General features: G+C 72.7%; 52 protein-coding genes and 3 pseudogenes (2 of these 55 running past the window's edge). 32 read left to right on the forward strand and 23 right to left on the reverse strand.

The window, feature by feature from the left end; translation table 11 throughout:
* Nucleotides 1–969 carry the 3' portion of an FG-GAP-like repeat-containing protein gene (locus MTF69_RS10815; protein ID WP_243333000.1) on the forward strand. Its footprint begins 519 nt before the window's first position, so the window shows 969 of its 1,488 coding nt (coding positions 520–1,488); its start codon lies off the left edge, out of view; its stop codon occupies nucleotides 967–969.
* Nucleotides 970–1,116: 147 nt separating this feature from the next.
* Here the strand turns inward: MTF69_RS10815 and MTF69_RS10820 are convergent, their stop codons facing one another.
* Nucleotides 1,117–1,863 carry a GntR family transcriptional regulator gene (locus MTF69_RS10820; protein WP_243333002.1) on the reverse strand — a complete coding sequence of 249 codons (747 nt, stop codon included), beginning with the start codon at nucleotides 1,861–1,863 and terminating at the stop codon, nucleotides 1,117–1,119.
* Nucleotides 1,864–2,143: 280 nt separating this feature from the next.
* Between MTF69_RS10820 and MTF69_RS10825 the strand changes: the two genes are divergently transcribed.
* From MTF69_RS10825 to MTF69_RS10845, 5 genes are all read left to right on the forward strand, one after another.
* Entirely contained in the window at nucleotides 2,144–3,313 is a 1,170-nt protein-coding gene (locus tag MTF69_RS10825) for an ABC transporter substrate-binding protein (RefSeq protein WP_374322694.1), read from the forward strand.
* Nucleotides 3,313–4,221, forward strand: a complete 909-nt coding sequence (locus MTF69_RS10830) for an ABC transporter permease subunit (RefSeq protein WP_243333004.1) — start codon at nucleotides 3,313–3,315, stop codon at nucleotides 4,219–4,221. The genes MTF69_RS10825 and MTF69_RS10830 overlap by 1 nt, the downstream gene beginning before the upstream one ends.
* A gap of 200 nt (nucleotides 4,222–4,421) precedes the next feature.
* Entirely contained in the window at nucleotides 4,422–5,267 is an 846-nt protein-coding gene (locus tag MTF69_RS10835) for an ABC transporter permease (protein WP_374322766.1), read from the forward strand.
* A gap of 5 nt (nucleotides 5,268–5,272) precedes the next feature.
* Nucleotides 5,273–6,463, forward strand: a complete 1,191-nt coding sequence (locus MTF69_RS10840; protein ID WP_243333008.1) for an ABC transporter ATP-binding protein — start codon at nucleotides 5,273–5,275, stop codon at nucleotides 6,461–6,463.
* On the forward strand, nucleotides 6,460–7,125 hold the full coding sequence (locus tag MTF69_RS10845; RefSeq protein ID WP_243333010.1) for an HAD family phosphatase: 666 nt from the start codon (nucleotides 6,460–6,462) through the stop codon (nucleotides 7,123–7,125). The genes MTF69_RS10840 and MTF69_RS10845 overlap by 4 nt, the downstream gene beginning before the upstream one ends.
* Before the next feature lie 30 nt (nucleotides 7,126–7,155).
* On the opposite strand, the gene MTF69_RS10850 is transcribed toward MTF69_RS10845, so the two are convergent.
* Together MTF69_RS10850 and MTF69_RS10855 are read right to left on the reverse strand one after the other, a co-directional pair.
* Nucleotides 7,156–7,647, reverse strand: coding sequence for a hypothetical protein (locus MTF69_RS10850; protein WP_243333012.1), 492 nt, complete (start codon nucleotides 7,645–7,647; stop codon nucleotides 7,156–7,158).
* A gap of 64 nt (nucleotides 7,648–7,711) precedes the next feature.
* Nucleotides 7,712–8,104 carry a cupin domain-containing protein gene (locus MTF69_RS10855; protein ID WP_243333013.1) on the reverse strand — a complete coding sequence of 131 codons (393 nt, stop codon included), beginning with the start codon at nucleotides 8,102–8,104 and terminating at the stop codon, nucleotides 7,712–7,714.
* Nucleotides 8,105–8,277: 173 nt separating this feature from the next.
* On the opposite strand from MTF69_RS10855, the gene MTF69_RS10860 reads away from it, so the two are divergent.
* Nucleotides 8,278–9,048, forward strand: a complete 771-nt coding sequence (locus MTF69_RS10860; protein WP_243333015.1) for a GntR family transcriptional regulator — start codon at nucleotides 8,278–8,280, stop codon at nucleotides 9,046–9,048.
* Between the two features lie 11 nt (nucleotides 9,049–9,059).
* On the opposite strand, the gene MTF69_RS10865 is transcribed toward MTF69_RS10860, so the two are convergent.
* Together MTF69_RS10865 and MTF69_RS10870 are read right to left on the reverse strand one after the other, a co-directional pair.
* Nucleotides 9,060–9,656, reverse strand: coding sequence for a phosphonate degradation HD-domain oxygenase (locus tag MTF69_RS10865; protein ID WP_243333017.1), 597 nt, complete (start codon nucleotides 9,654–9,656; stop codon nucleotides 9,060–9,062).
* Nucleotides 9,653–10,762 (reverse strand): TauD/TfdA family dioxygenase, encoded by a 1,110-nt coding sequence (locus tag MTF69_RS10870; protein WP_243333019.1) that lies wholly within the window; start codon nucleotides 10,760–10,762, stop codon nucleotides 9,653–9,655. The genes MTF69_RS10865 and MTF69_RS10870 overlap by 4 nt, the downstream gene beginning before the upstream one ends.
* Before the next feature lie 287 nt (nucleotides 10,763–11,049).
* Between MTF69_RS10870 and MTF69_RS10875 the strand changes: the two genes are divergently transcribed.
* Entirely contained in the window at nucleotides 11,050–12,162 is a 1,113-nt protein-coding gene (locus MTF69_RS10875; RefSeq protein WP_243333021.1) for a DUF2330 domain-containing protein, read from the forward strand.
* Between the two features lie 20 nt (nucleotides 12,163–12,182).
* On the opposite strand, the gene MTF69_RS10880 is transcribed toward MTF69_RS10875, so the two are convergent.
* A complete protein-coding gene (locus MTF69_RS10880; protein WP_243333023.1) occupies nucleotides 12,183–12,932 on the reverse strand; it encodes a phosphatase PAP2 family protein in 750 nt (249 codons plus the stop codon).
* A gap of 265 nt (nucleotides 12,933–13,197) precedes the next feature.
* Nucleotides 13,198–14,238 carry a zinc-dependent alcohol dehydrogenase family protein gene (locus tag MTF69_RS10885; RefSeq protein ID WP_243333025.1) on the reverse strand — a complete coding sequence of 347 codons (1,041 nt, stop codon included), beginning with the start codon at nucleotides 14,236–14,238 and terminating at the stop codon, nucleotides 13,198–13,200.
* Between the two features lie 119 nt (nucleotides 14,239–14,357).
* On the opposite strand from MTF69_RS10885, the gene MTF69_RS10890 reads away from it, so the two are divergent.
* Nucleotides 14,358–14,741, forward strand: coding sequence for a VOC family protein (locus MTF69_RS10890; RefSeq protein WP_243333028.1), 384 nt, complete (start codon nucleotides 14,358–14,360; stop codon nucleotides 14,739–14,741).
* 15 nt (nucleotides 14,742–14,756) lie between these two features.
* Here MTF69_RS10890 and MTF69_RS10895 read toward each other — a convergent pair whose 3' ends face one another.
* Entirely contained in the window at nucleotides 14,757–15,545 is a 789-nt protein-coding gene (locus MTF69_RS10895) for a RimK family alpha-L-glutamate ligase (RefSeq protein WP_243333031.1), read from the reverse strand.
* Nucleotides 15,542–16,585, reverse strand: coding sequence for a RimK family alpha-L-glutamate ligase (locus tag MTF69_RS10900; protein WP_243333033.1), 1,044 nt, complete (start codon nucleotides 16,583–16,585; stop codon nucleotides 15,542–15,544). Before MTF69_RS10900 ends, MTF69_RS10895 begins: the two co-directional genes overlap by 4 nt.
* Nucleotides 16,586–16,951: 366 nt before the next feature.
* Here MTF69_RS10900 and MTF69_RS10905 point away from each other — a divergent pair, with 366 nt between their 5' ends.
* From MTF69_RS10905 to MTF69_RS10940, 8 genes and pseudogenes are all read left to right on the forward strand, one after another.
* Nucleotides 16,952–18,697, forward strand: a complete 1,746-nt coding sequence (locus tag MTF69_RS10905) for a sensor histidine kinase KdpD (protein WP_243333035.1) — start codon at nucleotides 16,952–16,954, stop codon at nucleotides 18,695–18,697.
* Nucleotides 18,694–19,095 (forward strand): roadblock/LC7 domain-containing protein, encoded by a 402-nt coding sequence (locus MTF69_RS10910; protein ID WP_243333037.1) that lies wholly within the window; start codon nucleotides 18,694–18,696, stop codon nucleotides 19,093–19,095. The genes MTF69_RS10905 and MTF69_RS10910 overlap by 4 nt, the downstream gene beginning before the upstream one ends.
* A complete protein-coding gene (locus tag MTF69_RS10915) occupies nucleotides 19,092–19,454 on the forward strand; it encodes a DUF742 domain-containing protein (protein WP_243333039.1) in 363 nt (120 codons plus the stop codon). Before MTF69_RS10910 ends, MTF69_RS10915 begins: the two co-directional genes overlap by 4 nt.
* Nucleotides 19,435–20,145: an ATP/GTP-binding protein gene (locus tag MTF69_RS10920; protein ID WP_374322707.1), complete on the forward strand. Its 711-nt coding sequence runs from the start codon at nucleotides 19,435–19,437 to the stop codon at nucleotides 20,143–20,145. Before MTF69_RS10915 ends, MTF69_RS10920 begins: the two co-directional genes overlap by 20 nt.
* Nucleotides 20,142–21,380 carry a cytochrome P450 gene (locus tag MTF69_RS10925; RefSeq protein ID WP_243333041.1) on the forward strand — a complete coding sequence of 413 codons (1,239 nt, stop codon included), beginning with the start codon at nucleotides 20,142–20,144 and terminating at the stop codon, nucleotides 21,378–21,380. The genes MTF69_RS10920 and MTF69_RS10925 overlap by 4 nt, the downstream gene beginning before the upstream one ends.
* A complete protein-coding gene (locus tag MTF69_RS10930; RefSeq protein WP_243333043.1) occupies nucleotides 21,377–22,612 on the forward strand; it encodes a cytochrome P450 in 1,236 nt (411 codons plus the stop codon). Before MTF69_RS10925 ends, MTF69_RS10930 begins: the two co-directional genes overlap by 4 nt.
* A gap of 90 nt (nucleotides 22,613–22,702) precedes the next feature.
* The gene (locus tag MTF69_RS10935; RefSeq protein ID WP_243333045.1) at nucleotides 22,703–23,434 is read left to right on the forward strand and encodes a hypothetical protein; all 732 of its coding nucleotides are present in this window, start codon (nucleotides 22,703–22,705) and stop codon (nucleotides 23,432–23,434) included.
* 24 nt (nucleotides 23,435–23,458) lie between these two features.
* Nucleotides 23,459–23,546, forward strand: a pseudogene (locus MTF69_RS10940).
* Nucleotides 23,547–23,874: 328 nt separating this feature from the next.
* Here MTF69_RS10940 and MTF69_RS10945 read toward each other — a convergent pair.
* From MTF69_RS10945 to MTF69_RS10960, 4 genes are all read right to left on the reverse strand, one after another.
* Nucleotides 23,875–24,597 carry a zf-HC2 domain-containing protein gene (locus MTF69_RS10945; protein ID WP_243333047.1) on the reverse strand — a complete coding sequence of 241 codons (723 nt, stop codon included), beginning with the start codon at nucleotides 24,595–24,597 and terminating at the stop codon, nucleotides 23,875–23,877.
* Nucleotides 24,594–25,175, reverse strand: coding sequence for a sigma-70 family RNA polymerase sigma factor (locus tag MTF69_RS10950; RefSeq protein ID WP_243333049.1), 582 nt, complete (start codon nucleotides 25,173–25,175; stop codon nucleotides 24,594–24,596). The genes MTF69_RS10945 and MTF69_RS10950 overlap by 4 nt, the downstream gene beginning before the upstream one ends.
* Before the next feature lie 110 nt (nucleotides 25,176–25,285).
* Complete coding sequence (locus MTF69_RS10955) at nucleotides 25,286–26,284, reverse strand: DUF1996 domain-containing protein (protein WP_243333051.1); 999 nt, start codon at nucleotides 26,282–26,284, stop codon at nucleotides 25,286–25,288.
* Between the two features lie 586 nt (nucleotides 26,285–26,870).
* Entirely contained in the window at nucleotides 26,871–27,173 is a 303-nt protein-coding gene (locus MTF69_RS10960; protein ID WP_243333052.1) for a putative quinol monooxygenase, read from the reverse strand.
* Nucleotides 27,174–27,772: 599 nt separating this feature from the next.
* On the opposite strand from MTF69_RS10960, the pseudogene MTF69_RS10965 reads away from it, so the two are divergent.
* Nucleotides 27,773–28,099, forward strand: a pseudogene (locus MTF69_RS10965) (DUF1838 family protein); the annotation flags it as partial.
* On the opposite strand, the pseudogene MTF69_RS10970 reads toward MTF69_RS10965, so the two are convergent.
* A pseudogene (locus MTF69_RS10970) lies at nucleotides 28,068–28,696 on the reverse strand (alpha/beta fold hydrolase). The pseudogenes MTF69_RS10965 and MTF69_RS10970 sit on opposite strands and share 32 nt — an antisense overlap.
* 479 nt (nucleotides 28,697–29,175) lie before the next feature.
* Here MTF69_RS10970 and MTF69_RS10975 point away from each other — a divergent pair.
* Both MTF69_RS10975 and MTF69_RS10980 read left to right on the forward strand, forming a co-directional pair.
* Nucleotides 29,176–30,942 (forward strand): S8 family serine peptidase, encoded by a 1,767-nt coding sequence (locus MTF69_RS10975; protein WP_243333248.1) that lies wholly within the window; start codon nucleotides 29,176–29,178, stop codon nucleotides 30,940–30,942.
* A gap of 250 nt (nucleotides 30,943–31,192) precedes the next feature.
* Nucleotides 31,193–33,967: a LuxR family transcriptional regulator gene (locus MTF69_RS10980; protein WP_243333053.1), complete on the forward strand. Its 2,775-nt coding sequence runs from the start codon at nucleotides 31,193–31,195 to the stop codon at nucleotides 33,965–33,967.
* A 74-nt stretch (nucleotides 33,968–34,041) separates the two neighbouring features.
* On the opposite strand, the gene MTF69_RS10985 is transcribed toward MTF69_RS10980, so the two are convergent.
* The 4 genes from MTF69_RS10985 to MTF69_RS11000 all read right to left on the reverse strand — a co-directional run bounded on the left by MTF69_RS10985 (nucleotide 34,042) and on the right by MTF69_RS11000 (nucleotide 36,595).
* Entirely contained in the window at nucleotides 34,042–34,953 is a 912-nt protein-coding gene (locus tag MTF69_RS10985; protein WP_374322770.1) for a glycoside hydrolase family 19 protein, read from the reverse strand.
* Nucleotides 34,954–35,127: 174 nt separating this feature from the next.
* A complete protein-coding gene (locus MTF69_RS10990) occupies nucleotides 35,128–35,538 on the reverse strand; it encodes a rodlin (protein ID WP_243333055.1) in 411 nt (136 codons plus the stop codon).
* Nucleotides 35,539–35,867: 329 nt separating this feature from the next.
* Complete coding sequence (locus tag MTF69_RS10995; RefSeq protein WP_243333056.1) at nucleotides 35,868–36,059, reverse strand: DUF5302 domain-containing protein; 192 nt, start codon at nucleotides 36,057–36,059, stop codon at nucleotides 35,868–35,870.
* Between the two features lie 92 nt (nucleotides 36,060–36,151).
* Nucleotides 36,152–36,595, reverse strand: a complete 444-nt coding sequence (locus MTF69_RS11000; protein WP_243333057.1) for a MarR family winged helix-turn-helix transcriptional regulator — start codon at nucleotides 36,593–36,595, stop codon at nucleotides 36,152–36,154.
* 144 nt (nucleotides 36,596–36,739) lie between these two features.
* Here MTF69_RS11000 and MTF69_RS11005 point away from each other — a divergent pair, with 144 nt between their 5' ends.
* The 3 genes from MTF69_RS11005 (at nucleotide 36,740) to MTF69_RS11015 (ending at nucleotide 42,799) form a co-directional block, all read left to right on the forward strand.
* A complete protein-coding gene (locus MTF69_RS11005; protein WP_243333058.1) occupies nucleotides 36,740–38,284 on the forward strand; it encodes an MFS transporter in 1,545 nt (514 codons plus the stop codon).
* Nucleotides 38,285–38,421: 137 nt separating this feature from the next.
* The gene (locus MTF69_RS11010; protein ID WP_243333061.1) at nucleotides 38,422–39,027 is read left to right on the forward strand and encodes a HutD family protein; all 606 of its coding nucleotides are present in this window, start codon (nucleotides 38,422–38,424) and stop codon (nucleotides 39,025–39,027) included.
* A 376-nt stretch (nucleotides 39,028–39,403) separates the two neighbouring features.
* A complete protein-coding gene (locus MTF69_RS11015) occupies nucleotides 39,404–42,799 on the forward strand; it encodes a CARDB domain-containing protein (RefSeq protein WP_243333062.1) in 3,396 nt (1,131 codons plus the stop codon).
* 12 nt (nucleotides 42,800–42,811) lie between these two features.
* Here MTF69_RS11015 and MTF69_RS11020 read toward each other — a convergent pair whose 3' ends face one another.
* Entirely contained in the window at nucleotides 42,812–44,716 is a 1,905-nt protein-coding gene (locus MTF69_RS11020) for a glyoxal oxidase (protein ID WP_243333064.1), read from the reverse strand.
* 215 nt (nucleotides 44,717–44,931) lie between these two features.
* On the opposite strand from MTF69_RS11020, the gene MTF69_RS11025 reads away from it, so the two are divergent.
* Nucleotides 44,932–45,603, forward strand: a complete 672-nt coding sequence (locus MTF69_RS11025; protein WP_374322714.1) for a DUF4360 domain-containing protein — start codon at nucleotides 44,932–44,934, stop codon at nucleotides 45,601–45,603.
* A 299-nt stretch (nucleotides 45,604–45,902) separates the two neighbouring features.
* The gene (locus MTF69_RS11030; protein WP_243333066.1) at nucleotides 45,903–46,148 is read left to right on the forward strand and encodes an acyl-CoA carboxylase epsilon subunit; all 246 of its coding nucleotides are present in this window, start codon (nucleotides 45,903–45,905) and stop codon (nucleotides 46,146–46,148) included.
* A gap of 85 nt (nucleotides 46,149–46,233) precedes the next feature.
* Here MTF69_RS11030 and MTF69_RS11035 read toward each other — a convergent pair whose 3' ends face one another.
* Complete coding sequence (locus tag MTF69_RS11035; RefSeq protein WP_243333067.1) at nucleotides 46,234–47,874, reverse strand: FAD-dependent monooxygenase; 1,641 nt, start codon at nucleotides 47,872–47,874, stop codon at nucleotides 46,234–46,236.
* Between the two features lie 286 nt (nucleotides 47,875–48,160).
* Here MTF69_RS11035 and MTF69_RS11040 point away from each other — a divergent pair, with 286 nt between their 5' ends.
* From MTF69_RS11040 to MTF69_RS11070, 7 genes are all read left to right on the forward strand, one after another.
* The gene (locus MTF69_RS11040) at nucleotides 48,161–49,282 is read left to right on the forward strand and encodes a SchA/CurD-like domain-containing protein (protein WP_243333069.1); all 1,122 of its coding nucleotides are present in this window, start codon (nucleotides 48,161–48,163) and stop codon (nucleotides 49,280–49,282) included.
* Nucleotides 49,283–49,392: 110 nt separating this feature from the next.
* A complete protein-coding gene (locus MTF69_RS11045) occupies nucleotides 49,393–49,839 on the forward strand; it encodes a cupin domain-containing protein (protein ID WP_243333070.1) in 447 nt (148 codons plus the stop codon).
* Nucleotides 49,836–51,119: a beta-ketoacyl synthase gene (locus MTF69_RS11050; RefSeq protein ID WP_243333072.1), complete on the forward strand. Its 1,284-nt coding sequence runs from the start codon at nucleotides 49,836–49,838 to the stop codon at nucleotides 51,117–51,119. The genes MTF69_RS11045 and MTF69_RS11050 overlap by 4 nt, the downstream gene beginning before the upstream one ends.
* A complete protein-coding gene (locus tag MTF69_RS11055) occupies nucleotides 51,116–52,351 on the forward strand; it encodes a ketosynthase chain-length factor (protein WP_243333074.1) in 1,236 nt (411 codons plus the stop codon). The genes MTF69_RS11050 and MTF69_RS11055 overlap by 4 nt, the downstream gene beginning before the upstream one ends.
* Before the next feature lie 18 nt (nucleotides 52,352–52,369).
* Nucleotides 52,370–52,627 (forward strand): phosphopantetheine-binding protein, encoded by a 258-nt coding sequence (locus MTF69_RS11060; protein WP_243333076.1) that lies wholly within the window; start codon nucleotides 52,370–52,372, stop codon nucleotides 52,625–52,627.
* Between the two features lies 1 nt (nucleotide 52,628).
* The gene (locus MTF69_RS11065; protein WP_243333079.1) at nucleotides 52,629–53,108 is read left to right on the forward strand and encodes an SRPBCC family protein; all 480 of its coding nucleotides are present in this window, start codon (nucleotides 52,629–52,631) and stop codon (nucleotides 53,106–53,108) included.
* A 20-nt stretch (nucleotides 53,109–53,128) separates the two neighbouring features.
* Nucleotides 53,129–53,470, forward strand: coding sequence for a TcmI family type II polyketide cyclase (locus MTF69_RS11070; protein WP_243333081.1), 342 nt, complete (start codon nucleotides 53,129–53,131; stop codon nucleotides 53,468–53,470).
* A 92-nt stretch (nucleotides 53,471–53,562) separates the two neighbouring features.
* Here the strand turns inward: MTF69_RS11070 and MTF69_RS11075 are convergent, their stop codons facing one another.
* From MTF69_RS11075 to MTF69_RS11085, 3 genes are all read right to left on the reverse strand, one after another.
* Nucleotides 53,563–54,195, reverse strand: a complete 633-nt coding sequence (locus MTF69_RS11075) for an RDD family protein (protein WP_243333083.1) — start codon at nucleotides 54,193–54,195, stop codon at nucleotides 53,563–53,565.
* 281 nt (nucleotides 54,196–54,476) lie between these two features.
* Nucleotides 54,477–55,139 carry a fasciclin domain-containing protein gene (locus tag MTF69_RS11080; protein WP_243333084.1) on the reverse strand — a complete coding sequence of 221 codons (663 nt, stop codon included), beginning with the start codon at nucleotides 55,137–55,139 and terminating at the stop codon, nucleotides 54,477–54,479.
* A gap of 84 nt (nucleotides 55,140–55,223) precedes the next feature.
* Nucleotides 55,224–55,964, reverse strand: partial view of a molybdopterin-dependent oxidoreductase gene (locus MTF69_RS11085; protein ID WP_243333085.1) — the 3' portion only. It continues 873 nt past the right edge of the window; 741 of the gene's 1,614 nt are visible here — the last part of the coding sequence; its start codon lies beyond the right edge, outside the window; it ends in the stop codon at nucleotides 55,224–55,226.

The raw sequence follows: 55,964 nt of genomic DNA on the forward strand, positions 1-55,964 counted from the left end.
GGATTCGGCGTCGCCTTGAAGGCTGGTGACTTCACCGGTGACGGGAAGACCGACCTCCTCGTCGGCTACTCCACCACGCTCGAACTGTTCCGGGGCCCCTTCACGGCGGACGGGTCGCCCGTTTCGACCCACCGGCTGGACCTCGGCCGCCAGTACCCCGTCTTCCATCCGGGAGAGGCGCAGAACCGGATCGCGGTGGGCCGGATCAACAAGGGCGCCATCGACGACCTCGTCGTCCTCGGCGAGAGGCAGGACCCCGCCGCTCCGATCCGGGGCCGCGTGCTCTTCGGCGGGACGTCCGGACTGCGCCTCACCCCGGTCACCATCCGCGGCGGAGGCAGCGTCGCCATCGGGGACTTCGACAAGGACGGCTACGGCGACATCGCCGTGGGCGACTCCGAGACCCAGATCGACACCATCCGCGCGGCGGGTCTGGTCCGGGTCAGCTTCGGTTCCTCCACGGGTGTGAACGAATCCCGCGGCTACCAGACGTTCACCGAGGACACCTCCGGCATCCCGGGCGGCGTGGGCACGGGTGACCGCTTCGGCCAGTCACTGGCCGCGGCCGACCTCAACCTGGACGGCTACGCCGAGCTGATCGTCGGTGCCCCGGGTGAGCGGAAGGCCGCCTGCGGCTGGGGCTGCGACGTCACCGGTGGCGGCCTCTACGTGCTCAAGGGCACGTCCAAGGGCGTCACCGGCACCGGGGCCGCCTGGTACGCGCACAACGCGCCGGGCCTGCCCGCCCCCGCCGGCACGTTCCGCATCCCCTCGCTGCTCAAGGTCACCGACCTGAACAACGACAAGCAGCCCGAGCTCACCTTCGCGGTCGCGGCGACCGTCCCGCAGGTCTGGTCCGTCGGCACGAAGGACGGCAAGGTCGCCGGGACCGCGCCCACCCGCGTCGTCAACCCGCCGACCGACCCCCAGGTCAAGGTCGGCAACGAGTTCGGCGTACTCGCCCGCTGACAGGCCCCCGCCCGCTGAACCAAGCCCCCGGGCCGCGCGCGCCACTGCGCCACTGCGCGCCACTGCGCCGCGCCGCCGGTCCGGGGGCTCCTGGGTCCCGGAGCCCAGGAGCGGAGGGGGGTACAAGAACCCACCAGGCGGAGCAGGCTAGCGGTCCCCGGCCCGGCGCTCCAAGGGCGTTGCTACTGCCGAGTTGTTCACACTGAAGGTCACGCTTCCCGCCCGGTAGCGGTCGTCTGACCACTCGATGGGGCGGCCCGTCCGGGTCGCGGAGACGTGCCGCTGGCGCAAAAGAGGGCTGCCGCGGCGGATCTCCAGCAGCCGGGCGTCCTCGCTGCCGGCGGGAAGCGCGTCGATGAGGTGCTCGCCGTAGTGGGCCACGATCCCGGAGTCGTCGGCCAGCCCGTCCATCACCGAGCGGCAGTCCTCGGGCATCGCCTCGACCGCTGCCGCGACCCAGTCGGCGTAGGCCGTCCGTTCGACCATCGTCGGCTCCCCGTCGAGCAGTCGCAGCCGCAGGACGGCCAGGATCTCCGTGCCGGCCGGCAGAGCCAGCCGGTCGGCCTCCTCGGCGGTGGCCGGCCGGCGGGTGCGCGACAGGAAGCGGCTCGCGGCCTGGTGGCCGACCCCCTCGGCCCACTGGGCGAAGCTGTTGAGTTCGCCGAAGCTGTGCTTGCGCTCGTGGCGCAGGACGATCCTGCGGGCCCCCTGCCGGGAACCGATCAGCCCCTCGGCGGCGAGCGTCGCCACGGCCTGGCGGACGGTCCCGCGGGAGGCCGACCAGTGTGCCGCCAGATCGCTCTCCGAGGGCAGTTGGGCGCCCACCGGGTACTGGCCGGAGAGGATCGACCGGCGCAGCGCCTCGGCGATCTCCAGATACCGCACCGTAGCCATGCTGTCCTGTTCCCCCTCGTGTGGATGTGCGTACAGGCCCCGCCGCCCGGCGCCTGTCGCGCCGCCCTCAACCCTAGGCCGTGCCGAGCCCGAAGATCATCTTGAGGGTCGTCCGTCACGTCTGTATCCGGCCAGTCTCCGCTCTTCGTCGAGACGTGCTCCACGGGACAGACGCCGTTCACCGTCCGTACAGAGGCCCAGGGCGAACTGGAGCCAACTTGTTCAGACAAGTGAAACCCCTCCACGCGTTCTTCATGCGTTTTCGTCTCCGGGAGAGACCGTGCTCAGTTCCTCCGCCCGTCGCGGTGCGGCCGTCCTGCTCAGTGCCGCCGTGCTCACCACGCTCAGCGCGTGCGGCGCCGCACCCGACAAGACCGCCGGCTCCGCCGGTGGCGACGGCAAGAACAAGACCCAGCCCGGCGCCGCCACCTCGGTCGCCGACTTCGGCGGCCTGGAGGGCCTCGTCGCGGCCGCCGAGAAGGAGGGCGAGCTCAACGTCATCGCGCTGCCCGCCGACTGGGCGAACTACGGCGAGATCCAGAAGGCGTTCGCGGCCAAGTATCCCAAGGTCAAGATCAACGCCGAGAACCCGGACGCCTCCAGCGCCGACGAGATCGCAGCCGTCAAGTCCCGCAAGGGCCAGACCCGCGCCCCCGACGTCCTGGACCTCGGCATCGCCTTCGCCCGCAGCGGCGCCGCCGAGAACCTCTTCGCCCCGTACAAGGTCACCGCCTGGGACCAGATCCCCGCCGCCCAGAAGGACGCGGACGCCCGCTGGTACAACGACTACGGCGGCTACGTCTCCATCGGCTGCGACGCCGCCCGCATCCCGAACTGCCCGCAGTCCTTCGCCGACCTGGCCAAGCCCGAGTACAAGGGCAAGGTCGCCCTCAACGGCAACCCGACCAAGTCCGGCTCCGCCTTCGGCGGCGTCTACGCGGCGGCCCTGGCCAACAAGGGGTCCTTCGCGGACATCCAGCCCGGCATCGACTTCTTCGGCCGGCTGAAGAAGAGCGGGAACTTCATCCCCGTCGAGTCCACCCCGGCCACCGTCGAGAAGGGTGAGACCCCCATCTCGATCGACTGGGACTACCTGAACGCCGGCTACGCCGAGCAGTTCAAGGGCAAGGGCGTCGACTGGAAGGTGGCCATCCCCACCGACGGCGTCTACGCCCAGTTCTACTCGCAGGCCATCAACAAGGACGCCCCGCACCCGGCGGCCTCCCGCCTGTGGATGGAGTTCCTGTACAGCACCGAGGGCCAGAACCTGTGGCTCAAGGGCTATGCCCGCCCCGTGCTGCTGCCCGCCATGACCCAGGCCGGCACCGTCGACAAGGAAGCCGTCACCAAGCTGCCGCAGGTCCAGGGCACCCCGGCCTTCCCGGCCTCCACCGAGCTGGACAAGGCCAAGGCCACCCTCGCCGAGAAGTGGGACAAGGCCCTCAGCTGATGTCCGCCTCCACCACCCTCCCCCACTCGACGGGGACCGCCGGCGGCAGCACCACCCGCCGCCGGCGGCGCGGCCCGCGCACCTGGCTCGCCGCCCTCCCGCTCCTCGCCTTCACCGCACTGTGCTTCGGCGTCCCGCTGGGCGCCATCGCCTTCGGTGCGGTCACCCGTACGGACCCGGTGAGCGGCGCCACCGAAGCGACCGGCGAGCACCTGGCCCGCTCCCTCCAGGGGCCCTACCTCGGCTCGCTCATCGGCAGCGTCCAGCTCTCCGCCCTCACCGCACTCGTGGCCGGGGTGCTCGGCGTCCTCATCGCGCAGGCCGTCGTCACCTCCCCCTCCCGCGCCCTGCGCGGGGCGACGCTGACCGCCTCCGGCGTCCTCGCCAACTTCGGCGGCGTTCCCCTCGCCTTCGCGTTCATCGCCACCGTCGGGATCTCCGGGGTCGTCACCCAGCTCGCCGACCTGACCGGCCTCGGCTGGAACCTCTACTCCTTCACCGGCCTCACCGTGGTCTACCTCTACTTCCTGACCCCGCTCATGGTGCTGGTGACCGTCCCCGCGCTCGACGGACTGCGCCCGCAGTGGCGCGAGGCCGCCCAGAACAACGGGGCGAGCGGATGGCAGTTCTGGCGCCACGTCGGCCTGCCCGTCCTGGCACCCTCCCTGCTCGGCGGGTTCGTGCTGCTCTTCGGCACGGCCTTCGCCGCGCACGCCACGGCCGCCGCCCTCGTCGGCGGCTCCGTCCCGCTGGTCACGCTCAAGATCGCGGACGCCCTGTCCGGGAACGTGCTGACCGGCCAGGAGAACGTGGCCCTGGCCCTCGGCCTCGACATGATCGTGATCGCCGGCCTGGTCATGGCGGTCTACCTGCCCCTCCAGCGACGGAGCGCCCGATGGCTGCGATGACCCCGACGCCCGCCCCGAACGACGAGGCCGCCTCGGCGGCCAGCGCCGCCGCGCACGCCACGCCCGCCGCGGCTGCCGGTCCGGCCGTCGCCGTCGCCGTCGCCGTCGCCGCGGACGGTGAGCGGGACCGGCCCGAACCCCCGGCCCGTACGCCGCGCCGGGCGCGCCCCCGCTCCCGGCCCCGGGTGTGGCGCGGAGCGGTGCTCGGCCTCGCGGGCGCGTACTTCGTCCTCCCGCTCCTCGCCTCCTTCGTGTTCACCGTGCACGTCCCCGGCCAGGGCATCAGCTTCGAGGCGTACACCCAGCTGCTCTCCGCCGAAGGGTTCACCGAGAGCCTGCTGCTCTCGCTGGGCCTCGCCGCCGCGACCATCGCCGCCTCGCTGCTCCTCGCCGTGCCCGCGCTGGTCGCCGTACGCATCGGCTCGCCGCGCCTGCGCCCGGTCGTGGAGGTGATGTGCATGATGCCGCTGGTGGTGCCGCCGATCGCGCTGGTCACCGGTATCACCACGGTGCTGCGCTGGGGTCCCGAACACCTCTCCACGACCCCGCTCTACCAGACCTTCCTCGCGGTCCAGAACCCGGACTTCCCCGTCGTCCTGGTCCTCGCATACACCGTGCTCGCACTGCCCTTCGTCTACCGCTCCCTCGACGCGGGCCTGCGCGCCGTCGACGTCCCGACCCTGGTCGAGGCCGCCCGCAGCTGTGGCGCGAGCTGGCCGTACGTGGTCCTGCGCGTGATCCTGCCGAACCTGCGGGCCGCCCTCGCCGGAGCCGGATTCCTCACGCTGGCCCTGGTCCTCGGCGAGTTCACGATCGCCTCACTGCTCGGCTTCCAGCCCTTCGCCGTGTGGATCGTGTCGATCTCCGGAGCGCACGCCCGCATGTCGGTGGCCGTCTCCGTCCTCAGCCTCCTCATCACCTGGTTGCTGCTGCTCCTCCTCTCCCGGGCCGGCACCGCCCCCGCTACCGTGTCTGCAGGACCCTCGCGCAACTCCCGCACCTCCCGTACCCCTCGCACCTCCCGTACCTCCGGCAAGGAGTCCTGACCCGCATGTCCCTCACCCTTCCCGAGGCCAGGAAGTCCGCGGATGGCGAAGCGGCCACCGGCGGAGCGCGCGTCGAATTCCGCGGCCTGCGCCGGGCGTTCGGCTCCACCGTCGCCCTCGACGGACTCGACCTCACCATCGAGCCCGGCGAACTCGTCGCCCTGCTCGGCCCGTCGGGCTGCGGAAAGACCACCGCGCTGCGCGTCGTCGCCGGCTTCGAACAGCCCGACTCCGGCGAAGTGCTCCTCGACGGACAGGACATCACGCGGATCCCGGCCAACCGCCGGGACGCCGGCATGGTGTTCCAGTCGTACAGCCTCTTCCCGAACCTCAACGCCCGCGACAACGTGGCCTTCGGCCTGCGCGTCCGCAAGGTCGGCGCGGCCGCGCGCCGCGAGCGCGCCGCCGAGCTGCTCGACCTGGTCGGCCTGCCCGACCACGGCGACCGCTACCCGCACCAGATGTCCGGCGGCCAGCAGCAGCGCGTCGCACTCGCCCGCGCCCTCGCCCTGCGCCCCCGCGTCCTGCTGCTCGACGAGCCGCTCTCCGCGCTCGACGCGAAGGTACGGGCCAGCCTGCGCGAGGAGATCCGCCGGCTCCAGCTCTCCCTGGGCATCACCACGGTTTTCGTCACGCACGACCAGGAAGAGGCCCTGTCCATGGCCGACCGGGTCGCCGTGCTCAACGCCGGCCGTCTGGAGCAGTGCGCCGCCCCCGCCGAGCTCTACGAGCGGCCCGCGACCCCCTTCGTCGCCGAGTTCGTCGGCACCATGAACCGGCTCCCCGGACGGCTGTCCGGCTCCGGCACGGTCGAAGTGGCCGGCTCCCGGCTGCCGGTGGACGGCCCGGTGCCTTCCACCCCCGACGTCGAGGTGCTCGTACGGCCCGAGAACATCACCGTGACGGCGGCCGCGGACGGTGCCGAGGGCGCGGCCACCGTCGTATCGGCCTCGTTCTTCGGGTCGGTGACCCGGCTCCACCTGGACCTGCCCGACGGCATCCGCATCAAGGCCGACCTGCCCTCGCGCGAGGCCGGAGCCCTGGTACCGGGCGCGCGGGCGGCTGTGGGGCTGGCCGAACGCCCCGTCCTCGTCGTCGCCACCGCGGCCGCCACGGCCACGGCCACCGCCTCAGCCTCAGCCTCAGCCTCAGCCTCAGCCTCAGCCTCAGCCTCAGTCTCAGGGGAAGCCTCATGACCGGACTCGCCGCCGTCCTCTTCGACATGGACGGCACCCTCGTTGACACCGAGGTCCTGTGGTGGCAGACCACCGCGGAGGTCGCCGCCGGCCTGGGCCACGCACTGACCGACGCCGACGCGCCCGAGGTGGTCGGCCGGGCGGTGGAGGACACCGCCGCGCACCTCGTACGGGTGGCCCGTGCGGGGGACGCCGGGGAAGTGGCGCGGGCCCTGACCGACAGCTTCTTCGCACGGGTGGAGCAGGGCGCGCCGATGCGGCCGGGCGCGCAGCGGCTGCTGACCGCCCTGGAGGCGGAAGGCGTGCCGTTCGCGCTGGTCAGCGCTTCGCCGAGGGTGGTCGTGGACTCGGTGGTGGGCGGCTCGCTGGCCCATGTCCCCTTCGCCTTCACGCTGTCCGCCGACGACACATCCCTGACGAAGCCGCACCCGGACCCCTACCGGGCCGCCGCGGCGCGCCTCGGTGCGGAGCCGTGGGGTTGCGTGGCGGTCGAGGACTCCCCGGACGGCGCGGCCTCGGCGGAGGCGGCCGGCTGCGGGGTCCTGGTGGTGCCGTCCCTGCTGGACGTCCCCCCGACGCCGGTACGCACCTTCGCGACCTCCCTCACCGAGGTCACCCCGGACACCCTGCGGGCCTGCCTGGTCGCTCCGCTGGGGGTGTGACGGGACCGGGCCGCCTCCGAGAGGGACGGTCTAGTCCATGAGGTCGAGCAGGCTCAGGATTCCCTCCGCGTAGGCGGCCGATTCGGAGCCCGGGCGCCGGGACGCCGTGTCGCGCAGTCCGGGCAGGCCGGAGCGGATGTGCGCGGCGCACTGGCCGTACAGGCCGGCCTCGTGCGAGGAACCGTCGTCCTCCGCGCCGAGGAGGCGCAGCAGCGCCCACAGCAGGGCCTCGCGCGTCGACTGCCGGGGCGGGCCGGCGAACCAGACGGCCATCAGGACCCCGCACACCGCAGGGGCGGGCGGCCGCAGCACGCCCTGGTGGAAGGCGTGGCCCTCCAAGGCGCGGAACGCGGCCGGGTGCCCCTCGGCCGCGTCCCACAAGGTGTCCGCGAGATGACCGAGATGACCGGCCGGGCGGCCGCAGCCGCATTCGATGGAGTTCCAGTCGTGCCGGGCGATCTCCCGGGCCACTGCGTCGGGCACCAGCGGGCTGGTGCGGGGCTGCTTCTCCGTCGTTCTCACGGGAGAAGTATGGGATCAAGCCAGTGGCCAGTCCAGAGCGGCCTGCCCGGAGGGGACCAGGGAATCAGCCGCCGTGCCCCTGACAGCCACAGCCCTTCGCCGCGGCGCGCGGCAGCCCCTCGGTGAACTCGCTCTGCGAGAACACCGCCAGGACCGTCGCCGGCTCGGTGCCGTGGTTGACCAGGGTGATCTCCTTGCCGGCCGGCAGCATCGCGAAGGTGCCCGGAGCCACCGTCTTGGCACCGCACCCGCACGAGGCCTCCACCGTTCCGGCGACGCCGGTGAGCAACAGCTCGGACGTCCCGTGCGCGTGGGCCGGGATCGTCCCGCCCGCCGGAACCCGGATCCGGACCGCCGCGAGCGCGCTGAACGGACCGCCCGCGGGGTCGAGGCGCAGCGCCGGGCCGCCGGTGTCGGTGGCGGTGTCGGGAGCGGTGTCGATGGTCATGCCGAACATGGGTGGTTCCTCTACGCGTTGGTGCGCGGCAGCCGCCTGCGCGGGCCGGGCCACGGCCACCGGTCCTTCCGGTCACGGTTCGAATTTAGACGACCGGCATCATCTCAATACCGGGTGAAAGGTCCCGACCTCCCGGGCCTTTCGCCTCGCCCCGGCCATGACAGGCTGGGTCCGTGAACGAGGCACCGCGCGACCCGGCACCCAGGACACCGCTCTACCTGAAGGTCGCCGGGGACCTGCGGACCGCCATCACGGCGGGCGAGTACGGATCGGGCGCGCGACTGCCCGCCGAGGACGAACTCGCCCGCCGCTACGGCGTCTCCAGGGGTACGGTGCGCCAGGCCCTCGCCGCCCTGCGCACCGACGGGCTGATCACCTCGCGGCGCGGCACCCGCCGGGTCGTCCTCGGCGGCGGCGCGGGGGAGGCCGGGGGAGTCGCGGAGCTCCGTAGCTTCACCCGGTGGGCCCGCTCGCTCGGTGAGGAGCCCGGAGGGCGGACCGTGGCCGTGGACCGCGGCGAGGCCGGCGCCGAGGAGTCGGAGCAGCTACGGATCGACGCGGGCGCCCCCGTGTACCGCGTCCTGCGGCTGCGCACCCTGTCCGGGGCCCCCGTGATGGTGGAGCGCACTACGTACCCGGAGCCCGTCGGCGCCCTGGTCGCGGACATGCCGCCGGACACGGTCTCGTACTCCGAGCAACTCGCCCGGCACGGAGTCCTCTTCGCCGACGCCCACCACACCATCGACATCGCGGTGGCCGACGCCGACGACGCGCGGCTGCTGGGCTGCCCGGCGGGCGAGGCCCTGCTGCGCGAACGGCGCCGCTCCACCGACCCGGCGGGGGTCCCGGTGGAGTGGTCGCAGGACCGCTACCTGCCGGGGACGGTCGCCTTCACCGTGCATACCACCGCCGCCAGCGCGCTGGGCCGCCTGCTCGGCTCCTGATCAGTTCGTGATCAGGCGTTCTTGATCAGCAGGGCCTCCAGCAGCGGCCGGAAGTGGTCGAAGTCCGGGGTGGCAAGCTCGGGGTCCTTGGCCTGCTCGTCCCAGCGCCGCACGGCCACCGCGTCGGCCGCCCCCGGCAGCGCCTCGAACGCCCGCGCCTGCTCGGCGGTCATCGGGCCGCCCTGGACGCGCAGGGTGTGGACGGAGGCCTCCGAGAGCAGGTCGAAGTAGCCCGGCTCGGCCGTGCACAGGTAGCGCTTGGCGGCCACGTGCAGCCGGACCGGCTCGGTCACCTCCGGCCCGAACCACCGGGCCAGCCAGTCGGCCCCGGTGTGGCCGTGCCGGTTGTCCTGCCCGCCCTCCATCAGGTCGCGGCCGGTCACGGTTCCGTGGAAGTGCCCGATGTCGTGCAGCAGCGCGGCCGCCACCAGGTGGGCGGGGGCCCCGGCGGCTTCGGCGAGAGCCCCGGCCTGGAGCATGTGCCCGGCCTGGGTGACGGCCTCGCCGAAGTACTCGGCGCTGCCCTCGCCCTCGAAGAGGCGGGCCAGCGCGTCGATGGCGCCGGAGCCGGGGGTGTCGTAGGGGACGGTGGTGTCGGGGGCGTTCACGCGGAGGCTCCTTCGCGGCGCAGGACGGCAAGGGTGGAGAGCAGCCCGTCGAGATCGGCGTACGTCCCCTGGAGGTGGCGTCCGCCCGATTCGGCGAAGGCGGTACGGGCGTGCAGCAGACGGGTGTTGTCGAAGACCACGCAGTCGCCGGGCGCGAGCCGGAAGTCGAGCCGCAGTCCGGGCCCCTCCAGCAGCTCGCCGAAGAGGCGGTAGGCCGCGTAGAACTCCTCCAGCACCCCCGCGGGCTGGTGCAGCGTGGAGATGGAGCGGTTGTTGAAGCGGACCTCGCGGATCCGCCCGAGCGGGTCCACGTCGATCAGCGGCCGGTGGGCCCGCAGTTCGCAGTGCGCGTCGGCGAAGGCGAACTCCACCGGTACCCGGGTCAGCACCTCGAAGGCCTCCGGTTCCCGCGCGCGCAGCAGCGCGGCGGCGTGGAAGCCGTCGACCAGACCGGAATCGCCGCCCCGGGCCTCGTTGCGCAGACAGTGCAGCAGCTGGAGGGTCGGTACGGGATCCCGGTAGGGATTGTCGGTGTGCGGGGTGATCAGCGCGCCGGTGAAGGCCAGGTTGTTGGGGTCGGCCTCCACGCGGACCTCGAAGAGCTCCCCGTAGTTCGTCTCGCGGACGAAGCCGAAGGTGCGGGCCACGTCCAGCACCATCCGGTCCCGGCACGGGACCTCCCGCAGGAGGGCGAAGCCCAGCCGGACCACGCCGTCGAGGACCTGCTCGCGGACCTCGCGGGAGCTGATGTACGCGTCCCAGCCGGCCTCCGGGATCCGCCCGTCCAGGTCGGCCGCCGCCCACAGCTCCTTGTCCGCCTCGGTCCGCCCGTCCCCGGCCGCGCGGTACGCCGGTCCGTCCGGGGCGTGGGCGTCGAGCCAGCGGGCCGGGTACACGGAGCGGTGGCCGTCCGGCTGCCACTCCACCTCCCAGCCGGGCCCGCCGTCGGGGGCGGGCGCTTCGCGCACGGCGCCGACGGCCAGGCCGGCGGGGAGCTCGGTGATCTGGAACAGCTTCTGGCCGGTGCGCGGGTCACGGCACTCGGCGCAGGGGCAGTTGTCGCGCAGCCAGGGCGCGGGCGGGCGGGTGATCGCCGGTACGGACATCGTGGCTCCTGCGAAGCTCGGGAAAGTTGTATATACAACTCTGGGGTGCCCGCAGCGTGACAGGAGCAGGTGACCGGCAGGTGGCGCACAGGTGGCCGGAACCGGATCGCGGCGCCGGCCGTCTGAGACCGGGGCGGACGGGCCCCGGGGTGGACCGGCCGACGGGTGAACGCGCCCCCGGGCGGGGCTGAACGAGGAGCGTGGGGGAGACGGTGCGGACGGCAAGAGGCTGGGCGGCAAGGGGTTGGGCGGCAAGGGCGCGGGCGGTAAGGCTGCGGACGCCGAGGGTGCGGGCGGCCACGTGGATCAGGCGAAGGATCGGACTCCTGCTGTTCGCACTGCTCGCGACCCAGGTGGGGTCCCTCGTCGGTCCGGCCCACGCCTGCGGCTGCGGGGCCATGGTCCCCGACGGCAGCTCCCGGATCGGAGTCTCCCGGGAGGCTTCCGTGGTCCGCTGGGACGGCCGGACCGAACAGGTGGCGATGCGGTTCACGGTCGGCGGCGACGCCGAGCGGGCCGCCTGGATCATGCCGGTCCCGGGGCGGGCCACGGTGCGCCTCGGCGACGGCGGGCTGTTCTCCCAGCTGGTGGACCTGACCGGACCGGAGTACCGGACCCGCGGCTACTTCTGGCCGCGCGATGGGGACTGGCCCTTCGACTCCGGCCGCGGGGACGCGGCCGGAGCGCTGCCGCCCGGCAGCGGTGAGCCGCGGGTCGGCGTCATCGGCCGGGAGCGCCTCGGCGACTTCGACGTGGCCCGCCTGACCGCCACCGACCCCGACGCGCTGGGCGACTGGCTCGAGGCCAACGGCTTCGTGCTCCCCGAGCGCCTCTCCGCCGAGCTGGAGCCGTACGTGGACCAGCGCTGGGAGTACGTCGCCGTACGGCTCGCCCCCCGGGAGCCGGGCACCACCCTGCGCGGCACCCTGGACCCGCTCCTGATCCGCTTCGAGAGCGACCGGCTGGTCTACCCGATGCGGCTGTCCCGGCTGGCCGCCACCGCCCAGTCCCTGGGCCTGTACGTCCTGGCGGAGCACCGCATGGAACCCGTCTCCGCGATCGGCGGCAACGCGCCCGAGGTGACCTTCGCCGGGCGGATCACCCCGACGGGACCGGTCGCCGAATTCGCGGGCGCGGAGCCGGTGTTCCTGACGGCGATCGACCAGAGCTTCCCGGTCCCGTCCCGGATCGACGGCGACCACGAACTGCGCGCCGCCGCCGTGGACGCCCCGTACCGCCGGGTGGAGTACACCGACGAGCTGCTCACGGCCGGCGGCCTCCCGGTCTGGATCCTCGCGCTCGGGGGCCTGCTCGCGGTCGCCGCCCTCGCGGCCGTCCTGACCGCGCTGCTGATGCGCCGCCACCGGACGGCCGCCGGGCCGGGGAGCCCGCACGTGTAGCCGTACAGTCGCCCCTGCCGTCAGTGGGCGGGGGATTGCGCTTCTGCCGACCGCCGCCGGCCGCGTGCACGCTCCGCGCCCCGCCCGGCCTCCCGGGCCAGCGCCGGAGCACAGAGCCACCAGGCGACCAGGCCTGCCCCCGCGCCGGCCACCGCCCCGGCGGCGGTGTCGCTGAGCCAGTGCGCGTGCAGCCAGGTGCGGCTCCACATCATCGCCAACGTGAACACCGCGCCGCCGATCCACCAGGCCCGGCGCCTGGCGGCCGGGACGAGGAGCGCGCCGACGATGACGACCAGGAGCGCCGCACTGGCCGCGTGCCCGGAGGGAAAGGAGCCGTGGTCGACCCGGACCAGCGGATTCTCCGGGCGCGGCCGGTCCACCAGGTGCTTGAGCCCCTGCACGACGAGCATGTTCCCGGCCATGTAGACGAGGAAGAGGAATCCCGCCGACACCCAGCGCCGCCGGACGAGCAGGAAGGCGAGCAGGGTGAGCGGAACGACGGCGCCCACCGGGCCCCCGAACCAGTTCAGCAGCGTGGCGACCACGGAGGGCAGCCCCTCGTGCGGTCCGCCCATCCAGGTCAGCCAGCGGTCGTCGAAGCCCTGGAAGGGCGGCCGTGCGACGTCCCTGCGGACGACGAGCGCGAGCGCGGCGGCGGATCCGAGGAGCGCGATTCCGAGGGCGAGGGTGCCGGTGCGCCTGCTGCCAGGGTCCGTCGCGGACGCGGGTGCGCCGGCTTCGAGGGGTGGGCCGACGGGGATCGTGGACATGGCTGAGCTGCCTCTCGCGGCGGGGGAAAAGAGGGGTGACGAGGGAACGAGGGGAACGAGGGAAACGAGGAGAACGAGGGGAACGAAGGGGTGCGGGTAAGGAGTGGCGCGTGCAGGGGCATGCGGCTTTTGGCCGGTTGTGGCGTGGCCATATCTCGTGCTTACACGTGTAATCAGCGAATGTAGCCATGCCTTCCCCGCACCACAAGCCCCGCGGGCCCAGGAGCCCGGCCGCCGGGCTCAGTTCCGCGCCGGGGGCCTGTCGTCAGGCGCCCGGCCGGATGATCGTGATTCCCGGTCCCGGCGCCGAGCCCATCGCCGCCAGCGCGGCCGGCGCCCGGTCGAGCGGGATCGTGGAGGTGACCAGCAGGTCCGGCCGCAGCGCTCCGGAGCGGACCAGTTCCATCATCGGCGGGTAGGCGTGCGCAGCCATCCCGTGGCTGCCGAGGATCTCCAGCTCCCACCCGATGACCCGCTCCATCGGCAGCACCGCGGCCCCCCGCGCCGCGGGCAGCAGCCCGACCTGTACGTGCCGCCCGCGCCGGCGCAGCCCTGCCACCGACGCCGACGCCGTGGCCGCGGAACCCAGTGCGTCGAGCGACAGGTGCGCACCGCCGCGCGTGTACTCCCGTACGGCCCCGGCCGCATCGCCCCGCCCCGGATCCACGCAGTGCGCGGCCCCGAAGGCCCGTGCCAGCTCCAGCGCCGCCGGCGCGGTGTCCACGGCCACCACGCGGGCTCCCGCCGCCACCGCGATCATCACGGCCGACAGCCCCACTCCGCCGCAGCCGTGGACGGCGACCCACTCGCCCGGCGCCACCCGCCCCTGCGCGACGACGGCCCGGAAGGCCGTCGCGAACCGGCAGCCGAGCCCGGCCGCGGTGTCGTACGAGAGCTCCTCGGGCACGGCCACCAGATTGACGTCGGCATGCTCCAGGGCCACGTACTCGGCGAAGGACCCCCAGTGCGTGAATCCCGGCTGGGTCTGCCGGGCGCACACCTGGTGCTGCCCGGCGGCGGACTCGGCGCAGCTGCCGCACGCGCAGACGAAGGGCACCGTCACCCGGTCCCCGGTACGCCAGTTGGCGACTCCCGGGCCCACCGCCTCGACCACACCGGCCAGTTCGTGGCCGGGCACGTGCGGGAGCGTGATGTCCGGATCGTGCCCCATCCACCCGTGCCAGTCACTGCGGCACAGCCCCGTCGCCTCGACCCGTACGACCACGCCGCCGCCGGCCGGCACCGGATCGGCCACCTCCCGCACCTCGCCGGACTCCCCGAACCGCTCGAACACCACCGCGCGCAAGCCGACCGCCTCCACTCGCCTGATCCGCCGCCCCGGGCTCCCTTGTCGGCCCCGAGAAGAAGGTCGAGGTCATCAAGTAGCCGGACCGGCTCCCGGGACGTCTCCGTACACTGGCGGGCATGGTAAGCCGCATCAGTGAGCTGGTCATCGACTGCGCCGACCCCGAGCGCCTCGCCGCGTTCTGGAGCGAGGCCCTCGGCTACGTGGAGCTCTCCCGGGAGGACGACGGAAGCATCGAGATCGGACCGCCGGGCGCCGGTTTCGGAGGCCCGCAGCCCACCCTCGTCCTCAGCCCGAGCAGCGACCCGCGGCGGGGGAAGCTCCGCCTGCACATCGACGTCAACCCCGTCGACCGCGACCAGGACGCCGAGCTGGAGCGCCTGCTCGCCCTCGGCGCCCGTCCGGTGGACATCGGCCAGACGGGCGCCGAGAGCTGGCACACCCTGTCCGACCCGGAGGGCAACGAGTTCTGCCTCCTGCGCACCCGCCTGCAGCCCCTCTGATCCGAAAGAGACGGCCTATCCCTTGGCCCGGCGCAGGGTCAGGTCTGCCAGGGCTTCGGGGGCGCCCGGCTGGTTGCGGATGCCGGGGAAGGCGTTGACGTCCACGATCAGGGGGGATCCGTCGGCCGTGGCGATGATGTCGACGCCGTAGACGTCCAGGGAGTAGACCTCGCCGGCCCGGCGGGTCAGTTCGGCCCAGCCCTCCGGGAGCCGGGGCAGCGGCAGGGTCGGGCCGCGGCCCTCCGGGGAGAGTTCCGAACGGCGCAGGGCGGCGAAGACGCGGTCTCCGATCGCCCAGAGCTTGTGGTCCCAGCCGCTGTTCGGGGCGAAGTCCTGGACCACCACCGGCTCGTCGGGCCAGTCGTCCGCCAACTCCCCGAGGCGCACCGTGTCGTCGACCCGGGCCACGAGGTCCGCGCGGCGGCTGTGGCGGCTCTTGACGACCACGGGGGCGACCAGCGCCGCACCGGCCGCCCACCGCGCGAGCGCGCCGACGGTACGGGTTCCCGCGAACGGCAGCCCGGCCCGCACCGCCAGCTCCGCCATCAGGGTGCGGTCCTGGCAGAGCGTGGTCGCGGCGGCGGAGTTGACCACCGGCGCCCCGAGCCGCTCCAGGCGCCGGGCCAGTTCCAGCCCGGGAGGGGTGTGTGCCTTGAGGAGGTAGACGTCGGCCGGTGCCGCGGAGGCCGCGTTCGGCGCGCCGGGATCCAGCAGCTCCACCCCGTGTCCGGCGGCCCGGAGGAGGCCGGCCGCCGCCGAGAGCAGCGGATGCCCGGGGTTGTCCGTGATCAGGCCGATCCTCATGCCGGGTCCCCCGTGGAGGCCGGGGGGACGGCCGCGCCGCCCGCGGTCGCCGTCAGGGCCGTCAGGGCCTTCAGGGCCGCGACGCCAGCCACGGCCGCGGCCCCCGCGGTGCCGGTGCCGGTGCCGGTGCCGGCCGTGGCCTGGACCGGGATCGAGACCGCCGGGCCGGACGGGCGCGGAAGGGCGGACACGGCCCGCGCTCGGGCCCCGGGTACGGGCCTCGGGCAGCCGCCGCCCCGCGCGAGGTCCAGGACCGCGCGGGCCACCCGGGCCGCCGCGTCGGGGACCTGACGGAAGCTCGGGAAGTCGTTCACGTCCACGACCACCGGCCCTTCGGGCCCCAGCAGCACGTCCACCCCGTACAGGTCGAGTCCGTACACCTCACCGACCCGCGCGCCGATCTCCGCGATCTCGGCGGACAGCGGGACGAGGCGCTCCGGCACGGAGGTGTCCGGATGCAGGGGGGAGCGGCGCTCGGTGGCGAAGAGCTCCCCGCCGACCGCGTACACCTTGAGGTCGGTGCCCGAGTTCGGCACGTACGGCTGGGCGACGAGCATGCCCTCGCCGGCCAGTTCGGGAAGCATCGCGACCAGCCGCTCCGGCGAGGAGACCAGGTGCACGGCCCGTCCGGAGCTGCCGTCGGCGGGTTTGACGACCAGTGGGTACTCCGACGCCGGGATCTCGGCCAGCAGCTCCGGCCGGGCCGCCGCGTACGTCCGCGGCAGCGGCAGCCCCCGGCCGCGCCCGATGGCGGCGGCCAGCGCCTTGTCCCGTACGCCCCGGATCGCGCGGGCGTCGTTGACGGTCGTCGCACCGGCCGCTGCGGCGGCTTCGAGCAGGGTCAGCCCCGGCCCGCCGGACACCGTCTTGAGGACCCAGGCGTCATGGGCGCCGGCATCCACCGCCTCGCTCATCCTCAGCAGCGAACCGCCGGGCCGCAGCACCTCCACCCGGTGGCCCCAGGCCTTCAGTTGCCGGACCACCTCGTTCGGCATGCCGTCGTGGCGGTAGTGCTCCTCCACCAGGAAGCAGAGCCTCATGGACCTTCCCCATATTCCCCGGACGTCCGCCGATCCCGTCCGGCGAGTTGTGACGTCACAGGATGTCATGGGCCGCAATGTGATGATCGGTCCGCGTACGCAGCGACCCGCAAGGACGCCGCCGGGGCGGGTCTTCGCCGTCCGGCCACCGTCCGGCACCGTCCGGCCACCGAGATGCGGGTGGACCGGATGTCGCGAGCTCGCGATTTCCCATCTGTCCAAAGCGCTACAGAAGGACACTTACCGGCCGCGGTTGAGCGGAAAACTTGTCAGAGGCTGCCCAAAGCGATCAACAACTCTCCTATAGTGATGCCTCGTTGCCAGGAACCTTCTCCTCCATTTACGCCCGGTATGAGGCTTTGATTGATGACGGCGTCGCCCTCCCCCCTTCGCCCCTCCGCGCTGGCCCTGCTGATCACCGCAGTCGCCGGTGGCGCGCTCACCACGGCGGCGGTGGCCGCGGCCCCGTCGTCCATCGCGACCGCCCTCGGCTGGTTCGCCGGCGCGGGCGTCCTGCTGCTGGCGGTCGCGGCCTTCGCCGTGACCTGGTGTGCGCGCACCTCCCGGACGCAGCGCGGCCGCATCTCCGGCCTGAGCGCCGAACTGGCCGCCCGTGACGGGCACATCGCCCGGCTGATCGCCGACGCGACCCGTGACGCGGCCGCACGCACCGCCGAACGCTCCCGGCTGACCGGCGAACACACCGCCGAACTGGAGCGGCTGACGGGTGACCACGCAGCCGCGCTGGAACACCTGGCAGGCGCGCACGCCGCCGAGCTCGACGGGCTGGCCGCCGCCCAGAACGCCTCCCGCGAGCGGCTCGGCGGTGAGCTGCGCCGCGCCGAGTCCGGCCGGGCCGCCGCCATGGCCGCGGCCGCCAACGCGGCCGGCCGGATGCAGGCCCTGGCCACGGGGATGCTCGCCGACCTGCGCGACATGGAGCACCGGCACGCCGACGAGGACGTCCTCGGCGACCTGCTCCACCTCGACCACCGCACCGCCCAGGCCGGCCGCCTCGCCGACTCCATCGCCGTACTGACCGGGGCCCGTTCGGGCCGCCGCTGGGCGAAGCCGATCGTCATGGAGTCCATCCTGCGCGGCGCGATGGGCCGCATCGGCGGCTACCAGCGGGTCCGGCTCCACTCCACCAGCGACGCCGCCGTCGCCGGGCACGCGGCCGAGGGCGTCATGCACGCCCTCGCCGAACTCCTCGACAACGCGGCCAACTTCTCCCCGCCGACCGCCGAGGTCCACGTCTACGTCGAGGAGGTGCCGTCCGGGATCGTCATCACCGTCGAGGACAGCGGCCTCGTCATGAGCGAGGTCCAGCTGCGCCGCGCCGAACAGGCCGTGACCGCCGCCTCCCTGGACCTCGCCGGACTGTCCGGCACCCGGCTCGGCCTCGCCGTCGTCGGCCGGCTCGCCCGCAAGCACGGACTGACCGTCTCCTTCCGGCCCTCCGCCCGCGGCGGTACGGGCGCGCTGATGATGCTCCCGCAGGAGCTCATCAGCCGCACGCCCGCCGAAGCCCCCTCCGCGCCGCTCGCCATCCCGGCGCAGCCGTCCGCCCGGGTCGCGCAGGAGGCTCCCGCAGCGCCCGAAGTCCCCGCCGCGGCCGAGCCCGAGCCCGAGGCCGTGCACGACACCGCCGCCGGCCGGGACGACACCGTCCGCGCGCAGGACCGTACGGCGACGACGGACGGCGGGACCGCGGTCCCCGGCGCAGCGGACACCGGCGCCGGTACGGGCACCGGAACCGGTACGGGCGCCGACGCCGCGTCCGAATCCACCGGCGGGCACCCGCACTTCGGCGACAGCGGCCTGCCCCAGCGCCGCCGCGGCCGGACCCTGGCAGCGGCCCACCCCGAGGGCACGGACGGCGCGGGCACCGAGACCCGTACCGCCTCGCCCACGGCCTCCACCACGGCCTCCGCGCCCGGCGGGGCGTCCCGGTCGGCCGCGCGGTTCGGCAGCTTCCGCCAGGCCGTCCGCGGCGCCGCGGCCCCGGGCGAAGCAGCCTCGGGCGAAGCGGCCCCGGGCAGCGCCGGCGCCCCCGGCGACGAGCAGCAGCCCGCGCACACCCCAGACCCGGAAGGCAACACGCGATCATGACCGGCTTCACCACCGACGAGACGCTCAACTGGCTCCTCGAAGGCCTCCTCGAGCGCACACCGGGCGCCCGCCACGCCCTCGTGCTCTCCCGCGACGGCCTCAAGCTGTGCCGCACGCCCGAGCTCTCCGTCGACCAGGCCGACCAGCTCGCCGCGATCGCCGCCGGCATCCAGAGCCTGTCCCACGGGGCGTCCATCGAGTTCGGCGACGGAACCGGCGGAGTCCGCTCGGCCATGACCGAGTTCTACGGCGGGATCCTGTTCATCGTCGAGGCCGGCGAGGGTGCGCACCTCGCGCTCGTCGCGAACGAGGACGCCGACGCCGGACTCGTCGGCCACAACATGTCCGAACTGGTCGAGCAGCTCGGCGAACACCTCATCGCCAGGCCCCGGGGATGAGCCGGCCCCGGCCCGGCCGGGACGATTCACCGGACCGGCTCTACACCCTCACCGGTGGCCGCAGCCGCTCCGGATCCGACGTCTTCGACCTGGTCACCCTCGTCGTCGCCGAAAGCGATCCGGTGCCCGGCATGCAGTCCGAGCACGCGGCGATCCTGCGGATGTGCCAGTTCCCGACGGCCGTCGTGGAGATCGCGGCCGAGCTCGGACTGCCGGTGTCGATCGTACGGATCCTGCTGGCCGACCTGCTCGCCACCGGACGGATCCGCGCCCGGCACCCGCGTACGGCGAACTCGGCATACAGCTTTACCGACCCCGACATCCTGGAGCAGGTGCTCGTTGGACTCCGCAATCTCTGACGCGACGATCCCCGAAGCCGCGTCGCCGACCCCGCCCACCGAGTACCGGGCCACCGAACCGCTCCGGCCCCGCCAGGCACTGCGCAGCACGGCCGACAACGGACTGAAGATCGTCATCGTGGGCGGTTTCGGCGTCGGCAAGACCACGATGGTCCGCTCGGTCAGCGAGATCCGCCCGCTGAACACCGAAGAGACCATGACCAAGGCCGGAGAGGCCGTGGACGACACCCACGGCATCGCCGGGAAGAGCGCCACCACCGTGGCCTTCGACTTCGGGCGCATCACCCTCGACGCCCGCAACGTGCTCTACCTGTTCGGCGCCCCCGGCCAGGAGCGGTTCTGGTTCCTGTGGGACCGGCTCTTCTCCGGCACCCTCGGCGCCGTCGTCCTCGTCGACACCCGGCGCCTGGCGGACTCCTGGTACGCCATCGACCGGCTCGAACACCACGGCACGCCCTTCGTCGTGGCCTGCAACGACTTCGGCGGCCCCGCGCACACCCCGGAGCAGATCCGCGCCGCTCTCGACCTGCCGGACGGCATCCCGCTGGTGTTCTGCGACGCCCGCTCCCGGGAGTCCAGCAAGCAGGTCCTGATCTCCCTCGTCCAGCACCTCCAGACGGCCGCACTGTCGAGCACCCGGCCGAGCCGCCGGCAGAGCCCCCTGTCCCAGACCCCGGAGCCCACCCCGTGACCTGCCCCGCCGCCCCCGAGCACCAGCCCGTCTACCTCGGCGGCCCCCGGTTCCAGACCGACCCCGCCGAGCTGTACCGCGAGATGCGCCGCGAGCACGGCGCCGTCGCCCCGGTCGTCCTCGACGGAGACGTACCGGCCTGGCTGGTCCTCGGCTACCGCGAACTGCACCAGGTCACCAGCGACCCCGTGCTCTTCTCCCGGGACTCCGAGCTGTGGAACCAGTGGGACCGGATCCCCGCCGACTGGCCGCTGCTCCCGATGATCGGCCGCCGCCAGCCGTCGATCCTCTACACCGTCGGGGAACGCCACCGCGAGCGGGCCGCCGTCATCTCCGAGGCCCTCGAAGCCGTCGACCCCTTCGAACTCAAGGGGCACGCCGAGCGGTTCGCCGACGAGCTGATCGACGAACTGTGCGGCAAGGGTTCCTGCGACATCGTCGGCGAGTACGCCATGCTGCTCCCGCTGCGCGTCCTCGCCCGCCTGTACGGGTTCTCCGACGCGCAGGGCCCCGGACTCGTGCGCGCCATGAACGACATGATCAACGGGCGGGAGGGCGCCCTGGAGGGCCAGAGCCACCTCGCCGAGTCGATGTTCGCGCTGCTCTCCGCCAAGCTCGCCGAGCCCGGACCCGACGTGGTCTCCCGGATGCTCGCCAACCGGTCCGGCTTCACCGTGGAGGAAGTCGCCCAGGACCTCATGGTCATGATGGCCGCGGGCCACCAGCCCACGGCCGACTGGATCGGCAACTCCCTGCGCCTCATGCTCACCGACGACCGCTTCGCCGCCTCCCTCGCGGGCGGCCGGCACAGCGTCGGCGAAGCCATGAACGAGGTGCTGTGGGAGGACACCCCCACCCAGAACGTGGCCGGCCGCTGGACCTCCCGCGACACCCACCTGGGCGGACAGCGCATCGCCGGCGGCGACCTCGTCCTGCTCGGCATCGGCGCCGCCAACACCGACCCGCACGTGCGCACCGACGCCGGAGCGCTGACCGGCGGCAACAACGCCTTCTTCTCCTTCGGGCACGGCGAGCACCGCTGCCCCTTCCCCGCACAGGAGGTCGCCGAGGTCATCGCGCGCACCGGCATCGAGGTGCTCCTCGACCGGCTGCCCGACGTGGACCTCGCCGGGCCCGCCGGGGACCTGGCCCGCCGCCCCTCGCCCTGGCTGCGCGGCCTCACCGCCCTTCCCGTGACCTACACCCCGACCCCCGCCCTTGGAGCCACCCGATGACGTGCCCGATCGACCACACCGGCCCCGCGGCCATCGTCCTGGACCCGTTCGTCGCCGACCTCGACGCCGAGAGCGCCGCGCTGCGCGCCGCAGGTCCCCTGGTTCAGGTGGTCCTCCCCGGTGACGTGGCCGTGTACGCCGTCACGCACCACGCCGAGGCCCGCAAGCTGCTCACCGATCCCCGGATCGTCAAGGACATCGACGTGTGGGGCGCCTGGCAGCGCGGCGAGATCCCGATGGACTGGCCGCTGATCGGCCTCGCCAACCCCGGCCGTTCGATGCTCACCGTGGACGGCGAGGACCACCGCCGGCTGCGCACCCTGGTCGCGCAGGCCCTGACCGTACGCCGGGTGGACAAGCTCCGCGCCGGCATCGAGGCGCTGACCACGGGCATGCTGGACAAGCTGGCCGCGCTGCCGGCCGGCGAGACCGTCGACCTCAAGGCGCAGTTCGCGTACCCGCTGCCGATGAACGTCATCAGCGATCTGATGGGCGTCGACGCCGAGGAACACCCGCGCCTGAAGGCCCTGTTCGAGAAGTTCTTCTCGACGCAGACCCTGCCGGAGGAGGTGCCGCAGATGATGGCGGACCTCGGCGCGCTCTTCTCCCGCATCGTCGAGGCCAAGCGCGAGAACCCGGGCGACGACCTCACCAGCGCCCTCATCGAGGCCTCGGAGGACGGCGACCACCTCACCACCGAGGAGATCACCAACACCCTCCAGCTGATCGTCGCCGCCGGCCACGAGACCACCATCAGCCTGATCGTCAACGCGGTCGTCGCCCTGGAGACCCACCCGGAGCAGCGCGCCCTCGTCCTCAAGGGCGAGGTCTCCTGGGAGAACGTCATCGAGGAGACCCTGCGCTGGTCCAGCCCCACCTCGCACGTCCTGATCCGCTTCGCCACCGAGGACGTGGAGGTCGGCGACCGGATCCTGCCCAAGGGCGAGGGCCTGATCGTCTCCTTCGGCGCGCTCGGCCGCGACGAGGCCCAGTTCGGGGAGACGGCGGGCGAGTTCGACGCCACCCGTACCCCGAACCGGCACATCTCCTTCGGCCACGGCCCCCACGTCTGCCCCGGCGCGGCCCTCTCCCGCCTGGAAGCCCTGGTGGCCCTCCCGGCCCTCTACGCCCGCTTCCCGGACCTCGCCCTGGCCGTCCCCGCGACCGGGCTCCGCAACAAGCCGATCCTCACCCAGAACGACCTCTTCGACCTCCCGGTCCGCCTGGCCTGACCGCCGCTGCCCCGCCCTCTCGATCCAGGAGGGGCGGGGCAGCGCATTTAATCGGATGTGCTGACGGGGCACGGTTGTTAGGTTCTCCGTGTGCCGAAGCTGAATCAGATCATCGCAGTCGAAAAGGGCGTCAAGTCCAAGGCCCTCCAGGAGCTCACCCAGGCTCACCAGGACGTGCAGAAGCCCGCCCTGCTGGCCGGCATCTCCCGGACCTACCAGCCCAAGGACGAGGAGGGCGAGCAGCTCCCGCCCGAGTCCACCCGGGTCCAGATCAAGGCCGAGGACGCCCTGCGGGCGACCGCCTCGACCCTCACCCGGCTCTTCGACGTGACCGCGACGAAGGACTGGGCGAACCGGTCCGCGGTCGCGGACGTGGTGGTCGACGGCACGGTCCTGCTGCCCCAGGTGCCCGTCCCGTACCTGCTGTTCCTGGAGAAGCAGCTCACCGACCTGCACACCTTCGTGCGCAAGCTGCCGGTGCTCGATGCCTCCGAGTCGTGGAACCTGGACCCCTCGACGGACGCCTGGAAGACGGACGCGGTACGGACCATCCGCACGAAGAAGGTCCCGCGCAACCACGTGAAGGCCGAGGCCACGGAGAAGCACCCGGCGCAGGTCGAGGTGTACTACGAGGACGTGGCGGTCGGTTACTGGACCACCGTGAAGTTCTCCGGAGCGCTGCCCGCCCGGCGGGTCAACGAGCTCCTCGACCGGGTCGAGAAGCTCCAGCAGTCCGTCAAGTTCGCCCGGGAAGAGGCGAACAACACCGAGGTCACCGACCAGCGCATCGGCGACGCGGTATTCGGCTACCTCTTCGGGTAGCCCCACATTCGCCCCCCGTCGCGAGCGGGGGGTGCGCGATGAGCGCAAGCTGAAACTGATGTTGAAGCTGATTCAGGGGTGTCAGGTGGGGGTTCGAATCCCTCTCCCCGCACACGTGCGGGGGTGGCCCAAGTCCGGCAGAGGCGGCCCCGTCAAACTCAGATTCTCGCTCCAGTCTCAGTATTCGCCGCCGAACACCGGATCGACCGAGTGCGGGCGATCATCGACGGATGGGGGTTCAAGTCCCCTCGGCGCCTCTTGCGTGGCGCTGTAGTTCAACGGCAGAACACGTCGATCTCAGAATGACCCGCGGCTCTTAAACGCCGCCGGTGTGCGCAAATGGGTGGCAAGCTGGAGCCCGGGAGCTGGACATGCTCCCGGGCTCCGTCACGTTGCGGCCGGGGCCGGGGCCGGGGCCGGGGCCGGGGCCGGGGCCCCGGCTACGTGGGCACCGGTACGGACACGAACGCCGTGCCCGACTCGTTCTCCACCAGGACCGCCCGGACGTCCGCCGGGTCCACCGCCGCCGAGCCGTCCAGCGCCGCGCCCTTGCCCTCGCCGTGCTCCGCGGAGCCCACCACCCAGCCGCCCGCCGTGGTGCGCGTGCCGTCCCGGGAGACCACGACGATCCGGCAGCGCTCGCCCGCCGGGATCCCCGTCACCGCGGCGTGCACCCGTACCCACTTGGCCGCGGGCGTCACCCGAACGGTCATCCGCGCGCCCGTGCCCGCATCCGTCGCGGAAGCCACCTTGGTCCCCGCGGCCGGCGCGGACGGCTCGGCCGAGACCGTCGGCTTCGGCCGGGCCTCGACGCCGGTGCTCCCGCCGCCCAGTTGCGTACCGGCCCAGAAGACGGCGGTCAGCGAGGCAGCCACGGCAAGTCCGGTGAACGCGGTCCGGCGCCGCCGCGCCCCGTCGACCTCCTGGCGCATCTGGCGCAAGGTGCGCTGGAGCAGCAGGTCACCGCCCTGCGGTGGACCGTCGAGGAACGCCTCGGGGGGCACCTCGCCCAGTGCCGCCTCCATCTCGCGCAAGGCCGTCACCTCCTGACGGCACTGCACGCAACCGTCCACGTGTTCCTCGACCCGGCGGACCTCCGCGTCGTCCAGGACGCCGAGAACGTACGGGCCGAGCAGTTCCTCCTCGTGCCGCTGCCCGTTCATGCCACCACCTCCTGCAGTCCGCCGGGCCGCGGAGACGGGCCGCCCGTGCGTGTGCTGTCCCTGAAGACTTCTCTGAGCGCCTTGAGCGCGTAGTGCGAGCGCGATTTCACCGTGCCGGCCGGGATGCCGAGGGCGTCCGCCGCTTCGGCGACACTCTGCTGGCGGTAGTACAACTCCGTCAGCACGTCCCGGTGTTCCGGTGACAGCCGGTCCAGGGCCCCCAGTACGGTCATCGTGTCCACCACCGCGTCGGCGTGGTCCGCCTCGACCGGCGGATGTGCCGGCGATCCGGACACCTCCGTGGGCCGGGCCGCCTTCGCCCGGTACCGGTCGGTGATGATGTTGCGGGCCACCGTGAGCAGCCAGCCGCGTACGGAGCCCTTCCCGTTCACCAGGACCTCGGAGTGGCGCCAGGCCCTGATCAGGGTCTCCTGGACGATGTCCTCGGCCGCGGCGCGGTCCCCGGTCAGCCGGGTCGCGTACGCGAGCAGGGCGTGACCGTGCTCCTCGTACACGGACTTGATCAATGCCTCGTCGGTCGAGCCCCGCCGAGTGCGGGGCCACAGTGGTCCGGCCATCTCACCCTCTCCGTCTTCCTCGCTTTTCTGGTGCGGTCAGAACACGCCACGCACGGGCACCTGGTTCACGTGACCTGAGTCACCAGGGAGCCGGTGGTTCGCGCTGCCGCTCATGTCCGGCAGGTGCGCCCCTGGTTGAGGCAGTCCACGACCTCGTCCATCCGCGGGCCGGTCATCACGTTCACGAACATCCCGTGGTCCGTTTTGGGGCTGTGCCGCTGCTCGGGGAAGGAGTCGAGCGCGATCGGCGCCCCCGCGGGCACGTCGTAGGCGAGGGAGATCCGCAGGCGCGGCACGGGGAAGGTGTCCTCGGGGCAGACCCCGTTCGCCGCCGGGAAGCGCAGGTGCGAGCGGTGGCCGGGGCTGCCGGTGTCCAGGCCGTTCCAGCAGCTCGGGAAGGTGAGCGTACGGGTGAGGCGCTCGCCGTCGCGGCAGCGCGGATAGCGGGTGGTGGTCCGGTCGGGGGAGCCCGAACAGCCCCAGCGGGCCCGTACGTCCTCGTCGGAGTCCGCGGTGAAGGCCACCGCGTCACCGGTCAGCGCGCCCAGGAACCGGGGCATCGCCACCACCTTGCTCACCGGACTGCCGAGGAACTCCACGGACACCGCAGCCTCCGGCAGGACCGCCCCCGCGTTGCCGTGGCCCGCGGACCCCTCGTGCGGCCGGTCTCCCGGCCGGTCCGTGCGGCGCAGCACCGGCCAGTAGTACGTGGAACGGTCCCCGCCCGCGCAGCTGGTGGCGGCCGCGTCCAGGGAGGCGTCGGTGGAGAAGGCGTCCGTGGACAGGTTCCCCACGTAGCCGTGCGTGTGGTGGGCCCCGGAGCGCAGTCCCGGGGAGACGACGAGGTTGTCCTCGTTGTAGTGGCCCTCCTCGTTGCGTCCGCAATCCACCGACACCCGCCCCGCGGAGGCCTGCGGACCGGCCGCGGCGGGCTCGGGGGGCCCGGGCGGGACCTCCCGGATGTCCACGAAGTCGGCGGGCACGGGACCGGCCCCGGACGCCGACGGGTGCGGCCCGCCCGCGCCCGCGGCCCCCAGCACGGCGGCGGTCAGCCCGGCGCCCAGCACCAGGCAGATCAGCAGCGTGAGCAGTCGGCGTTCGTTCCCCATGCGGGTCACGGTTGCCGCCCACCCCCGCCTGCGTCAACCGGGCGTCCGCAGGGCGGTCACCGCCCGGCCGGGGCGCCGCAATCCGTTGAAGCTGTTGCACGCGGGCCCCGCGGCCAGGGGCCCGCAACCTTTGCCCCATTTGGCTGTTCATACGGCAAAGCACCCTTCTCGCGCGACCCGCATCGCAAGGAAGCACCACCGCCGTGCCCGCTGCCAACCACCGCCTGCACCGCCTGATCAGGGAAACCGGCTGGACCTACGAAGCCCTGGCCGGAGCCGGATCCCTTCCACACCTACCGCCCGGCCGCCCTGGAGTTCAAACGGGCGGTGGTCCTCGGCCTGCTCGGAGACCACTCCGCGGCCCATGCGGCCCTGGACGCCTCGCTGGCCTCCCGCCCCGCCCAGCAGGAACGCGCGATCATGCTCACCCACGTGGAACGGGCCCGGCTGTACCGGCTCGGCGGCCAGGAGCGGGAGGCCGCCGCCGAACTGCGGTACGCCGAAGCCCTCAACCGGGGCGTCCTCCCCGCGCGCCGCCCGCGAGATCGGAATCCTCGGCCCGGGCGGCGCCCACCTCCGCTGAACCTCAGGCCAGCGGCGCCCCGTCGAGCTCGATCACCTCCGCGGGTCCCGCACGGAACGCGGGGCTCGCCGCGTCCGCCTCGAGCATGTGCGGGGTGACGTCGTGCGCGGCGAGGGCCGCCCGCGAGGCCCACTCCTCGACGAGGACGAACCGGTCGGGCTCGCCGCTCACCCGGTGCATGTCGTAGCGGACGCAACCCTCTTCGGCCCGCACGACCGGCGCGAGGCGCTCGTAGGCGTCGATCTGCTCCCGGCCGCGGCCCGGGAGGGTGGAGATGAGAATCAGGAGTCGAACTGTCGATGGCATGGGCCGAAGACTAGATCGGCAGACCATGGCGGCGGAAAGATTTTTCCGCCGCCATGGTCTGCCGCATGGCCGGTCCGGTCCTTGCTCGGCGCGGGTCGACCGCGCACAGAACCCGGCATGACTCCCGACCAGAGGTGGTGCCCCTTCCGGTTCGCATGACCGAACTGGGCGACCAGGTCTGCTTCAGCGTCTCTGATGAGCTTAGGTTTCCTGCGGCGGGCCTGGGTTTCAGGTCTGCCGGGAAGGCGGCGTGTGGTGCTGGGCAGGGTGTGGACGCCTGCGGTGTGCCGCGTGCCTGTGCCGCTGGATGCGGCTGGGGTGCTCATCGTGTGCGGTGCCTGCCGCCTGTGCCGCCGCTGGGTGCGGCGATTCGGTGGCTACAGCTACCGCCCCGCCGGACGCTTTCCGCCCGGTGTGGACCCGGGCGGGGCGGGGACCCCGCGTCGCTTCCTGGGCACGGGGCGGATTCTCATGGTGCCCACCTCCATGCGGCAGGCCGTTCTGCCCCGTACAACGAAGGCCCAGCCACCAGGACACGGCCGAAGTGCGATCAGCGGATCAGTGGATCGCCCATGAAGCCCGGGCCAATCAACCAACTGCACGCGACCCTGGAGCTCTTCCAGTTCTTCGCCCCCGCCTCGGTCCTCGCCACCGACGCGCCCAGCGTCCCGTCCACCATGTCCTGGACCCGGATGTCGCCCTGGCTCCCCTGGATGAAACAGGGGCAGCGCCCCGGCGGGCTCGCCTTCCACTGCTGGGGCCGCAAGCTCGCCTCCTACGCGGAGGTCCCGGAGCGGACCCGCGCGTACGTCGCGGCCCGCCACCCGGAGTTCGCCCACGCCCCGGAGAAGTTGACGGAGCCGAACGAGACCAGTTGGACGTACTTCCGGCGTCTCAACCCGCCGGCGGACCGACCGGGCGGCTGAGCGGGGCGAACCGGTCGAGGGCGCGGAGCACGTGGCCGAGGGTGGCACGGCCGCCCGTGTGGCCCGCCTCCTCCACCACGGTCAACTCCACGCCGGGCCAGGCGCGGGACAGTTCCCAGGCCGTGTCGAGGGGGCTGCCCATGTCGAGCCGGCCGTGGATCAGGACACCCGGGATCCCGGCCAGCCGGTGGGCACCGCGCAGCAGCTCGCCCTCCTCCAGCCACGCCCCGTGCGAGAAGCAGTGCGAGCAGATCCGGACGAGGGCGATCCCGGCCGCCGGCCGCCGGCCGGTGTACGGGAGGGAGGCGCCCTTCGTCTCCCCGGACAGGACCGCGTCCTCCCAGGCGCACCATCGGCGACCAGGTGGCCGGTGGTGTTGTGCCGCATGTCGGTCGCCGGATCGCTCGCGTGCGGGGTGCTGCGGCCGCAGCCGCGCTGGTCGAACAGGACGACCCGGTAGCGTGCCGGATCGAAGAGCCGCCGGGCGCGCTCGGTGCACCCCGACCCCGGACCGCCGTGGACCACGAGTGCGGGCTTTGCGTCCGGATTGCCGCAGACCTCCCAGTAGATGACGTTCCCGTCGCCGACGTCGAGCATCCCCTTGTCGTAGGGCTCGACCGGCGGGTGGAGCTCTGCCACGTCCCCGACCTGCTCATGTCTCCCTCCCGGACGGCCGCTTGCCGGGGCCCGTCGGGGTCCGGCCACACCCTACGGCGGCCCCGGCAGGGTCCGGACAAGGGTTTTCCCCGTATCGCGTTCATCCCCGCTTTGCCTACTGTCTGCCCACCGGCGATCCTCCCCGTCCGAACAGCCCCCGCGCCAACCCCACATGGCGCGAAGCTCTGGGTCGGTCCTTCGCCGGTGCCACCGTTGCCCGGCCCCGACGCCGCGGCGGGCGACTACGTGGTGTGCAGCAGCGGTGGCCGGGCGGGCTTGACCAGCCCGTTCCGGTCCCGCGGCCGCCGGTCAACCTCCCACACTGCACCAACCGGCCGTCCCGGCTCGTTCTGTGGCGGCCCGCGAAAGGGAACACCGTGCACGCATCCAGTCGACGCAGGCTCATATCCGTGGTGGCGATGTCCGTCACCCTGCTCGCCGGCACCGCCACCACCTCCCTGGCGCTGTCCGCCGCGGATCCCTCCCCCGGCTCGCAGACCCTCCCCGCCGCCGGCGCCCCCGCTGCCGCCGCCCCCGTCGAGAACCTCATCGTCGGCTACAAGGCCTCGGCCGCCGAGGCGGGCTCCAACACCGCCGCCGCCGCCGACGTGGCGGCCAAGGGCAAGAAGGCCTCGAAGAAGGCCACCTTCGAGCGCCGCCTCGGAACCGGAGCCGCCCTCGTCACCCTCGGCGCCCCGGCCGACGCGGCCGCCGTCATGGCCCAGTTCCGTGCCGACCCCGACGTCGCCTACGTCGAGGCCGACTCCCGCGCGTACGCACTCGCCGTCACCCCCAATGACACCGAGTACGCCAAGCAGTGGGACCTCTTCGAGCCCACCGCCGGCATGAACGTCCCGGCTGCCTGGGACACGACCACCGGCTCCGGCGTCACCGTAGCCGTGATCGACACCGGCTCCGTCGCCCACTCCGACCTCGCCGCGAACACCGTCGCGGGCTACGACTTCATCGCCAGCTCCACCGCCGCCCGTGACGGCAACGGCCGCGACAACAACCCCGCCGACCAGGGTGACTGGAGCGCGGCCGGCGAGTGCGGCATCGGCTCCAAGGCCAGTGACTCGTCCTGGCACGGCACCCACGTCGCCGGCACCATCGCCGCCGCCACGAGCAACTCCAAGGGCATCGCCGGCATCGCGTACGGCGCGAAGATCCAGCCCGTCCGCGTGCTCGGCAAGTGCGGCGGTGCCACCTCGGACATCGTCGACGCCATCACCTGGGCCTCCGGCGGCACCGTCTCGGGCGTCCCGGCCAACGCCACCCCGGCCAAGGTCATCAACATGAGCCTCGGCGGCTCGGGCGCCTGCACCGCCACGTACCAGAACGCCATCAACGCCGCCGTCGGCCGCGGCACGACCGTCGTCGTCGCCGCCGGCAACAGCAACTCCGACGCGGCCGGCTTCTCGCCCGCCAGCTGCAACAACGTGATCAACGTCGCCTCCAGCAACCGCACCGGCGACCGCTCCTTCTACTCGAACTACGGCGCGATCATCGACGTCGCCGCCCCGGGTGGTGAGACCCGCCGCGCCACCGACACGCCCGGCACCATCACGACGCCCGAGAACGGCATCTGGTCCACCCTGAACACCGGCGCCACCACCCCCGGCGCCGAGAACTACGAGCCCTACCAGGGCACCAGCATGGCCGCCCCGCACGTCGCGGGCCTCGCCGCCCTGCTGAAGTCGGCGAACTCCGCGCTGACCCCGGCCCAGATCGAGTCCGCGATCAAGACGAACGCCCGCCCGCTGGCCGGCACCTGCACCGGCGGCTGCGGCACCGGCCTCGCCGACGCCGCCGCGACCGTGGCCGCCGTGACCTCGACCCCGCCCACCCCGGGCTTCGAGAACACCACGGACTTCGCGATCGGTGACAACACCACCGTGGAGAGCCCGGTCACCGTCACCGGTGTCACCGGCAACGCCCCGGCCACCCTCAAGGTCGGCGTGAACATCGTCCACACCTACATCGGTGACCTGAAGGTCGACCTGGTCGCCCCCGACGGCACCGTCTACACCGTGCACAACCGGACCGGCGGCAGCGCCGACAACATCAACCAGGTCTACACGGTCAACGCCTCCTCCGAGGTCGCGAACGGCACCTGGAAGCTGCGCGTCAACGACAACGCCGGCGGCGACACCGGCAAGATCGACTCCTGGAGCCTGACCTTCTGAGTCCGGCCCTCTGAGTCCGGCCTTCCGGGCCGGATCCCCGCCGCGATCCAACTCGGCCTGACGGGGCGATAGTACGGACCAACAGCCCGCCCGACCTCCCGATACACCGCGTATCGGCAGGCCGGGCGGGTTTTCCTGTCACGTGACTGAATTCTGCGTCACAATCCGGGTCCGCCGGCCATCCGACCTCGTATTGTCGCGTCTCACAGGAAGGGCACAGGAACGGGGACCGAGAGGCTGGTGGCTGTGCGTGGTGGCAGCGACGGGGCACCCTGACGCGACCGTCGGACACGGTGAACTGATCAAGGCGGTCGACCGCGCGCTGACCACGCACGGACGCGCCCTGCTCACCGGGCCCGCCGGCTCGGGCAAGACCGAGGTGCTGCGCGCCCTCACCGAGGCCGCCGCGCTGCGCCACGAGACCGTGCTCCGTCTCGCCCCCGGAGCCGCTGACCGGTGGATACCCGAGGCCTCCGCCGCCGCCCTCCTCGCCTCCGTCCCGGCCGCCGCGCTGGAATGCCTCTCCGGACCGCAGCGCACCGCCATCGCCCTCCTTCGGCGGGAAACCGACGCATCCCGCGTCGGCCGCGACCACGTCGCCCTGCGCCTCGCCGTCGTCGAGGTGCTGCGCACCCTCGCCGCCCGCGGCCCCGTCCTGCTCGCGCTCGACAACGCCCAGTGGCTCGACGCGGAGAGCACCGACCTGCTCCGCTTCGCCCTGCGCCTGACCCCGCCGCAGGTACGGGTCCTCGCGGCCGAATGCGTCCAGGGCGGAACCCCGCTCTCCGAGCCCCTCTGCGGACCGGACACCCCCCAGATACGGGTGCCCCCGCTCGGCACCGACGAGATCGCCGAGCTGCTGGTGCGCCGGGGCCTCCCGGCCCGCCTCGCCGGCCGGATCCACCAGGCCAGCGGAGGCAACCCGCGCCTCGCCCTGGCGCTGGGCCGCTCCCTCGCCGAAGCCGCCGGGTCCCGCGACGGCGGCGCCCACCACGCCGATCCGCTGCCCGTCTCCGGCCAGGCCCGCGAGGTGGCCCGCCGGCTCCTCGGAGTCGTCCCCGCCCAGGCCCGGCGCACCCTGCTCTACGCCGCCCTCGCCACGCGCCCCACCACCGCGCTGCTGCGCCGGTCCGGCCGCCTGGACGCCGAGGCCGAGCTCGCCGTGGCCGAGCGGGCCGCGCTGGTCACCGTAGAAGAGGACGGCACGATCCGGTTCACGGCCGGGGCCCTGCCGACCGCGCTGGCCGCCGACGCGGGCTGGCCCGAACGCGCCGCCGGACACGCCGCGCTGGCCGCCGCCGTCGACGACCCCGTCCAGGCCGTACGCCACCGCGCGCTGGCCGTGGACGCCCCCGACCAGGCGCTCGCCGCCGAGGTCACCGAAGCCGCCGCGTCCTGCAGACGCCGTGGCCAGCGGGCGCTGGCCGCCGAACTCGGCCTGCTCGCGGCCGACCGGACCCCCTACCACCTGCCCGGAGAGGAGCTCGCCCGGCTGGTCGCCGCCGCCGAGGACGCGGGCTGGGCCGGCCGCGCCGACCTGGCCCGCCGTGCCACCCGCGCCGTACTCGCCCGCGACGCCTCGCCCGGCGACCGGGTGCGGGCCCGCCTCGCCGTCATCGACGCCGCCGGCCAGGCCCTGGGGGCCCTCGACGAGACCTTCGCGTACGCCATGGCCGACGCCGAGGGCGACCCCGCCCTCCAGGCCGCAGTCCGGCTGCGGACCGCCTGGAAGCACAACCTCAGCGACGGCGACCCCGTCCGCTCCCGCGACGCCGCCGCGCAGGCCGGGGTGCTGGCCCGCAGCGGCGGCGACCAGGTCGCCGAAGCCATGGCGCTGACCGTACGGGCCCGAATGGGCCGCATCCTCGGGGACTCGGACGCCGAGGAGATCCTCGCCGAGGCCCTGGCCCTGCCCGCCCCCGACGTACCGCTCGGCATGCGCAACGCCCCGCAGTACCTCGCCGTCCGCCACGCCCTCTTCGACGACCGGAACGCCGACGCCCGGCGCCAGTTGCTCGTGCTGCTGCCCGCCGTACGGCGCACCGGCTCCGCCGAGGACGTCTTCGAGGTGCTGCGCAGCCTGACCGAGGTGGAACTGCGCCGGGGCAGGTGCGCGGCTGCCACCGCGCACGCCCGCGACGCCCTGGAACTGACCGTCGAGGCGGGCCTCTCGCCCGGCCCCGCCTGGTACCTGGCAGCCCTGGCCGAGGCCATGGGCGGAGGTTTCGCACGCGCCGCCGGATACGCCCGGCGCGGCATCCAGGCTTCGCAGGAGGAGCACGACCAGGTCTTCCTCTCCCGCGGCCTGTACGTGCTCGGCCTGGTCGAACTGGCCACGGGCGAGGCCGCGAAGGCCGTCACCACCCTGCGCCGCGTCGCCGAACTGGAGGCCGCGCAGCAGGTGGTGGACCCCTCGATCCTGCGCTGGCACGGGGAGCTCGCCGAGGCCCTGGTCGCCGCCGACGCACCCGAGGAGGCCGCCGAACTCCAGGCGAAGGTGCGTACCACGGCTCTCGCGCTCGGCCGCACCAGCGTGATCGCCGCCCTCGACCGGGCCCGGGGCCTGTGCCTGTCGGCGCAGGGCGATGCCGATGCGGCGGTGGCCCTGCTGGAGGACACCGCGCAGCGCTTCGAGCTCCTCGAACTCCCCCTGGAGCGGGCCCGTACGCTGCTCGCGCTCGCCCGCGTGGAACGCCGCCGCCGCCGGCGCGCACCCGCCCGCGCCGCGCTGGGGGCGGCGGCCGAGGCCTTCGCCCGGGCGGGCGCCGCTCCGTGGACGGAGCTCGCCAGGGAGCCGTCCCCGTGCCCCTCCCCGGGGGAGGGGCACGGGGCACGGCCCCTGGCCGCCCTCACGGAGGCGGAGACCCGCCTCGCGGTACTGGTGGCCCAGGGCGCCAGCAACCAGGAGGCGGCCGCGAAGCTCTTCGTCAGCGTGAAGACCGTGGAGGCCCGGCTGACCCGGATCTACCAGAAGCTCGACGTCCGGTCCCGGGCCCAGCTGGCCACCACCCTGCGGCTGAGCTGACCAGGGACGCGCTGACCAGGGACGTGCTGACCAAGGACGTGCCGACCGACGACGTGCCGGCCCGGCTCAGCAGCTCAGCAGCTCAGGTTGTTGCCCGGGGTCACGCCGAGGAGCTGGGTGAAGGCCTGGTAGGTGTTGATCCGGCTCTGCACCTGCGCCGGGTTGCCGCCGTTGCACTCCAGAGCGCCGTTGATGGAGCGGATGGTCTCGCCGAAGCCCGCGCCGTTCACCATGGCGGCGTGGGCGGTCATCGTGCCCGGGCCGTTCTGCGTGTTCCAGTACCAGAGCGCCGTCTTCATCGCGACGGCCGGGTCCTGCTCCACCAGGTAGGGGTTGGCCAGGAGGTTGATGCCCAGGGCGTCGCCGGCCGCCTTGTAGTTGAAGTTCCAGCTCAACTGGATGGGCCCGCGCCCGTAGTAGGCGGCCTGGCCGGCCGGACAGCCGTAGGACTGGGTCGTGTCGCAGTAGTGCGGGTAGTTGGCCGTGTTCTGCTCGACGATGTGGACGAGCCCGCCGGTCTCGTGCGAGACGTTGGCCAGGAAGGCCGCCGCTTCGCGCCGCTTGACGGTGTCGTCACCGGTGGTGGCGAAGCCGGGGTAGGCCGACAGGGCCGCGACCAGGCCGCTGTAGGTGTAGAAGGGGCTCCTGTTCGGGAACATCTGGCTGAACTGGGCCTCGCTGACCACGAATCCGGACGGGTTGGGGGTGGTCGGGTCCGGGTTCGGGGTCGTTCCGCCTCCGCAGACACCCTGGTCCGACCAGACGCCCCACTGGCCGGTGGTGCCAGGGGTCTCGCCCTGGGTCCACCACTTGGCCTGCCAGTTGTGGCCGCCGTACGAGGCGTTCATGCCGCCCGTGTAGACGGCCGAGGTCGCCCACGCGCCGGCGCAGGCGGGAGCCGCGGCGGCGGGGGAGGAGGGGAGGGCGATCGCGAGGCCGAGGGTGACGGCCGCGGTGGCGGCCAGTGAGAGGGCGCGGCGGCGCAGGGTGGGCATCACGGAAGATCTCCTTCAGTGGGGGGAGTTGCCGTGGGGGGCAACGGGCAACGGACAGCTGCGCCCACTGAAGCGAGGATGGTCTGGACCTGTCAAGGTCTAGACCAAAATGAAGCGCCGGTGCGCCACCCCGAAGGGCGGTGCACCGGCGCTTCGTTCTTCGGGTCAGCTACCGGCGGAGAGGTTGCCGGAGAGGACCGGGATGTTGTTCAGGATGTGCGAGGCGGTCTCGTCACCCTTGGCCTGGGTGGAGTTCTCGGCGCACTGCTGGTTCTGCGGGTTGGACGCGATCGGGATGTCCTGGACGCCGACGTTGACCAGGGCCAGGATCGACTGGGCGTTGACCTTCGCGGGCAGGCCGACACAGAGCTTGTTCAGGGAGCCCTGGATGGCGGACATCTGCGGGCTCATCTTGCCGCTGGTCTCCTGGTTGCCGTAGAGCTGAGAGGAGTCGTTGCCGTTGACCGTGTTGACGCCGTTGTCGTTGCCGATCGCCATCGCCGGGGAGGCTACGGCGGCACCGGCACCCAGAACGGCGGCGGTGGCGGCTGCGGTGGCCATGAACTTCTTGAGCATGTGGGGGATCCTTCTTCTGTCGCACTGTCGCATGAGATAGCTGCCCTCGGCGGGACGAGCTGCTCAACTGCCGTGGACACCGGGAGTTATCACCCATCACCCGAGTGGCTCAACCTTGCACTCCACCGGTGCGGTCGGACGTCGGCTGATTGACCCAAAGCCGACAGGCGGGCGGATCCCCTTCCCGGGGTGCGTTCGTGTGCGTGCGCCCTGGATTCGGGCCCCGTGCGCGGGGAGGTGCCGGCCCCGACCGGATCCGGACCCCGTACAGGTCCCGGACCCCGTCGGGGCGGCAGGGGCGGTGTCGCGGCAACGCGACGCAGCCGCGGTCAGCCCGTCTTGCGGCGGACCTTCTTGTTCTTGCCCCCGGGGTTGCCGCCGGCGCCCTGGATCTTCGCCCGGCTCTGGTGTGCCTGCTGCGACTGGGCATTGGCGGCGTTCCGCTCCAGGGCCTCCTTGAACTTCCGCTTGGCCTCCTCGGCCGGCGATTCGTTCTGCGGGGTGTCTGATTCTTCTGACATGCGTCCTCCTGGAATGTTCTGAAGCCGTTGCAGTCTGTCAGGTGGTGTTTCCCCTGGCCAACGCGTTCGGGCGGTGCGGCTTCGGAGCGGTCTCAGGCGTCCTTCTCCAAGGTCGGCCGCAGCCGCTCCAGCAGGGCGTGGAGCGTCGCGCGCTCGGTGTCGTCCAGGACGTCGAGGGCGCCGTGTGTGGCCTGCATCTCCTCGCGCACCCGGCGGATCACCTCGCGGCCCGCGTCCGTGGCCGCGACGTTCTTGACGCGCCGGTCCGCGGGGTCGGGCTCGCGGCGCACCAGCTCGCGGGCCTCCAGCCGGTCCACGATGCCGGTCACGTTCGAGGCGTCACACACCAGCAGGGTGGCGAGGCCGCGCATCGGGAGCGGGCCGTTCAGCTGGGCGAGGACCTTCGCCTGGGTGGAGGTGAGGCCGTGGTGTGCGGCGGCCGCCGCGAAATCCCGCCACTGGGCGGTGCCGATCGCGGCGAGCAGCTCCAGCAGCTCCAGCTTGGTCGGGACGGCGTGGGGGGTGGTCGCGCTCATGCTCGGAGCGTACTCAAGGTGCTTTACATGAGCAACCTTTTACTTGACCATCTTAACTATTGAGGTCTACCGTCTGCTGGAGTCGAAGTACTTGATGACGTCAAACATCTGCGATCTGAAGCACTGAAAAGGGTCCCCCCTGCCATGATCCCCACCCCCTCCGCCGCCACCCAGGCCGGTGGCCGTCGCAACGAGACGGTCATCGTCTTCGCCCTGAGCCTGGCCGCCATGGTCGTGTCGATGATGCAGACGCTGCCGGTCCCGATCCTGGGGCTGATCCGCAGCGACCTCGGCACCACCACCGCCAACGTCAGCTGGGTGACCACCGCCACCCTGCTGTCCGCCGCCGTCTTCACCCCGCTGCTCGGCCGCTTCGGCGACCAGCACGGCAAGAAGCCGACGCTGGTGGCCGTACTCGGCGTCATGGTCGCGGGTTCCGTCATCGCGGCGCTGGCGTCCTCGCTCCCCCTGCTCCTCCTCGGCCGGGTCCTCCAGGGCGCGGCGACCGCGATCTTCCCGCTCGCCCTCTCGGTGCTGCGCGAAGAGGTCCGCCCGCAGAAGCTGCCCGGAGCGATGGCCCTGGTCAGCGGCACCCTCGCGTTCGGCAGCGGCCTCGCGCTCGTCGCGACCGGCCTGCTGACCTCCGGCAGCGACGCCGACTACCGCAGCGCCTTCTGGATGGCCACCGGCTTCGCCGTGCTCGCGCTGCTCGCCGTCGTCTTCCTCGTTCCGGCGACCCGGCACAAGACCGGCGGCCGTACGGACTTCCTCGGCGCGCTCACCCTGGGCATCGCCCTGCTGCTGCTCCTGCTGCCGATCTCCCAGGGCCACGAGTGGGGCTGGGCCTCCGGCCGTACGCTGGGCAGCTTCGCCGGCGCCGTCGTCATGACCGCCGTCTGGGTGTTCACCGAGCTCAAGGTCCGCGAGCCCCTCGTCGACATGCGGATGTTCGTCCACCGCCCGGTCCTGATGGCCAACCTGGCCGGCATCCTCGTCGGCTTCGGCATGTTCGCGAACTTCCTCGGCGTCTCCTACCTCGTCCAGATGCCCGAGGCCCTGACCGGCTACGGCTTCGATGCCTCCATCCTGCGCGCCTCCGTGGAGTTCCTGCTGCCCGGCGCGATCGTCTCGCTCCTCGCCTCGCCCATCGGCGGGCAGCTGGTCCGCCACCGCGGGCCGCGCGCCGCACTGGCGGTGGCCGCGGCCCTCGGCGCCGCCGGCTTCGGCTGGCTGGCCCTGGACCACGGGCACAGCGCCTCGGTGATCGGCGCCGGCCTCGTCGTCGGCGCGGCCGTCAGCTTCGGCTACGCGGCCATGCCGGCCGTGATCATGGCGAGTGTCCCGCCCCACCAGAGCGGCATCGCCAACGGCATCAACTCGATCTCGCGCTCCACGGGCAGTGCGATCGGCAGCGCCATCGTGACCACCATCCTGGCCTCGAAGACGATCGAACACCTCCCGGCGGGAGTTCCCGCACTGCCCGCCGAATCCGGCTTCACCCTCACCTTCGCCATCGGCGCCGTGGCCTTCGCCCTGGTCGCGGTGATCAGCGGAATCGGCCTGCGCGGGGCACACGGCCCGCGGACGGACGCCCCCACACCGGCGGTCGCGGGCGGCGGCGCGGTCCCGGCCTCCGCGGCAGCCGCCGCGAGCGGGTCCGCCCGCCCGGCCGAGAAGGCCGACGCCTGATCCGACAGGGACGGCCCAGCCGCCCCCGGGCCGCCGCGCACCGCGGCGGCCCGGGGGCGCTCTCGCGTGGTGCCCGTGCCCGGCTGGATAGGCTCGGCCGGACCCGGGACGCGCGTCACCGGGGCCGGAGGGGTGGCATGACCAGCAGCGAAGAAGCGGTCCGGATCCTGCGGGCGGCCGACCGACCGGCAGCGCGGTGGAAGAACGGCGGGGGAGTGACCCGCGAGATCGCCGCCGGACCCGAGGGCTCCGGGATGGACGATTTCGGCTGGCGGGTCAGCCTCGCGGAGGTCACCGCCGACGGCGCCTTCTCCGTGTTCCCCGGCGTCGACCGCACGCTCACCCTCGCGGAGGGCGCCGGCATGGACCTCGCGATCGGCGGCGTACGACGCCTGGTGGACCGGCGGTACGCGCCCCAGCGGTTCCCCGGCGACGAGCCGACCGGCTGCCGGCTGCTGGCCGGGCCGGTGGTGAACTTCAACGTGATGTACCGCCGGGGTGTGGTGGCCGCCGACACCGCTGTCGTACGGGGCGACCTCGCGCTCGCCGTCCGGCCCGGCGAGAGCCTGCTGATCGTCGCCCTGGAAGGGACGGCCGAGGTCGACGGCTCCACCGAACTGGGCCCGTACGACGCCGTCTTGACGACGGGAGCGCGGGAGGTCCTGCTGCGGAGCTCCGGGCGCGCGGCGGTGGTCCGACTCGCCCCGGCCCCGACGGAGCCCGGCCGAACCCAGCCGGCCTAGCCACCAGAGTCCGGGAACCGGGCCGCCGACGGGGGGCCGCGCCGAGCAGCGGCCAGAGGCGGCCCCGGCCGACGCGAACGCAAAAGGGGCCGCAATCCGTCGGGCCCGCGCCGCGTCCTACAGCGCCGCGCGCCTTCTTCGCCGACCGCGGCACGCCCCGGACACGGCCTCCGACCACCCGGAGAGGGGCCGGCCCGGGGCGTGATCCGAACTCCCCTCTGTGCGCGAAGCGTTGACAAAGTCGTCATCTGCTAGAAACCTGTGGCGCCATGGCCGCATAACTGCGATCAGATCACTCAAAAAATTAATAACGGTGCGCAAGTTTGCGGCAGGCGTGGCTGCGCCGGGCCGGTCCCCTCATGGAACAGAGGACAGCATGAGATGGAAGCAAGGCGGCCGGCTGATGCTGGCCGGCACGGTGGTCGCGGGACTGATGTCGGTCGGACTCCTGCCAGTCACCCTCGCCGCCGCTGCGGGCGGACCCAACCTCGCCCTGGGCAAGGCGGTCTCCGCGAGCGGATCACTCGGCGGGTACGGGGCACCGGGAGTCGCCGACGGCAACCAGGGCTCGTACTGGGAGGGCCCCTCGGGCACCTTCCCGCAGTGGGTGCAGGTGGACCTCGGCAGCAGCGTCGCCGTCGACCAGGTGGTGCTGAAGCTGCCCGCCCCGTGGGAGACGCGCACCGAGACGCTGACCGTGCAGGGCAGCACCGACGGGAACACCTTCACCACCCTGTCCGCCTCGGCGGGACGGGTGTTCAACCCCGCCCAGTCCAATGCGGTGACCATCGGGTTCACCGCCGCGACGGTCCGCTTCGTGCGGGTGCACGTCACCGCCAACACGGGCTGGCAGGCCGCCCAGATATCCGAGCTGGAGGTGTACTCCGCCGACGGCAGCGGTGACCCCGGCGATCCCGGAGACCCGGGCACTCCGCCTCCCGTCGGCGTGAACCTCGCCAAGGGCAAGCCCATCGAGGCCTCCTCCACCACCCAGTCGTTCGTCGCGGCCAACGCCAACGACGACAGCGTCACCAGCTACTGGGAGGCGGGCGGCCAGCAGTCCACGCTGACCGTGAAGCTCGGCTCCAACGCCGACGTCACCGGAGTGGTCCTCAAGCTCAACCCCGACCCCGCCTGGGGCAACCGCACCCAGAGCTTCGAGATCCTGGGCCGGGAGCAGTCGGCGAGCGGGTTCACCACCCTGAAGGCCCGCGCCGACTACGCGTTCAGCCCGGCCGGCAACCAGAACACCGTGACGGTTCCCGTCACCGGCCGCCTCGCCGAGGTCCAGCTGAAGTTCTCCGGCAACACCGGGGCCGGCGGCGGCCAGGCCGCCGAGTTCCAGGTCATCGGCGCCGCCGCCCCGAACCCGGACCTGACGGTCACGGACCTCGCCTGGTCCCCTGCCGCCCCGTCCGAGAGCGACGCCGTCACGGTCAACGCGACCGTCCGCAACGCCGGTTCGGCCGCCTCCCCGGCCACCACCGTCAACGTCAGCCTCGAAGGCGCGGTCGCGGGCGGCGCCCCGGTCGGCGCCCTCGCCGCCGGAGCCTCGGCCACCGTCCCGGTCGCCGTGGGCAAGCGCCCGATGGGCAGCTACACCGTCTCCGCCGTGGTCGACCCGGCCGGCAGCGTCCCCGAGCAGGACGACACCAACAACAGCCGCACGGCCGCCGCGAAGCTCGTCGTAGGCCAGGCGCCGGGCCCCGACCTGGAAGCCCTCTCCATCACCACCAACCCGGCCAACCCTGCCGTCGGCGCCCCGGTCTCCTTCACCGTGGCCGTCCGCAACCGGGGGACCAGCGCGGTGAGCGCGGGCACCGTCACCCGGCTGGTCGCCGGCGCCACCACCCTGAACGGCCCCACCCCGGCGATCGCGGCCGGTGCGACCGTCAACGTACCGATCAACGGCACCTGGACGGCGGTCAGCGGCGGAGCCACCCTCACCGCCACCGCCGACGGGACCGGCCTCGTCGCCGAGACCAACGAGAGCAACAACAGCCACTCCCGCGCCGTGGTCGTCGGCCGCGGGGCGGCGCTCCCGTACACCGAGTACGAGGCGGAGGCCGGCAGCTACACCGGCACCCTGCTGCAGAGCGACGCCAAGCGGACCTTCGGGCACACCAACTTCGCCACCGAGTCCTCGGGCCGCGAGTCCGTACGCCTCTCCTCGACCGGCCAGTACGTACAGTTCACCTCCACCAACCAGGCCAACTCCATCGTCGTGCGGGGCTCCGTACCCGACGCCGCGAACGGCGGCGGCGCCGACGCCACGATCAGCCTGTACGTCAACGGCAGCTTCGCCCAGAAGCTGACGCTCTCCTCCAGGCACAGCTGGCTCTACGGCAGCACCGACAGCCCCGAGGGCCTGACCAACACCCCTGGCGGCGACGCCCGCAGGCTCTTCGACGAGTCCCACGCCCTGCTCGCGCAGAGCTACCCGGCCGGCACCACCTTCCGCCTCCAGCGCGACGCGGGCGACACGGCCTCGTACTACGTCATCGACCTGATCGACCTGGAGCAGGTGGCTCCCGCGGCGGCCAAGCCCGCCGAGTGCACCTCGATCACCGACTACGGCGCGATCCCGAACGACGGCATCGACGACACGCCCGCCCTCCAGAAGGCCGTGACGGCGGACCAGAACGGGCAGATCGCCTGCGTCTGGATCCCGCAGGGCCAGTGGCGCCAGGAGCAGAAGATCCTCACCGACGACCCGCTGAACCGGGGCCAGTTCAACCAGGTGGGCATCAGCAACGTCTCCATCCGCGGTGCGGGCATGTGGCACTCCCAGCTCTACACGCTGACCCAGCCGCAGGACGCCGGCGGCATCAACCACCCGCACGAGGGCAACTTCGGCTTCGAGATCGACGACAACACGCAAATCTCCGACATCGCCATCTTCGGATCCGGCCGGATCCGGGGCGGTGACGGCAACGCCGAGGGCGGTGTGGGCCTCAACGGGCGCTTCGGCAAGAACACCAAGATCACCAACGTGTGGATCGAGCACGCCAACGTCGGCGTCTGGGTCGGCCGCGACTACGACAACATCCCGGCCCTGTGGGGTCCCGGCGACGGCATCGAGTTCAGCGGCATGCGGATCCGCGACACCTACGCCGACGGCATCAACTTCGCCAACGGCACGCGCAACTCCACCGTCTTCAACTCCTCCTTCCGCACGACCGGTGACGACGCCCTGGCGGTGTGGTCCAGCAAGTACGTGAAGGACCAGTCGGTGGACATCGGCCACGACAACCACTTCCGCAACAACACCATCCAGCTCCCGTGGCGGGCCAACGGCATCGCCCTGTACGGCGGCTACGGCAACACCATCGAGAACAACCTGATCTACGACACCATGAACTACCCCGGCATCATGCTGGCGACCGACCACGACCCGCTGCCCTTCTCCGGGCAGACCCTGATCGCGAACAACGGGCTGTTCCGGACCGGCGGCGCGTTCTGGAACGAGGACCAGGAGTTCGGCGCGATCACCCTGTTCCCGTCGAACCTGCCCATCCCGGGTGTCGTCATCCGCGACACCGACATCCATGACTCCACCTACGACGGGATCCAGTTCAAGACCGGCGGCGGGGTGATGCCCGACGTCAAGATCACGAACGTGACCATCGACAAGTCCAACAACGGGTCCGGAATCCTGGCCATGGGCGGGGCGCGCGGCAACGCCACCCTTTCAAACGTCACCATCACCGGATCGGCCCGGGGCAACATCCTGATCGAACCGGGATCGCAGTTCCTGATCAACGGCGGCTAGCGGCAGGCGGGTTCACCGCTTGCCGAGCTTGACCCATCTCGCCGTACCGGGCACGCCCTCGGCGTCGAGGAGGAACAGCATGTAGTACCCGGGCGGGGCGTCGGCCGAAGTGGCCGGCGCCCGCAGCCCGATCTCGCGGCCGCGGACGCCGGTCATCCGCAGCTCCAGGTGGCGCTGACTGGTGTTCACCGCGTGGGTGACCGTGGTCGGCGCCAGCAGCACGGCCCGCCGTACGCCGGCGGCCGTCGAGCTCTCCACCGAGAACTCCGCGTCGTGGGCGATCTCGCCCGCCGGGACCCGGTCCAGTACGGGCCGGGCGCCCCGGTGCAGGTAGGCGGGCTCGTAGATTTCGATCGAGCCGTCCATCCCGTCCTTGATGTCGGGGTCGTTGGCGATCTGCTGGAGCTCGTCCCCGGTGACCATGACCCGGCCGTCGGGCAGCACCAGGGCGTTGGAGTGGTAGCCCCGCGGCAGCCGTTGGGCCGGCCCGAGCCTCCACCGGCCGTCCGCTCCCCGCAGTTCGGTCTGGCGGAACTTCAGATCGGCCTTCGGGTTGAACGGCCCGAACCCGTAATCCCTGGTGTCCTTGGCCCCGTTGACCGTCAGCAGCGTGGCGTCCGGCAGGATCAGCGTGTCGTCCTGGGTCCGGCCGAAGGCGCGCGGCTCCTGCGCGGTCCACGCACCGCCCGACAGCCGGTAGGTGTTCGGGTCGAGCGGATCTCCGCCGAGCACCAGCACCGAGTCGGGTCCGCGGAATCCCGCCGGCAGCGGCACGGCGGAGCCGTAGCCCCGGAAGTCGGCGGGCCGCCTGGGCAGGTCCGTACGGGTCTGCGCGCGCGGGTCGAAGAGCCACTGCTGGTCGGCGTCGCGCCCCAGGCCGTAGATCATGCCGTCGCGCAGCGAGAACAGGTGCGGGTAGTCGTTGCGGAACGGCGCGTCGGAGCGCATCCGCTGCACGGGCACGTCCAGCGGGATGTCGTACGGGCGCCAGGGCACCGGCTGCCCCAGCGCGGGGAACCGCTCCACCACCGGGGTGGGCGTCCCCGTGCCCCGCTCCGACTGGCCGGACATGATGATCTGGCGGCCGTCCGCACCGGTCACCACCGACGGGTACCAACGGCCCACCGCCATGTCGCGGTTGCGGTACCAGCCCTCGGTCCACGGGTCGAAGACGAAGGACAGCTTCGCGCCGCTGCCGCCCTTCCCGCCCGTGTTGCCGCCGAACACGCCCAGCATCCCGTTGGGCAGGAAGGAGTGCCCGGCGCAGAAGAACGGCGCCGGGCGCGGGGCGTGGGTACCGTCGGGCATCAGCACGACGGGCGGGGTCACCTTCTTGAAGGACCGCGCGCCGGTCCCCTTCGCCGGATCCCACAGGTAGGCGCGGCCCGCGTTCGCCGGACCGGTCCGGTCCGTGGGCCCGGTCTCCTTGGTGGGGTCGGTCTCCACCCGTGAGAAGGAGAAGAGCAGCACCTTGCCGGTGGGCAGCAGGGCGACGTGCACGCCGAAGTCGGGGGAGGGGAAGTACTCGGCGAACCGTCCCGAAACCTCAGCGCTGAAAGCGGAGTTGGCCTCGCGCTGCGAGCCGGCGAGCGAGGCCAGGCTCGCATTGCGCCGGGACTGGGGGTACCCCACGGCGCCCTTGGCCGCCCGGCGCAGCTCGGCGTGGGCGCGCGCGTGGCCGGCCCCGATCACGGCGGCCTCGGCCGCGTCGGTTCCCCCCGGCCCGCCCGTCCCGCTCGTCCCGCCGGTTCCCCCGGTTCCGCCGGGCCCGCCGGACGCACCGATTGACCCGGTTGCCCCGGCCCCGCCGTCCGTGCCGTGCCCCGGAGCGCCGGCGGCGGCCGGTGCGGTCGCGAGGACCAGGGCGGAGACGACCGCGGTGGCGCAGAGCAGGGCGGACCGGTGCAGGCGGCGCATGGGGCTCCTCGGCGCGGGCGGTTCCGTAGGGCGCTCAGCATAGGAAATACCGGGAGGAATCGGACGGCATGACGGGTGCGGCGCCCCGCCGATGAGCCGTTCGGCCCTCCCCGACCCCCTGCCCGAACGTTTCTGCGGTGAATGGACCCGGCCATCGGAGTGAGGCCGCGCACCCGTTCCCCGATCGGCGCGGTACGGACCGCTTCCATGGCCGGGTGATCAGAACACTGCGCACCGCGCTCGGCGCCGTCCTCGTGACCGGCGGCCTCCTCACCCTCCTGCCCGCCTCCGCCGCCGGGGCGGCGGGTGGCCCCGCGGGCCCCGCCGCGCCGGAGGACCGGGTGACCGTCGACGTCGCCACGGTCAACGGCTCGGGGTGCCGGCCGGGCAGCGCCACCGTCGCCGTGGCCGAGGACAACTCGGCCTTCACCGTCACCTACAGCGAGTACCTGGCCATGGCGGGCGGGAACAGCGCCCCGACCGACGGCCGCAAGAACTGTCTGCTCTCCCTGCTCGTCCACGTCCCGCAGGGCTACACCTACGCCGTCGCCCAGGTCGACTACCGGGGATTCGGCAGCCTCCAGAAGGGCGCGGTCGGCACCCAGAAGGCCAGCTACTACTTCCAGGGCATGAAGCAGACCGACTACCGCACCCACAAGTTCCACGGCAAGCTCGACGACAACTGGCAGGCCTCCGACACCACGGGCATCGAGGCCCTGGTCTTCGCCCCCTGCGGCGAACAGCGCAACTTCAACATCAACACCGAGCTGCGCGCCGAGGTCGGCACCTCGGACCCGGCGACGACCAGCTACATGGCGCTCGACTCCACCGACGGCAGCATCAACAGCGTGTACCACTTCTCCTGGAAGCAGTGCCCGGCCCGCTGACCGGCCCGGCCCGCTGACCCGGCCCGGCGCGCTCACCACGGGCGGCCGCGCGGGACTCCCCCTCAGGGGTCTCCCCGCGCGGCCGCCTGCCGCTGCCGTCCGCACCGGGATTTCCGGGGGCCCGCCACTCCGACGGCCCAATCGCCGCGCGCCGTGAACAACCCCGGCGTCACCCGGTCGAGGCGGCCGCGACCTGGGCTTTCGCGCAACTGCCCGGCATGCCGGGCGTGTCGCGCCCGGCTAGCGTCGGCAGCGTCCGGAGTCCTTGGATTCCGCGAGGGGGGTCCTGCTATCCGCCTGTGCGAGAGGCCGAGCCGATGCTGAAGGACGCTCCGATAGCCCAGACGCCCCCGATAGCCAGCCTGCTCCGTGTGGAAAAGGGCGTGGCGGCACCCGAGGAACTCGCCGCGATCGCGGTGGTCGTCGCCTGCTTCGCCCGCCGCAACTCCGCCGGAGCGCAAACGGCCCCCGCCGGGACCGCCCGCCGCCGGCGCCCCGCGCACCACGGCTCCGGCTGCTGGGCGGGCTGCTGGGCCTGCGGCTGACGCGGACCGGCAACACCCAAGAACGCCCCTGCCCCCGGCCCGCTTACGGGCCGGCGGCAGGGGGACCACGTGGCGTACGGGCCGGTCAGGCCCGGCGCAGCACCGTGGACAGGGCCTCGGACAGTGCGGCCTCGGCATCGGCCACCGGCCCCTGCGAGCGCCACGCGACGAACCCGTCGGGCCGCACCAGAAGCGCGCCCGCCCCGGACATCGCGTGCACCTCGCTCCAGTCGGAGCCCTCCTCCTGCACCAGATCCGTGCCGGGAGCACCCGCGGACCCGATGGAGTACGCGTCGAGCTTCACCGACAGCCGCTCGGCCACCCGTTCGGCCGCCGCCCGCCACGGCGAGCCCGCGCCGCACAGCAGCACGAACGCGCGCTCGTACAGGTCCACCGTGGAGACCCGTTCGCCGTCGGCCCGCGTCAGCCACATGTGCGGGGCCCGCGTGCCGACGTCGCCCTTCATGCGCATCCCCTCCGGGATGACCGGGCGGTCCGGCGACCCGCCGACGAACGCCCCGCTCGGGTACGCGTACGCCATCGCCGTCGTCAGGACGCCGCTGCCCGGCCCGCCGCCCATGGTGGGCGGCGGCGCGTACCCGGGGTGGCTGTGCTCCGCCGAACGGGCCGAGGCGCGCTCGGCGGTCGCCAGCGCCACCGGGTGCCGCTCGGCCCCGTAGGTCTCCAGCAGTCCGATGCCCGCCGAGCCGTCCAGGACCGCCGCGATCTTCCAGGCCAGGTTGTGCGCGTCCTGGATACCGGTGTTGGAGCCGAACGCGCCGGTGGGGGACATCTCGTGGGCCGCGTCGCCGGCCAGGAAAACCCGCCCGGACGAGTACCGCACGGCCACCCGTTCGGCCGCGTGCCAGGGTGCCTTCCCGCCGATCTCCACGTCCAGGTCCGGTACGCCGATCGCCTCCCGGATCTGCCGGGCGCACCGCTCCTCGGTGAAGTCCTCCAGGGTTTCCCCCTGGTCCGGGTGCCACGGCAGGTGGAAGACCCACTGGGTGTCGTTGTCCACCGGCAGCAGCGCCCCGTCCGCACCCGGCTTCATCAGGTAGCAGACGATGAACCGCAGGTCGCCCAGCACCGCCACGAGCCGCCGCGAGCGGAAGGTGACGCTGACGTTGTGGAACAGCTCGCCGCTGCCCGTCTGGGGGATGCGCAACTGCTCGCGCACGGGGCTGCGCGGGCCGTCCGCCGCGATCAGGAAGTCGGCGCGCACGGTCATGTGCTCGCCGGTCTCCCGGTCCTTGACCAGCGCGTTCACCCCGGTCTCGTCCTGGTCGAAGCTCATCAGCTCGGTCGAGAACCGCACGTCGGCGCCCTGGGCGCGGCTCTGCGCGGCGAGGATCGGCTCGATGTTGTTCTGGCTGCACACGCACCAGGCGCTCGGGCTGAACTTGCTCAGCGCCCCGGCCGGGTCGATGGCCTTGACCAGCCATTTGTGATCGCCGCCCAGCAGGGACTGCGTCTGCAGGATGCCCATGTTGTTCTCCAGCGCGGACGCCGCCTGCCGGATGGCGTTCTCCGCCCCGGCCACCCGGAACAGCTCCATGGTCCGGGCGTTGATACCGCGCCCGCGCGGGTGGTCGGAGGTGCCGGCGTGCTTCTCCACTACCAGGTGCCTGATGCCGTGACGGCTCAGGAACAGCGAGGTGGACAGACCCACGAGGGAGCCGCCCACGACGAGAACCGGTACGCGAACATCTGCCGTGTCTTCCATCAGCTGCGAGCTCCTGAATTCTGTGTGGGGGGAGTGCACTCTTTTATGCCCCCGATCGCCGGCCAAGCCCAGGAGATACGCCGGTTGTCACCCGCTTGATCCGGAGATGTAGCGCTACGTCCCCACCCGGATGACGATGAGCGACAGCGGTTCCCCCGAAGACACGCCGGCCTGCCGTCCCCGCGACGGCCGCCGGTCCGGGGCGGCCACCGCCCATGACGGACGAGGGTCCGTACGCGATGAACATCCCCGCCCTCCCCCAGGGCCCTCACGAAGGAGTGAGCAGATGACGACCACCCTGTCCGAACGGGTGTCACAGTCCGCCTTCGACGGATCCATGCTCCGGGTCGTCCTGCTGATGGACCTCCACGAAGGAGCCCAGCAGCGGTTCTTCGAGGCGTACGAGCAACTGCGCCACGACATCGCGTCCGAACCGGGCCACATCAGCGACCAGCTCTGCCAGTCCTTCGAGAACCCCTCGCAGTGGCTGATCACCAGCGAGTGGGAGAGCGCACCGCAGTACCTCGCCTGGGTCAACAGCGAGCACCACGCCGAGCAGGTGCGCCCGCTGGGCGCCTGCGCCCGCGCCATGCGCCCGCTCAAGTACACCGTCCTGCGCGAGACCGGCCGCGGCTACCAGGACGCGCAGCGGCCCAGGGGCGCCCGGCTGCAGGAAGCACCCCGGCTCGGCGCCGACATCGTCCGCCACGCCCTGACCTTCACGGTCAAGCCCGGCAGCGAGAAGGAGGTCGCGGCCCTCCTCTCCAGCTACGCCTCCCCGGCGGCGGACGTCGACGGCCACACCCGGCTCTGCCGCACCACCCTGTTCATGCACGGCAACCGGGTCGTGCGTACGGTGGAGGTCCGCGGGGACCTGATGTCCGCGCTGCGGCACGTCTCCGAGCAGCCCGAGGTACGGGCCGTCGAAGAGGCCATCAACCCCTACCTCGAACAGGACCGCGACCTCGGCAACCCCGAGTCCGCCCGGATGTTCTTCATGAAGGCCGCGCTCCCGGCCGTCCACCACGTCGCTGCCCGCGAGGCCGGCGGCGCCGACCGCTCCGACGTACGGCGCCACGCGCTGTTCTACCCGGCCAAGCCCGGCTGCGGACCGGCGCTGGCCCGGTTCCTCGCCCGGCAGGACGAGGAAGCGGCCCACCGGTCCGACGCCCCGACCGTGAGCAGCAGCATCTTCCAGCGCGACGACATCGTCGTACGCCTCATCGACGTGCGCAGCCCGCACGGCGCCGGGCTGGAGACCGCCTTCGGCGTCAGGGGACCGCGCAAGGCGGCCGTCCTCGCCCGCCTGATGGCCGGACCCGTCAGCGGGTCCGAAGGGGCAGCCGCGTCCGCGGTCCGCCACACCATGAGCCTGATCACCGACCGCCGGGCACCTGCCGAAAGCTGAGCCGCGGCGGCACCGCCCGCACGGCCCACCCGGCCCCCGGACCCCTCATCCCCGGACCCCCCACCCACCAGCCCCGTCCAGGCTCCCCACCGCCAGGAGGAACCCCCGCCATGACCAGACAACGCCCACCGCACATCGTGGACCTCAGCGAGACGCAGCCCAACACGCGGCGCGGCGGCGACCTGAGGGCCGTCCTCACACCGACCTCGGTGGGCTGCACCAGCGGCTTCATGGGCCTGGCCGTCATGGCGCCGGGCGAGCACATCGCCGAGCACTACCACCCGTACTCCGAGGAGTTCGTGTACGTGGTCGCCGGTGAGCTGGAGGTCGACCTCGACGGCGAGGCCCACCCGCTCCTCACCGACCAGGGACTCCTCGTCCCGATGAACGTGCGCCACCGCTTCCGCAACGTCGGCGGCACCGAGGCCCGCATGGTCTTCCACCTCGGACCGCTCGCCCCGGACCCGAAGCTCGGGCACGTGGACACGGAGGAGGCCGTCCACCCGGAGGGCTCCGCCTGGGAGCGGCCCCCGGACCGGGCGGGAGCGGTCTCGTGACCCGCCGACGCGTGGCCGTCACCGGGGTCGGCGTCGTCGCCCCCGGCGGGATCGGCGCCTCCGCCTTCTGGGAGCTGCTCTCCAACGGGCGTACGGCGACCCGCGGCATCACCCTCTTCGACCCGACCGGCTTCCGCTCCCGGATAGCCGCGGAGGTCGACTTCGACCCCGCCGCGCACGGGCTCGGCGCCGAGGAGGCGGCCCGCGCGGACCGGTACATCCAGTTCGCGCTGGTCGCCGCCGCCGAAGCCGTGCGCGACGCCGGACTCGACCTCACCACCGACGAAGCCTGGCGCACCGGAGTCTCGCTGGGCACCGCCGTCGGCGGCACCACCCGCCTGGAGCACGACTACGTGGCCGTCAGCCAGTCGGGTGACTGGTGGGACGTGGACCACCGGCTCGCCGGGGCCCACCTGCACCGCGCCTTCACCCCGGCCACCCTGGCCTCCGCCGTCGCGGAGAAGACGGGAGCGCGCGGACCGGTCCAGACCGTCTCCACCGGCTGCACCTCCGGGCTCGACGCCATCGGCTACGCCTTCCACTCCATCGCCGAGGGCAAGATGGACGTCTGCATCGCCGGCGCCTCCGACTCACCCGTCTCGCCGATCACCGTGGCCTGCTTCGACGCCATCAAGGCCACCTCGCCCAACAACGACGACCCCGCCCATGCCTCCCGTCCGTTCGATGCCGACCGCGACGGCTTCGTCCTCGGCGAAGGCGGCGCCGTCCTCGTCCTGGAAGAGCTGGAACACGCCCGCGCACGCGGCGCGACCGTCTACTGCGAGATCGGCGGCTACGCCACCTTCGGCAACGCCCACCACATGACGGGGCTGACCACCGAGGGCCTGGAGATGGCCCGCGCCATCGAAACCGCCCTCGCCCAGGCCCGGACCGACGCCCGCGAGATCGACTACGTCAACGCGCACGGCTCCGGGACCAAGCAGAACGACCGCCACGAGACCGCGGCGGTCAAGAAGGTCCTGGGAGACCACGCCTACAAGACGCCGATGACCTCCATCAAGTCCATGGTGGGGCACTCGCTCGGCGCCATCGGGGCGATCGAACTGGCCGCCTGCGTCCTGGCGATGACCCACCAGGTCGTCCCGCCCACGGCCAACTACGAGACCCCCGACCCCGAATGCGACCTGGACTACGTCCCGCGCGTCGCCCGCGAGCGCACGCTGCGCAACGTGCTCTCCGTCGGCAGCGGCTTCGGCGGCTTCCAGTCCGCGGTCGTCATGACCCGTCCCGACGAGCGCAAGGAGGAGGTGGTCTCGTGAGCGTCCGTACGGTCATCACGGGCATCGGAGTGGTCGCGCCCAACGGCAGCGGCGCCGAGGCGTTCTGGAAGGCGACCCAGTCGGGCACCTCCGTCCTGGGCCGCGTCACCCGCGAAGGCTGCGAACACCTCCCGCTGCGCGTCGCCGGCGAGGTACGGGGCTTCGACGCGGCCTCGATGGTCGAGGAACGCTATCTCGTCCAGACCGACCGCTACACCCACCACGCCCTCGCCGCGGCCGACCTCGCCCTGGAGGACGGCCGGCTCGGCCGGGCCGACTACGAGGACGACCCCTTCTCCGTCGGCGTGGTCACCGCCGCCGGGTCGGGCGGCGGCGAGTTCGGCCAGCGCGAGCTGCAGCACCTGTGGGGCCAGGGCCCGCGCTACGTCGGCCCGTACCAGTCGATCGCCTGGTTCTACGCGGCCAGCACCGGGCAGATCTCCATCCGCCGGGGCCTCAAGGGCCCCTGCGGGGTCGTCGCCGCCGACGAGGCGGGCGGACTCGACGCCTTCGCGCACGCCGCCCGGGCCATCAACCAGGGCAGCAAGGCCATGCTGGTCGGAGCCACCGAGGCGCCCCTGGCCCCGTACTCCATCGTCTGCCAGCTCGGCTACGAGGCCCTGAGCACCCAGGAGGACCCGGAGCGGGCCTACCGGCCCTTCACCGAGAAGGCCTGCGGCTTCGTACCCGCCGAGGGCGGCGCGATGTTCCTGGTGGAGGAGGAGCAGGCGGCCCAACGCCGCGGCGCCTCCGTCCGGGCCCTCCTGGCCGGCCACGCGGCGACCTTCACGGGACCGCACCACCCCGAACGGGCCGGCGCGTCCGCCGACGGCCTGGCCCACGCCATCAAGGGCGCCCTGCGGGACGCGGGCTGCGCCCCCGAGGAGGTCGACGTGGTCTTCGCCGACGCGCTCGGCACCCCCGAAGCCGACCGGGCCGAGGCGGCCGCGATCCTCTCCGCCCTCGGAGCACACGGGCGCAAGGTGCCGGTCACGGCGCCCAAGACCGGGACGGGCCGGGCCTACTGCGCGGCCCCGGCCCTCGACACCGCCGCCGCGGTCCTCGCCCTGGAGCACGGCATCGTCCCGCCCACGCCGAACGTGTTCGACGTGTGCCACGACCTCGACGTGGTGACCGGCGGCGCCCGCCCGGCACAGCTGCGCACCGCGCTCGTGCTGAGCCGGGGCCTCATGGGCTCCAACGCCGCGCTCGTCATCAAGATCCCCTCCTAGAGACAGAAGGAGCCGCTCATGTCCGAACGACTGACCGTCGAGGAGCTGGCCGCGCTGATGAAGTCCGGGGCCGGCATCACCGTGGACCCGGACGACATGAAGAACCGCCCGGACTCCCTGTTCGACGACTACGGCCTCGACTCGCTGGGCCTGCTCGGCATCGTCGGGCTGCTGGAGAACCAGCGCGGCCGCGCCCTGCCCACCGACGCGGACCGCTGCAAGACCCCCAAGGAGTTCCTCGAACTCGTCAACACCAGCCTCATGACCGGAGCTTGACATGGCAGGACACACCGAGAACGAAATCGTCGTCAAGGCGCCCATGGACACCGTCTGGGAGATGACCAACCATCTCCCCAGCTGGCCGGCGCTGTTCAGCGAGTACGCCTCGCTGGAGATCCTGGAGGAGGACGGGCCCACCACCCGCTTCCGCCTGACGATGCACCCCGACGAGAACGGCACCGTGTGGAGCTGGGTCTCCGAACGCACCCCCGACCCCGTCAGCCGCACCGTGCGCGCCCGCCGGGTCGAGACCGGCCCGTTCGAGCACATGGACATCCACTGGCAGTACTTCGAGGTCCCCGGCGGCACCCGGATGGTGTGGACCCAGGACTTCGCGATGAAGCCGCAGGCACCCGTCGACGACGCCGGGATGACCGACCGCATCAACCACAACTCCAAGATCCAGCTGGAACTGATCCGGGAGAAGATCGAACAGCGCGAACGCGAGAGCCGCACGCCCGCGGCCAGCCGCGTCTGAGACGAAAGGCAGCACACCGGATGCACCGCGCTCTCATCGTGGCCCGCATGGCGCCGCAGTCCGCCCCCGACATCGCCGAGCTCTTCGCGGCCTCGGACGCGGGCGAGCTGCCGCACCTCGTCGGAGTCACCCGCCGCAGCCTCTTCCAGTTCGGCGACGTGTACATGCACTTCATCGAGTCGGACCGGCCCCCCGGCCCGGCCATCGCCGAAGTCACGGGCCACCCGGAGTTCCGGGAGCTCAGCGACCGGCTCACCGCCTACGTCAGCCCGCGCAACCCGGAGACCTGGCGCAGCCCGAAGGACGCCATGGCCCAGGAGTTCTACCGCTGGGAGCGCCCGGGCAGCTCCCGTACTGCTTGACCGTACGGACCGCCCCGCGCGCGAACGGCAGGCCTCGGGCCCCGCACCCACCGGGTGCGGGGCCCGCCACCATGCCCCGGCGTCAGGCCGGATCAGCCCTTGGGAACCACGATGACGACGGTGCTGCACACCTTGTCGGCGAAGGTCTGCTTCTTGGCGTCCCACAGCGGCCACAGGTAGCCGATGTAGCAGGCGATGCCGTCGAGGAAGTGCGCCAGCTTGCGGACGAAGGCCATGCCGAAGCCGAGGACGTTGCCGTCGGCCTCGCGGCGCACGCTGATCCCGACGACCTTCTTGCCGGTCGACTGGCCGGTCGCGCCTTCCTTGTAGAGCTGGAAGATGCCCATGCCGAGGGCGTAGAGCCAGCCGATCAGGAAGAAGACGCCCGGCCCGGAGGCGCCCGCGTCGTCGCTCATGGCGAGGTCGATGAAGCCGAGGGCGTACATCGGTCCCGCGATGATCAGACCGTCGAGGAGGGTCGCGCCGACGCGCAGGCCCCAGTGCGCCAGCGGCGGCATTCCGGTGCCCGGCATGGGCGGCATGCCACCCGGCATCCCGGCCTGCGGGTACGCGCCGTACGGCTGCTGCGGGGGGACGCCGCCCATGGGCTGCTGCGGGTAGCCGTACTGCGGGGGGACGCCCTGCGGCGCCTGCTGCGGGTAGCCGGGCTGACCCTGCGGGGGCTGCTGCTGGCCGTAGGGGTTGTTCGGGTCGCCGAAGCTCATGGCGAAGTCTCTCCAGGGGTGTGACGGGGACGAGCGGGCCGGCGGAGGGACGTGAAACGAGCGGGTTGCCCCCCTGCGCAGCCGCGAACTTGCGGGGCCATGGTGTTAGTAAGATCGGCCAGTTGTCCAATCCGTAGTCACATGTGCCGACCAAGTGACGGACCCGTAAACACGGCATGGAGTCCCGGACCCTGAGGACGGGCCCGGGACTCCGGGGGCCACTTCGCTGACCGCTTCTACAACGACCGGCGCCGCTGCGGGTCACCGGTCAGGCGCCACCGTTACTTCGGCTGCTTCGGCATCAGGACGGTGTCCACGATGTACACGGTGGCGTTCGCGGTCGGGACGTTGCCGCAGACCACGTTGGACGTGCCGTTGACCTTGTAGGACTCGCCCGAGCCGGTGGTGGTCACCTTCCCGGTCTCCAGCGTGGCGAACGAGCCGTTCTCGAGCTGCTTCGGCGTCAGCTTCTCGCCGACCACGTGGTACGTGAGGATCTTGGTCAGCGCGGCCTTGTCGGCGAGGACCTTGTCGAGGTCGGCCTTCGGGATCTTGGCGAATGCGTCGTTGGTCGGCGCGAACACCGTGATGTCCTTGGCGTTGTTGAGCGTGTCGACGAGCCCGGCCTGCTTGACGGCCGCCACCAGGGTGGACAGCGCCGGGTTGTTGGACGCGGCCGTCGCGACCGGGTCCTTGGCCATGCCGTCGAAGCTGCCCGCGCCCTCCTTCGGGACACCGGCGCACGCGGCGCCGAAGGGCCCGTCCGCCGTCATGGGCGCCGAGGCGTCCGCGGCCGGGGAGGAGGCGTCCGCGCTCGCCTCGGCTGCCGCACCGGCGGCGGCGTCCCTGCCGGAGTCGGAGTCGGAGCACGCTGCCAGCGCGAAGGGCAGCACGGATGCCGTGGCGAGGGCGAGGGCGGTACGGCGGAAACGAAGGGTGTTCATGGTGTTCTCCAGAGAAGGGGTTGGTGAAGAAGGGATGGAAGAGTGGAAAGTGTGTGAAGTGGCGCGAAAGCGGAGCCGCTTCGGTCAGCCGACCGTGACGAACACGCCGTGCCGGCCGCTCGCGCCGTCCGGGATGGTGCGCGTCCGCAGCTCGGTCTGGACCTCGCCCCGGCCGTCCGTGGCGCGGACGGTCAGGCGGTGGCCGCCCGGCGCGGCCTTCCAGCCGAAGGACCACTGGCGCCACGTGTCGGTGGTGGCCTGCGCGGCGAGCGAGGCCTCCTGCCACGGCCCGTCGTCCACCTGGACCTCGACCCGCTCGATGCCGCGGTGCTGGGCCCAGGCCACCCCGGCCACCGTCACGGTCCCGGCCGCGATCCGGGCGAAGGGCTTGGGGGTGTCGATCCGGGCCTGCGTCTTGACCGGAGCCCGGCGGGCCCAGCCCCGCTTGACCCAGTACGGGTCGTAGGAGTCGAAGGTGGTGAGCTCGATCTCGCGGATCCACTTGCAGGCGGAGACGTAGCCGTAGAGCCCGGGTACGACCATCCGGACCGGGAAGCCGTGTTCGAAGGGGAGCGGTTCGCCGTTCATGGCGACGGCCAGCATCGCGTCCCGGCCGTCCATGACCTCCTCGACGGGCGTGCCCAGCGTCATCGCGTCCACCGAGCGCGCGATCAGCTGGTCGGCCCGCCCGCCGCGCGACGGCGCCTGGACACCCGCCTCCCGCAACAGGTCCGACAGGCGTACGCCGAGCCAGCGCGCGGATCCCGCGTAGGGGCCGCCGACCTCGTTCGACACACAGGTGAGGGTGATGTCGCGTTCGATCAG

The sequence above is a fragment of the Streptomyces sp. AP-93 genome (genome assembly GCF_022808175.1).
Taxonomy (GTDB): Bacteria; Actinomycetota; Actinomycetes; order Streptomycetales; family Streptomycetaceae; genus Streptomyces.

What these genes read in the sequence shown, in the direction of transcription:
- MTF69_RS11070 (WP_243333081.1), top strand. Translation starts at nt 53,129, where the DNA reads ATGCACCGCGCTCTCATCGTGGCCCGCATGGCGCCGCAGTCCGCCCCC.
- MTF69_RS10820 (WP_243333002.1), bottom strand. Translation starts at nt 1,863, where the DNA reads ATGGCTACGGTGCGGTATCTGGAGATCGCCGAGGCGCTGCGCCGGTCG.
- MTF69_RS10830 (WP_243333004.1), top strand. Translation starts at nt 3,313, where the DNA reads ATGTCCGCCTCCACCACCCTCCCCCACTCGACGGGGACCGCCGGCGGC.
- MTF69_RS10960 (WP_243333052.1), bottom strand. Translation starts at nt 27,173, where the DNA reads ATGCCATCGACAGTTCGACTCCTGATTCTCATCTCCACCCTCCCGGGC.
- MTF69_RS10905 (WP_243333035.1), top strand. Translation starts at nt 16,952, where the DNA reads ATGACGGCGTCGCCCTCCCCCCTTCGCCCCTCCGCGCTGGCCCTGCTG.
- MTF69_RS10840 (WP_243333008.1), top strand. Translation starts at nt 5,273, where the DNA reads ATGTCCCTCACCCTTCCCGAGGCCAGGAAGTCCGCGGATGGCGAAGCG.
- MTF69_RS11015 (WP_243333062.1), top strand. Translation starts at nt 39,404, where the DNA reads ATGAGATGGAAGCAAGGCGGCCGGCTGATGCTGGCCGGCACGGTGGTC.
- MTF69_RS10910 (WP_243333037.1), top strand. Translation starts at nt 18,694, where the DNA reads ATGACCGGCTTCACCACCGACGAGACGCTCAACTGGCTCCTCGAAGGC.
- MTF69_RS11065 (WP_243333079.1), top strand. Translation starts at nt 52,629, where the DNA reads ATGGCAGGACACACCGAGAACGAAATCGTCGTCAAGGCGCCCATGGAC.
- MTF69_RS11060 (WP_243333076.1), top strand. Translation starts at nt 52,370, where the DNA reads ATGTCCGAACGACTGACCGTCGAGGAGCTGGCCGCGCTGATGAAGTCC.
- MTF69_RS11020 (WP_243333064.1), bottom strand. Translation starts at nt 44,716, where the DNA reads ATGCGCCGCCTGCACCGGTCCGCCCTGCTCTGCGCCACCGCGGTCGTC.
- MTF69_RS10915 (WP_243333039.1), top strand. Translation starts at nt 19,092, where the DNA reads ATGAGCCGGCCCCGGCCCGGCCGGGACGATTCACCGGACCGGCTCTAC.
- MTF69_RS11080 (WP_243333084.1), bottom strand. Translation starts at nt 55,139, where the DNA reads ATGAACACCCTTCGTTTCCGCCGTACCGCCCTCGCCCTCGCCACGGCA.
- MTF69_RS10995 (WP_243333056.1), bottom strand. Translation starts at nt 36,059, where the DNA reads ATGTCAGAAGAATCAGACACCCCGCAGAACGAATCGCCGGCCGAGGAG.
- MTF69_RS10890 (WP_243333028.1), top strand. Translation starts at nt 14,358, where the DNA reads ATGGTAAGCCGCATCAGTGAGCTGGTCATCGACTGCGCCGACCCCGAG.
- MTF69_RS10900 (WP_243333033.1), bottom strand. Translation starts at nt 16,585, where the DNA reads ATGAGGCTCTGCTTCCTGGTGGAGGAGCACTACCGCCACGACGGCATG.
- MTF69_RS10880 (WP_243333023.1), bottom strand. Translation starts at nt 12,932, where the DNA reads ATGTCCACGATCCCCGTCGGCCCACCCCTCGAAGCCGGCGCACCCGCG.
- MTF69_RS10895 (WP_243333031.1), bottom strand. Translation starts at nt 15,545, where the DNA reads ATGAGGATCGGCCTGATCACGGACAACCCCGGGCATCCGCTGCTCTCG.
- MTF69_RS11010 (WP_243333061.1), top strand. Translation starts at nt 38,422, where the DNA reads ATGACCAGCAGCGAAGAAGCGGTCCGGATCCTGCGGGCGGCCGACCGA.
- MTF69_RS10945 (WP_243333047.1), bottom strand. Translation starts at nt 24,597, where the DNA reads ATGAACGGGCAGCGGCACGAGGAGGAACTGCTCGGCCCGTACGTTCTC.
- MTF69_RS11040 (WP_243333069.1), top strand. Translation starts at nt 48,161, where the DNA reads ATGACGACCACCCTGTCCGAACGGGTGTCACAGTCCGCCTTCGACGGA.
- MTF69_RS11075 (WP_243333083.1), bottom strand. Translation starts at nt 54,195, where the DNA reads ATGAGCTTCGGCGACCCGAACAACCCCTACGGCCAGCAGCAGCCCCCG.
- MTF69_RS10950 (WP_243333049.1), bottom strand. Translation starts at nt 25,175, where the DNA reads ATGGCCGGACCACTGTGGCCCCGCACTCGGCGGGGCTCGACCGACGAG.
- MTF69_RS10845 (WP_243333010.1), top strand. Translation starts at nt 6,460, where the DNA reads ATGACCGGACTCGCCGCCGTCCTCTTCGACATGGACGGCACCCTCGTT.
- MTF69_RS10975 (WP_243333248.1), top strand. Translation starts at nt 29,176, where the DNA reads ATGTCCGTCACCCTGCTCGCCGGCACCGCCACCACCTCCCTGGCGCTG.
- MTF69_RS11045 (WP_243333070.1), top strand. Translation starts at nt 49,393, where the DNA reads ATGACCAGACAACGCCCACCGCACATCGTGGACCTCAGCGAGACGCAG.
- MTF69_RS10930 (WP_243333043.1), top strand. Translation starts at nt 21,377, where the DNA reads ATGACGTGCCCGATCGACCACACCGGCCCCGCGGCCATCGTCCTGGAC.
- MTF69_RS11000 (WP_243333057.1), bottom strand. Translation starts at nt 36,595, where the DNA reads ATGAGCGCGACCACCCCCCACGCCGTCCCGACCAAGCTGGAGCTGCTG.
- MTF69_RS10990 (WP_243333055.1), bottom strand. Translation starts at nt 35,538, where the DNA reads ATGCTCAAGAAGTTCATGGCCACCGCAGCCGCCACCGCCGCCGTTCTG.
- MTF69_RS10855 (WP_243333013.1), bottom strand. Translation starts at nt 8,104, where the DNA reads ATGTTCGGCATGACCATCGACACCGCTCCCGACACCGCCACCGACACC.
- MTF69_RS10870 (WP_243333019.1), bottom strand. Translation starts at nt 10,762, where the DNA reads ATGTCCGTACCGGCGATCACCCGCCCGCCCGCGCCCTGGCTGCGCGAC.
- MTF69_RS11035 (WP_243333067.1), bottom strand. Translation starts at nt 47,874, where the DNA reads ATGGAAGACACGGCAGATGTTCGCGTACCGGTTCTCGTCGTGGGCGGC.
- MTF69_RS11005 (WP_243333058.1), top strand. Translation starts at nt 36,740, where the DNA reads ATGATCCCCACCCCCTCCGCCGCCACCCAGGCCGGTGGCCGTCGCAAC.
- MTF69_RS10955 (WP_243333051.1), bottom strand. Translation starts at nt 26,284, where the DNA reads ATGGGGAACGAACGCCGACTGCTCACGCTGCTGATCTGCCTGGTGCTG.